The following is a 55,977-nucleotide window of genomic DNA, read 5'->3' on the forward strand; positions in this document are numbered from 1 at the left end:
ACCTCGCATCGTCTGGACTCCTTGTTGAGCGAGCAGTCAGTATCTACAACGATGCTCCTGAATGCCAGGTTTTATGGGAGCGAAATTCAACAGCCTGCTAAGGCCCCCTATGGCGCCGTCACCGCCTGCACAGGCAGGAACTGCAACAGCGTGCCGCCCACGAAGTTCTGCACATAGCTGACCACGGCGCGCCGGTATTTTTCGGTCGTGACCGAGGCCAGCAGGTCCACGCGCGCAATCATCTTGCCGAACTCGCGCTCGAAACTCAGGTTGCGCGCCTGCGCCGTGATCTCGTCGGCCAGCAGCAGCGGCCTGCCCGCCCGGTCGCGCCGCTGCGCCAGCATCCACGCGGCAATCTCGATGTTGCGGGCGGCGTTGTAGAGCGCCTGGGCGTCCAGACCGTCGAGCAGGTAGAAGCGGGTCTTGCCGCCGTGCGCGGTGATCAGCATGTCACCCAACCCATAGGTGAAGGCCGCCACCCGGTCGCCTGCGAACGCGGGGTCGAGCGCCACGGCCAGCGCCGCGATGTCGCGCTTGTCGGCCAGGGCCAGATCGGGCCAGGACCGGCGCGCTTCGAGCGCCTGACGCACCGCGTCCATCGCCGCTTCGCGGCTGGAAAAACCCCCTTTGCGCCACTCCTGGGGATTGCGCCGGTACAGCTTGTCCATCAGCAGGAACAGGCTGGCCAGGTTGTCGCGCATGCCCAGCGTGGCCATGCGGTTCACGTCCGACTGCGCCAGATCGCCGGAGGCCATGGGCTCGGGCTGCACTTCGCCCCGGGGAGCCGGCGTCGATGTGCAGCCGGCCAGCAGCGCCCAGGCCATGAGCGCCAGCAGGCACCAGGCCCCGGAGCGCCAGGTCATCGACAACAGGGAGAGCGAAAAGACGGACGGCATGACAGGAGGGTCCGCCCCGTCAGCGCAGCCGCTCCACCACCTGGTGTTGCACCGCCGCCAGCGCCGCCGGCGGCACCCGTTCGGGGGCCAGATCGTGCAGCGGGACGAGAACAAAAGCCCGGTCCATCATACGGGGGTGTGGCACGGTGAGCCGGGGCGAAACGATGCGCGCCGTGCCATACGTCAACAAATCCAGATCCAGTGTGCGCGGCGCGTGGTGGTAGGGCCGCTGCCGACCGGCATCCGCCTCGACGGCCTGCAGCAGGTCCAGCAGCGCAGGAGCCGTCAGCGTCGTGTCCAGCAGCGCGACCGCGTTGACAAAATCCGGGCCCGTCGCGTCCACCGGCGCGGTGCGGTAGAAGCCCGAGACGCGCAACTCCGCAATGCCCGGATGGGCCTGCAAGGCCGCCAGCGCAGCCTGCAGCGCCTGCACCGGATCACCCAGATTGGCCCCCAGCGCCACGCAGGCCCGCACCGGGTCGCGCGCAAGAGCGGCGCCAGCCAGGGTCATTCGCCCGCCGGGGGCGCCCCACCGTCATCGGCCGGCGCGGCCCCGCTGCCCGAAGGCTTGCGTCGGCGACGACGGCGTTTCTTGGCCGGTGCGCTGCCATCGGCAGGCATGCCATCGGGCGTACGCAATTCGGGCAGATCGTCGCCCGGCTCACCAGCCCCGTCGTCATCGGCCTCGGTATCCGGCGGCCGGAAGCGCGGGTCGTCCTGCTCAGCGGCGCCGGTGCCCGGATGGTCGGCATCGCCCTTTTTCACGCGCCGGGCCTTGCCGCTGCCCGCCCCTTTGGGCTGGCCGGACTTGCGCTGGGCGTCGATCATGTCCTGGCGGTGGTCTTCGTCCGCGGTGCTGAAGGTTTCCCACCAGTGGGCCAGTTCCTCCTCGACCTCACCGGTCTGCGCGCGCAGGCGCAGGAAGTCGAAGCCGGCGCGGAAGCGCGGCTGCTCGACCAGGCTGAATGGGCCGCTGCCCACGCGCTTGTCGAAGCGCGGCTGCATGAGCCAGATTTCGCGCATGTCGGTGCCCAGCTTGCCGCGGCCGGAGACGTCACCGATGCGGGCATCGAAGGCCTCGTCCACCGCGTCCTGCAGGGCGGCAAACGGCGTGGGCGGACGTTGGTTGCCACGGGGCTGCAGGCGGCGCTCCCAGCCCTTGCGCACGTCGGCCCAGAGCACGCAGGCCAACAGGAAGCTGGGCGCCACCGGCTTGCCTTCGCCCACGCGGCGGTCGGTGTCCTGCAGCGCCCGCTGGACGAACGGGTCGCCTGCGCGCTCCACCACCACGTCGAGCAAGGGGTAGATGCCGGTGCCGAGGCCGGTGGCCTGGAGCTGCTCGATGCTGGCCAGCGCGTGGCCGGTCTGCAGCAGCTTGAGCATTTCGTCGAACAGGCGGCTCTGCGGCACGTCGGCCAGCAGCGTGCGCGAGGCGGCCAGCGGCGCCTGTGTCTTGGCATCGAAGCTGAAACCCAGGCGGCTGAGCTTGGCGGCAAAACGCACGGCGCGGATGATGCGCACCGGGTCTTCGCGGTAGCGCGTGGCGGCGTCGCCGATCATGCGCAGGGTTTTCTTCTGCGCGTCGCGGATGCCGTGGTGGAAGTCGACCACGACCTGCGTCTCGGGGTCGTAGTACATGGCGTTGATGCTGAAGTCGCGGCGCGCGGCGTCCTGCTCGATCGGCCCCCAGACGTTGTCGCGCAGCACCCGGCCGCTGGCGTCGACGGCGTGCTTCATGGTCGAGAGTTCACCCTTGCTGGTGCGTTCGTTGCCGCTGACCTGTTCGGCATCGGCGCTGTCGAGGTAGGCGCGGAAGGTGGAGACTTCGATGACCTCGTGCTCGCGCCCCCGGCCATAGACCACGTGCACGATGCGAAAGCGCCGGCCGATGATGAAGGCGCGGCGGAACAGGCTCTTGACCTGCTCGGGCGTGGCGTTGGTGGCGACGTCGAAGTCCTTGGGGCGCAGACCAAGCAGCAGGTCGCGCACGGCGCCGCCGACGATGTAGGCCTCGTAACCGGCGCGTTTGAGGGTGTGCACCACGTCGATGGCGCGCTGGTCCACCAGCTTGGGGTTGATGCCGTGCACGCTGGCCGGCACGTCGGCGCGCTGGCCGAATTTGCCGGCCTTCTTGCCGCCGGACTTGCCCAGCAGCTTGTCGATGAATTTCTTGATCATTCGAAGAGGTTCAGGATGCGCCAGCCGCGTTCGGCGGCGATGGCGGTCAGCCGGGCATCGGGATTGGTGGCCACCGGCTCGTGCACCTTGTCGAGCAGCGGCAGGTCGTTGATCGAGTCGCTGTAGAAGGTGCTGTGTTCGACACGCGACCAGTCCAGGCCCCGCGCGGCCAGCCATTGTTCCACACGCGCCACCTTGCCCTCGCGAAAGGACGGGGTGCCCCGGATGGCTCCGGTGGGGTTGCCGGCGGCATCGCGCTCCAGGTCGATGGCAATCAGCTCGGAAACGCCGAAGGCCTGGGCTATCGGCCGGGTGACGAATTCGTTGGTGGCGGTGACGATGATGACCTGGTCGCCCGCAGCCTGGTGCCGCTGCACCAGTTCGCGCGCCGCCGGCCGGATGGCCGGTCCGATCACCTCCTGCATGAAGCGCCGGTGGGCCGCGTCGGCGGCTGCCACGCCGTGCTCGCGCAGGGCGTCCACCGAGAACCGGATGTATTCGTGGATATCCAGCGTGCCGGCCTTGTACTGCTCATAGAAGTAGTCGTTGGCGTGGGTCTGGGCTTCGGCCGCACGCCAGCCCAGGGTGACGACGAAGTCGCCCCAGGCGTAGTCCGAATCGAGCGGCAGCAGGGTGTGGTCCAGGTCAAACAGGGCAAGCTTCATGCAGGGTCTTATTCGTTTTCGAGCATCGACTTGATCAGCGGGATGGTGATCGCGCGCTGCGTGCGCAGGGCGTAGGCGTCGAGCTGGTCCAGCAGCATCATCAGGCTGGAGAGATCGCGGGAGAAGCGGTTGAGCATGAAGTCCATCACCTCGTCGCCGAGGAACACACCCCGCTCGTCGGCGGCGCGGCGCAGCACGGCGCGACGCTCGGCCTCACCCAGGGCGTGCAACTGGAACACGTGGCCCCAGCCCAGGCGGGTGCGCAGGTCTTCGCGCAACTGCAGGTCGGCCGGCGGCCGGTCGGCGGCGGCGAGCACCCAGCGGGCGCGCCCCTGCGCAGGCGTCTGCGCGTTGACGAACCAGTTGAAGGCCGCCGCCTGCTGCTCGGCGGTATAGAGCTGGCAATCGTCGAGCAGCACCGCGTCCCAGTGGTCGTCAAAAGCAACCGGGTGCAGGGTGGCGGCGTCAAGCCAGCCGACCCGGGCGCCCTGCTCTCGCAGCGCTTCGCGCACGGCGCCCAGCAGGTGGGTCTTGCCGCTGCCGCCTTCGCCCCACAGAAAAGTGGGTACCGGCGAACGCAGCGGGTTGCCCGCCCACAGCTGCAGGTGCTCCAGCGCCGCCTCGTTGCCCACCGCCACGAAATTGTCCAGCGTGGGCACCGGCGCCATGCCGATGTCGAGCGCCATCTGCCGCATCACGATCGGTGCGCTCATGAGGCCTTGTCTTCCGGTGCCGGGCGCCGCTGGGCCGGGGGGGCGGGCGGCAAAGGCGGCTGCAGATAGATATCGCTGGCCAGATAACCCGCCTGAACGCGGCGGATGCCCACCAGCAGCACGGCACTGGCCGGCAGCGCCACCAGCACGCCCACGAAGCCGAACAGATGGCCAAAGGCCATGAGGGCAAAGATCACCGCGATGGGGTGCAAACCGATGCGCTCGCCCACCAGGCGCGGGGTCAGGAAAAAGCTCTCCACCACCTGACCAACGGTGTAGACACCGGCCACGGCGGCCACGCCCCAGACGCTCTGGAATTCGAGCAGGGCGGCCAGCAGGCCCAGCACCAGCCCCAGACCGAACCCCAGGTAGGGCACAAACACGGCCAGCCCGGTGAACACACCGATGGGCAAGGCCAGGTCCAGCCCGGTCAACGCCAGGCCCACGGTGTAGAACACCGCCAGCACCCCCATGACCAGCAACTGGCCACGCAGGTACTGGCCCAGCACCTCGTCCGTCTCGTCGAGAAAGCTCTGCACGCTGGCGCGCCAGCGCGGCGGAATGAGCTGCTTGACGCGCGCGACCATGTTGTCCCAGTCGAGCAGCAGGTAATAGGCCACGATGGGCGCCAGCACCAGATTGCCGAACACCGCCGCCACGGCGCTGCCGCCGATGCGCAAGGACGACAGCAGCCCGCTGATCAGTTCGCTTTCGTTGGCCACCACCAGCCCGCGCAACCACCCCTGGATCAGGGACACGTCGATCTGCAAGGCCATCCCGAAACGGGCGCCCAGTTGCTGGACCCCTTCGCTGGCTTTGTCCAGCAGCAGCGGCACTTGCTCCTTGAACAGCGGCACCTGCTTGGTGATCACCGGCACGATCAGCAGCAGCACGGCCAGCAGCACCATCACCAGCAACGTGAGCGCCAGCCCGGCGCCCAGCCAGCGGGGGACCCCTTTGGCGCGCAAACGCTCCACCCCGGGGTGCAGCACGTAGGCCAGCACCGCCGACAGCAGGAAGGGCATCAGCACCGGCGACAGCATCGTCAGCAGCAGCCACACCGCCACGGCGATGGCGGCCCAGGCGACCAGGCGCAGCTGGTAAGGGGTGAAGGTCATGGGTCGATCCGCAAGAGTCGGCACGGCCGACGGAGGGGCAAGGGGCAAACCCTTAAAATCCGGTGCTGATTCTAGTCGGCCCCCTTGGGCGGCCGTCCGCAGCCCTCTCCCCCCGAACTTCCGCCCGCGCCCCCGGGACGCCCCCATTTCATGACCTCCAGCAGCACGCCCCTTTCCTACAAAGACGCCGGTGTCGATATCGACGCTGGCGACGCCCTGGTCGAACGCATCAAGCCCCTGGCCAAGAAGACGCTGCGCGAAGGCGTGATGGCCGGCATCGGCGGCTTCGGTGCCCTGTTCGAGGTGCCCAAGCGTTACCAAGAGCCGGTGCTGGTCTCCGGCACCGACGGCGTGGGCACCAAGCTCAAGCTGGCCTTCGAATGGAACCTGCACGACACCGTGGGCATCGACCTCGTCGGCATGAGCGTGAACGACGTGCTGGTGCAGGGCGCCGAGCCGCTGTTCTTCCTGGACTACTTCGCCTGCGGCAAGCTGGACGTGGACACCGCTGCCGCTGTGGTGGGCGGCATCGCCAAGGGCTGTGAGCTGTCCGGCTGCGCGCTGATCGGCGGCGAAACCGCCGAAATGCCCGGCATGTACCCGGCCGGCGAATACGACCTGGCGGGCTTTTGCGTCGGCGCGGTCGAAAAGAGCAAGATCCTCACCGGCCAGAACGTCAAGCCTGGTGACGTGGTGCTGGGCCTGGCCTCGCACGGCGTGCACTCCAACGGTTTTTCGCTGGTGCGCAAGTGCATCGAGCGCGCTGGCGCCGATTTGCCGGCCACGCTGGACGGCCAGCCGTTCCGCCAGGCCATCATGGCGCCGACCCGCCTGTACGTGAAGAACGTGCTCGCCACCCTCGCCAAGCACCCGGTCAAGGCGCTGGCCCACATCACCGGCGGCGGCCTGCTGGAGAACATTCCGCGCGTGCTGCCCGAAGGCACGGCTGCCCACCTCAAGAAGGGCAGCTGGCCGCAGACCGAGCTGTTCGCCTGGCTGCAGAAGGTGGCCGGCATCGACGATATCGAGATGAACCGCACCTTCAACAACGGCATCGGCATGGTGGTGGTGATCGCTGCCGAAGAAGCCGCTGCCTGCGCCGCCACCTTGCGCGAACTGGGCGAGACGGTTTACGAGATCGGCGCCATCGCCGCCCAGGGCGACGGCGCGTCGGTGGTGGTCGCCTGAACGGCCCTCCGAACCGGCCATCCGAAGGGCTCCCTGGGAGCCCTTTTTCATGTCCGAAAATGCACGCTTCCGGTCCGGCCTGAAACGGACAGGCGACGGTGAAGTGCCCACAATGCGGGGCATACCGTGTCGATCCGACACGCCGCCTGGAGACCCGATGTCCCTTCCCACCCACGCCGCCCTGCTCGTCATCGACGTCCAGGAATCCTTCCGCCACCGCCCCTTTTTCAACGAGGCCGACCTGCCCGCCTACCTGGCAGCCCAGAACGCCCTGATCGCGGCCTGCCAGCACGCCAGCGTGCCGGTGATCCGCATCCTGCATGCGGACGGACCGGAATCCCCGAGCAACCCGTTCGCCCACGCCAGCGGGCATGTGCGGCCGCTCGAAGGCCTGGCCGATTTTGAACCGGCGGCCACCTTCGTCAAACACCGCCACAGCGCCCTGGTGGGCACCGGGCTCGACGTCTGGCTGACCACCCATGGCATCCGCCACCTGATCGTCAGCGGCATCCGCACGGAACAATGCTGCGAAACCACCACGCGCCACGCGTCCGACCTGGGCTGGCAGGTCGACTTCGTGCCCGAAGCCACCCTGACCTGGGACATGACCCAGCCCGATGGCCGCGTACTCAGCGCCGACGCGATCAAGGCCCGCACCGCCACCGTGCTGGCGGGCCGCTTCTGCACCCTGCGCCAGGTCGCCGATTACGCCCAGGAGGCCACCACGCCATGACCGCGCCCTCCACAACGCTGAGCATCCACATCCTGGCCTTCGACGAGGTCGAAGCCCTGGACCTCGCCGGCCCCTACGAGGTGTTCACCACCGCCGCCCGGGTCGCCGCGCGGCTGGCGAGCGGCGCCGACGCCCCCGCCGGGCTCGCCAGCGCTGCCCGCTGGCAGGTGCGCTGCGTGTCGCGCGACGGCGGGCCGGTGCGCGCCCGTGCCGGACTGCGGATACTGCCCGAGGCCGCGTTCGCGACGGCCGGCCCCTGCGATCTGCTGGTGGTACCCGGTGGTGTGGTCGACGGCCCCCTGGCCTGCCCCGACACCCTCGCCTGGGTGCGCGAGACCGCGGCGCGCTGCCCCATTACCGCCAGCGTCTGCACCGGGGTGTTCGTGCTGGCGGCTGCGGGCGTGGTGCACACACACCGCGTCACCACGCACTGGGAAGACGTGGCCGATCTGCGGCAGCGCTGGCCCCACCTGCAGGTCGACCCCGACGCCCGCTGGGTGGACGAAGGCACGGTCGTCAGCTCGGCCGGCATCAGCGCCGGCATCGACATGAGCCTTCACCTGGTGGAGCGCTTTGCCGGCCAGGCCCTGGCCGAGCGCACCGCCCGCCAGATGGACTACCGCTGGCAGCGCGAAGCCGCCTGACCCTCCATCACCCCATGCCTGCCATCCGCGTCCATTTCGTGCTGCTGCCAGGCAGCCTGATCCTCGACTGGGCGGGCCCCGCCGAGGTGCTGCGCGCGGCCAACCAGAGCCTGCAGGCACAAGGGCGCGAAGCGCTGTTCGGCCTGCACTTTATCGGTCCCCAACCGGAGACCACCAGCTCCGTGGGCGCGCGCATCGGCCAGATCGCGCCTTTGCCATCGCTGGCCGCAGACCTGGCCGGCGAGCCCGGCTGCGACTGGGTTGTTCTCGTCGGCCACCCGGGACACAGCGTGGATGTGGACAACACGCCGGCCCGCGCCCTGCTGCACTGGCTGCGGGGCCTGCGTCCCCGGGCCGGCCGGCTCGAACTGCTGTGCGTGTGCGCCGGTGCGCTGTACGCCGCGCACGCGGGCCTGCTGGCGAACCGGCAGGCCACCACCCACCACGAACATCTGGACGAATTGCGCGCGGCCGATCCCACCTGCCAGGTGCAGGCCAACCGGGTGTTCGTGCTGGACCCGCCCGTGGCCTCCAGCGCCGGCGTCACCACCGGGATCGACCTCTTCCTGCACATGGTGGCCACCCATGCCGGTGCGGCCATTGCGGCCCAGGTGGCCCAGGCGCTGGTCGTGGCCTTGCGGCGCGGCCCGGCCGACCCGGAGCTCTCACCGTTCCTGCACCACCGCAACCACCTGCATGCCGCTGTGCACCGTGTGCAGGACGCCATCAGCCAGCAGCCGCAGCAGGACTGGACCGTTCCGGCCATGGCCCGGGTGGCGCACACGTCCGAGCGCCACCTGGCCCGGCTGTTTGCCGAGCACGCCGGGGTGAGCCCGCTGGCGTATCTGCAAGGCATCCGGCTGACGGTGGCCGAAGCGGCCCTGGCCTCGGGGCACAACGTGTCGCAGGCAGCGCGGTTCGCCGGTTTCAGCTCCGACGCGCAATTGCGCCGCACCTGGCACCGCCTGGGGCGGCCGGGCCGGCCCGGTCTGGCCGCCGGCTGAACTCAGTTCAGCGCCTGGCGCAGCTCGGCCAGGCGCTGGGCCATGGCTTCGCGGTCCTGGGCGTTGTCGGTGTGGGTCACGTAACGATCAAGGTCTTCCACCGCCAGGCGCGCCTCGCCCATTTCCGCCCAGGCCAGACCCCGGTCGCGGTACTCGTCCCAGGCGTCGGGCAGCAGGATCAGCAGGCGGTCGAGCACCGCGATCAGGCGCAGCCAGTCGGCCTGCGAACGGTGGATTTCCTTGAGGTTGCGCAGCATGCGCGCCAGGATCTCGCGCGGCGGCGCCGCCTGCAGGTACAGGCCAACCGGCACGTCGTAGTCGTCGACCAGGCCTTGCCGGCGTTTGTAGGGTTCGAGCCGCTCCGACAGATCTTCCCGGCTCAGCGACTGGCCGGTGAAGGGGTCGATCACCACCTGCCCGTCGGGCAGGTTGATCTTGACCATGAAATGCCCGGGAAAGTTGACGCCCCGCGCCTTCAGCCCCAACCCTTCCGCCAGTTCCAGCCACAACACCCCCAGCGTGATGGGTATGCCGCGGCGGGTGCGCAGCACCACGTTCAGGTGGCTGTTGTCGGGGTCGTAGTAGTTGTTGACGTTGCCGCCAAAGCCCAGGTCGTGGAAAAAGAACTGGTTGAGCACCCGCAGCCGCTGCAAGGCCCCGGCATCGCCCGCACAGCGGCGGCGCACGCGTTCGAGCAACTGGTCCATGTCGCCCAGCACCTGCTGCACGTCCAGATCGGGGTATTCGTCCTGGGCGATCGACACCGCCGCTTCCAGCAGCGGCACGTGGTCGTCGTCGCGCACCAGGCTCGCGAAATAGGCCAGGGGCGTGGGGGGCGCGGTGTCGATCGGAAGTGCCATGGTGCCGACATTGTCGCGCGAGCGCCCTGCCCCGCTCAACGCCTCAGGAACTGGCGCAGCCGCACGCCGGCCATCACGAGGCTGCCGAAGTACAGACCGGCCGCGCCCAGCAGCGTGACCGTCAGCCAGCCGATGCGTGTCCAGGGCAGCGCGCCCAGCGCCAGCCAGTCCTGGCTGGAGGCGCTCCACATCAGGAACACCGCCAGCAGCGCGCTGGCCGCCAGCACCTGCAGCGCAAACCGGCCCCAGCCCGGCGCGGGCCGGTAAGCGCCCCGGCGCACCAGACCGATCAGCAGCCACAAGGCATTGATCATGGCCCCCAGCCCGATGGCCAGCGCCAGCCCGGCGTGGGCCAGCATGGGCACGAACAGCAGGTTCATCAACTGGGTCAGCACAAGCACGACCACCGCGATCTTGACCGGGGTGCGGATGTCCTGGCGCGCGTAGAAGCCGGGCGCCAGCACCTTGATCGCCACCAGCCCCAGCAGGCCAGCCCCGTAGCCCATGAGGGCGAGCGCGGTCTGGCGCACGTCGCCATCGGAGAACGCGCCGTAGTGGTAGAGCACGGTCACCAGCGGCTGCGCAAACGTCAGCAAGGCCACGGCACAAGGCACGGCCAGCAGCAGCACCAGCCGCAGCCCCCAGTCGAGCAGGCCGCTGTAGCGGTCGCCATCATCGGCCGCCCTGGCCGCCGCCAGTTGCGGCAGCAGCACCACGCCCAGCGCCACGCCCAGCATGGCGGTGGGGAATTCCATCAGCCGGTCGGCATAGGTCAGCCAGCTCACGCTGCCCGTGGTGAGGTGCGACGCGATCTGGGTGTTGATGAGCAGCGAGATCTGCGCCACGCTCACGCCCAGCAGGGCCGGCAGCATCAGCGTGGTCACGCGGCGCGTGCCCGGGTGGTTCCAGGCGGCCCTCAGGTGCGACCAGCGCAGGCTCACGTGCGGCAGCATGCCCAGCCGGCGCAGCGCGGGAATCTGTACCCCCAGTTGCAGGGCTCCACCCAGCATCACGCCGACCGCCATGGCGTAGATCGGCTCGATGCCCAGGGAACGGAACCACGGTGCGCCCAGCCAGGCGGCACCGATCATGGCCACATTGAGCAGCACCGGCGTGGCCGCAGGCACCGCAAATTTTTTCCAGGTATTGAGAATGCCCGCCGACAGCGCGACCAGCGACATGAAGGCGATGTAGGGAAACATCCAGCGCGTCATGACCACTGCCGCCTCGTAGCCCTGCGGGTTCTGCTGCAGGCCGCTGGCCATGGCCCAGACCAGCACCGGCGCGGCGGCCACCCCGAGCACACAGGTCAGCAGCAGGGCCCACACGAGCACGGTGGCGATCTGGTCGACCATGCGCCGCGTGGCCTCGTCGCCTTCGGTCTCGCGCACGCCCGCCAGCACCGGCACGAAGGCCTGACTGAAAGCGCCTTCGGCAAACAGGCGGCGCAGCAGGTTGGGAATGCGGAACGCGACGTTGAAGGCGTCGGTCAGCGCGCTCGCGCCGAAGGTGGATGCCACCAGCAGTTCGCGCACCAGACCGGTGATGCGGGACGCCAGCGTGAGCAGGGAAACGAGGGAGGCGGACTTGAACAGCGACACCGCGGCAGTGTAAGCCAGCCCCCGCTCCCCTCTGGCCCCTGTAACAACCCGGTACCAGATGGCGGCCACGGCAGCACTCGGCCGCGTGGTAGAATGTTCGGCTTTGCTGGCATCATCCCAAACACGTAAAGGATTACTCCCATGGCAACCAAGCCGAAGAAAAAGAACCCCCGTCTGGCGTCTGGCCGCAAGCGCGCCCGCCAGGACGTCAAACTGAACGCCGCCAACAGCTCACTGCGTTCGAAGTACCGGACCGCCGTCAAGAACGTCGAAAAGGCTGTTCTGACCGGCGACAAGGCCAAGGCCACCGAACTGTTTGCCAAGATGCAAGGCGTCGTCGACACCATCGCCGACAAGGGCATCTTCCACAAGAACAAGGCCGCTCGCGACAAGAGCCGCCTCTCCGCCAAGGTCAAGGCCCTGGCCGCAGCCGCCTAAAAACCGGCCACCGGCCTGCCCCGGCAGACCACCAGCCCGGACCCCTCTCGGGTCCGCCGTTTGAAACGGTGCGCTGCCAGCAAAAAAAGGAAAACCGCCGCGTCGCAAGACCGGCGGTTTTTTCTTGGTGTTTGTCTGGTGGCGGGCAAATGAAAGACCGGTGAGTTCCATCGCGGTGCCGGTCCCTCGGTCCACCCGCCAGGCGGTTCAGGCGCCCCACCCCGGTCCGGGGCAACTTTTGGGGGCGCCAGCGGCGTGCCTCAGTCGGCGCTCAGCCGCTCCAACCCGCCCAGGTAAGGCCGCAGCACCTCGGGCACCGTCACGCTGCCGTCGGCGTTCTGGTAATTTTCCAGCACCGCCACCAGGGCACGGCCCACGGCCAAGCCCGAGCCGTTGAGGGTGTGCACCAACTCATTCTTGCCCTGGGCGTTCTTGAAGCGCGCCTGCAGGCGGCGCGCCTGGAAGGCCTCGCAATTGGAGACCGAGCTGATCTCACGGTAGGTCCCCTGCGCCGGCACCCAGACTTCGAGGTCGTAGGTCTTGGCCGAACCGAAGCCCATGTCGCCCGTGCACAGCGCCATCACGCGGTACGGCAGGCCGAGCTTCTGCAGCACGGCTTCGGCGTGGCCGGTCATGGCCTCCAGGGCCTCGTAGCTCTTTTCAGGATGCACGATCTGCACCATCTCGACCTTGTCGAACTGGTGCTGGCGGATCATGCCGCGCGTGTCGCGCCCGGCGCTGCCGGCTTCGGAACGGAAACACGGGGTGTGCGCCGTCAGCTTGATCGGCAAATCGGCCTCGGCCAGCACGGTGTCGCGCACCACGTTGGTCAGCGTCACCTCGCTGGTGGGAATCAGGTACAGCGCCTGGTTGTCGTCGGTGCCGTCCTGCCCGCCCTTGCGGGCCGCGAACAGATCGCCCTCAAATTTGGGCAACTGGCCGGTGCCGCGCAGGGTGTCGGCATTGACGATGTAGGGCGTGTAGCACTCGGTGTAGCCGTGTGCCTGCGTCTGCGTGTCCAGCATGAACTGCGCCAGCGCCCGGTGCAGGCGGGCGATCGGGCCGCGCATGAAGGTGAAGCGAGAGCCTGCCAGCTTGACGCCGGTGTCGAAGTCCAGCCCCAGCTTTTCGCCGATGTCCACATGGTCGCGAACCTCGAAATCAAAGCTGCGCGGCCCTTTCCCGTCGGGGCTCCAGCGGCGCACCTCGACGTTGCCCGCTTCGTCAGCGCCCACCGGCACACTCTCGTGCGGCAGGTTGGGCACGGCCAGCAGCAGGGTCTGCAGCTCGGCCTGGATCACGTCCAGCCGCGCGGCCGAGGCTTCGAGTTCGGCCTTCATTTCGCCGACCTGCGCCATCACCGCATCGGCCTCGGCGTGCTGCCCCTTGCCCTTGAGCATGCCGATCTGCTTGGACAGGCTGTTGCGCTGGGCCTGCAGCGCTTCGGTGCGGGTCTGCAGCGTCTTGCGCTCGGTTTCCAGCGCCTGGAACGCGGCCACGTCCAGGTAGGGCTGCGGCTGTTTGCGGCTTTCCAGGCGCGCGACGACGGCGCCCAGGTCTTTGCGGAGTTGGAGGATGTCTAGCATGGGGAGGAAATTGTAGGGACCGGCTTACCGCAGGTGGGCGGGCGCGGCAGCGCCTTCGATCTTCAGGCCTTTGGGCAGGGGGAATTTCACGGTTTCGGTCAGGCCGTCCATGCGCCGCACAGCAATGGCACCGAGATCGCGCAGGCGCTCGATCACCTGCTGCACGAGGATGTCGGGCGCCGAAGCGCCGGCCGTCAGGCCGACACGCAGCTTGCCCTCGAACCATTCGGGTTGCAGCTCGCCCGCGTTGTCGACCATGTAGGCCGGCGTGCCGAGCTTGAGCGCCACCTCGCGCAGGCGGTTGCTGTTCGAGCTGGTGGGGCTGCCGACCACGATCACGATGTCCACCTGCGGGCTCAGCAGCTTCACAGCGTCCTGCCGGTTCTGGGTGGCGTAGCAGATGTCCTGCTGTTTGGGCTCGCGCACCTTGGGGAAGCGCGCTTTCACGGCGGCCAGGATGCCGGCCGCATCGTCCACGCTGAGCGTGGTCTGGGTCACCACCGCCAGCAGGTCGGTCTGCGCCGGCTGCACGCGCAGCACATCGGCTTCGTCTTCGACCAGGTGGATGCCGCTGTCGAGCTGGCCCATGGTGCCTTCCACCTCGGGGTGCCCCTTGTGGCCGATCATGATGAACTCGTAGCCTTCGCGGTGCAGCTTGGCCACCTCCACGTGCACCTTGGTCACCAGGGGACAGGTGGCATCAAAAATCTGGAAACCGCGCCGCGCGGCCTCTTCCTGCACGGCCCGGCTCACGCCGTGGGCCGAAAACACCAGCGTCGCACCCGGCGGCACTTCGTCGAGCTCCTCGATGAAGATCGCGCCCTTGGTCTTGAGGTCGTTGACCACATAGGTGTTGTGCACGATCTCGTGCCGCACGTAGATGGGCCGGCCGAACTTGGCCAGCGCACGCTCGACGATTTCGATGGCGCGGTCCACGCCGGCACAGAAGCCCCGGGGTTCGGCCAGAAGAATCTCGTTCATCACAGCACACCGATCAGTTGCAGTTCAAAACGCACCGGCTGGCCGGCCAGCGGGTGGTTGAAGTCGAACAGCACCGAGCCATCGGCACGCACCTCGCGCACCGCGCCGGCGTAGGTGCCCAGCCCGTCGGGCGTGGGGAACTGCACCACATCGCCCACCGCGTACTGCTCGTGCGGATCGCCCAGCTGGTTGAGCAGCTTGCGCGCCACCCATTGCTGCATCTCGGGCTGGCGTTCGCCAAAGGCCTCGCCCGCAGCCAGTTCGATCACCGTGTGCGTGCCTTCCTCCAGGCCCAGCAGGCGCTGTTCGATGGCCGGCGACAGTTCCCCGGCGCCGAGGCTGAGCGTGGCCGGCTGCCCCTGCTCGAAGGTGTCGATGATGGTCTGGCCCTGCGGGCCGGTCATCCGGTAGTGCAGGGTCAGGAAAGAGCCTTCTTGGACTTGGGGCATGGTGGCGGACATCGAAAACGGAGGCCCGGGCAGCGGCCCGGGAAACTGCGTATTGTAAAAAGCAGGGGATTGCAGGGAGGAAAAAGATGAATGACCTGGCCGAACGCGGGCTCAAGAGCCTGCCCGCCGACGCGCGCCCGCGCGAAAAACTGCTCGCCCGCGGTCCGGCGGCGCTCAGTGATGCCGAGCTGCTGGCGCTGCTGCTGCGCACCGGCATGGCCGGCAAACACGTGCTGCAACTGGCGCAGGAACTGCTGGACCGCTTTGGCGGCGTGGGCGGCCTGCTGCACACCGATGCCGAGGCCCTGCGCGCCATCAAGGGCCTGGGCCCCGCCAAACGCGCCGAGGTCGTGGCGGTGCTGGAACTGGCGCGCCGTGCCCTGGTGCAGGAAATGCGGCAGAGCCCGCTGTTCGACAGCCCGGCCGCCGCGCGCCACTACCTGCAATTGCAGCTGGGCGCGCGGGCCCACGAAGTGTTTGCCGTGCTGTTCCTCGACAGCCAGAACCGCCTGATCGCCATGGAAGAGCTGTTCCGCGGCACGCTCACGCAGACCAGCGTCTACCCGCGCGAGGTGGTGTTGCGCGCCCTGCACCACCATGCCGCCGCCGTGGTACTGGCCCACAACCACCCCAGCGGCGAAGCCCGACCCTCGCGCGCCGACGAGGCGCTGACACAGTCGCTCAAGGCGGCGCTGGCGCTGGTGGACGTGCGTGTGCTGGACCACTTCATCGTCACGCGCGAGCAGGCGGCGTCGATGGCGGAGATGGGGCTGGTCTGATACCGCGCCCGTCCAGCAGCCTGCTCACTCCAGGAACAGCTCGGCCACCTGTGAGCGCAGCCATCGGTTGGCAGGATCCTGCTGGATGGGTGAGGTGGCAGACGCCACCCCACCACACCTTGTGCCCTTTAGGGAGACCGGCATCCGCCCCCACAGGCCTGCGCGACAATGCCTTCATGAAAGTGCACAGCCTGGCCGAGCTGAAAACGTTGCAGCGCGAAATCCGCCGCCGCAGCGAGGCCGAGGCCGCCCGTGTGCAAGCCGAGCGGCAGCGGCAACTGGCCGCACAGCGCGAACGCTGCCTTTTTGCGACCGCAGTCGGCCCTGTCAGGCCGCTGACCCAACCGGAGCGAGCGCATCCGCACCGCCCGCCGCTGGACCCGGTCCCCGCACAGCGCCAGCGCGACGAACAATCGGTGATGCGCGAGGCGTTGTCGGACGAATTCGACGTCGAGACCCTGCTGCACACCGATGAGCAACTGAGCTTCCGGCGCCCGGGCATCGGGCCCGACGTGACCGCCAAACTGCGCGGCGGCCACTGGAGCATCCAGCGCCAGATCGACCTGCACGGCCTGCGCACCGACGAAGCGCGCGAGGCGCTGGGACGCTTTCTGCGCGAAGCACACCAGGTCGGCCTGCGCTGTGTGCGCGTGGTGCACGGCAAGGGCCTGGGCTCGCCGGGGCGCCAGCCGGTGCTCAAGGGACGGGTGCAGCGCTGGCTGGTGCAGAAGAACGAGGTTCTGGCATTTGTGCAGGCCCGCCCCATCGATGGCGGCGCCGGGGCGCTGGTGGTGCTGCTGCGCCCGGTGCGTGCGCTGCGCAGCGAGGGTCAGCGGCCGGCCTGACGCCAGCGCCACCCCAGCCACTGCGCCGCGATCCAGCGGAACGGCACCAGCGCCAGCAAGGCCAGCGCCAGCTTGACCAGCCAGTCGGCCAGGGCCAGCGACACCCACAGCGGCACCTGGGGCCCCAGGCCCAGCAGCGGCAGCACCTCGTTGGCCCAGGCGACGTCGGTGACCGGGTCCACCCAGGCCAGCGGTGCGGCAAACGCCACGCTGAAAAACAGCACCGTGTCCACGGCCGACCCCACCAGACTGGAGACCAGCGGCGCGCGCCACCACGAGCCCTGGCGCAGCCGGTCGAACACCGCCACGTCCAGCCACTGGGCCGTCAGAAAAGCCAGGCCCGAGGCGATGGCCACGCGCAGCGTGACCAGCGGACCGAACTCGCCCGCGATCTGGCTGCCCACGAACGAGCAGGCCACCCCCACCACAAACCCTGCCAGCACGACCTGCCGCGCGGCACGCGCTCCGGCCTTGAGGTTGACCAGGTCGGTCACCAGGAAGGCCAGCGGATAGGTGAACGCGCCCCAGGTCAGCCAGGCACCGAAGAGGTGCTGGACCAGGACGTTGGACGCCACCACGACGGTGGCCATGGCCAGAATGGCCGGGAACAGCAAGGGCATGGGACCACCGGCGCGCGGCGCGGTTCGGAAGCGGGAGGGCGCCGATTATGGCGTGTTGCGCATCCAGTCGGCGGTTTTGAAGAAGCTCTCGCGCAGGCGCGCGCGCAGTTCGTCGGGCACCCCGGTTTCGCCCATGGCCTGGTCCATGCAGGCCAGCCACTGGTCACGCTCGAGGATGCCGATCTGGAACGGCATGTGCCGCATGCGCAGGCGCGGATGGCCGAAGCGGTCTTCGTAGTGCGAGGGACCGCCCAGCCAGCCGCAGAGAAACCAGAACAGCTTCTGGCGCGCATCGTTCAGCGTGCTGCCGTGCGCGGCGCGCAGTTCGCGGTAGCCGGGCTCGATGTCCATCAGGTCGTAGAAGCGGTCGACCAGCCGCTGCACCGCCGGCTCGCCGCCGATCCATTCGAAGGGGGTGGCAGGCCGGGCGGGAGAGGCCGTCGGGTCGGAAGTGTCGGGTGCAGAGGTCATGGTCGGAGGGCGATCAGGTGGCAGCGCGGCGCAGGGTTTCCACCACCGGGGTGCGCAGCACGCTGCGCAGGCCCCACCAGCCGGCGGCCAGGGCCAGCACACCGCCGGCCAGGCTGCCTGCCAGCGGCACCAGCAGCGGGGGTTGCCAGGCGAACTGGAAAGCATAACGTGCCAGCGCCCAGCCCACGGCCACAGCCACCAGCGACGCGATGAAGCCCGCCAGCAGGCCGACGCCCGCCAGCTCGATGCGCTGCACCTGCCGCAGCAGGCCCGACGAAGCGCCCACCGCGCGCAGCACGGCAAACTCGCGCTCGCGCTCCCCACGGGTGGCGGTGATGGTGGCCAGCAGCACCACGAGACCGGCCGCAAGGGCAAAGCCGAAGAGGAATTCCACCGCCCGGATCACCTGCCCGAGCACGCGCTGCACCTGGGCAATGGTCTGGCTCATGTCCACGTTGGTGATGTTCGGGAAGGCGCGCACCAGCGTGTTGTCGAACTGCGGGTTGCCTTCAGGGGCGCGGAAGGCGCTGATGTAGGTGACCGGCACGTCGGCCATGTCGGCCACCGGGAAGATCACGAAGAAATTGACCCGCAGCGAACCCCAGTCCACCTTGCGCAGGCTGGTGATGCGCCGTTCCACCGGCATGCCGGCGATGTCGAAGGTGAGCGTGTCACCGAGCTTGAGCCCCAGTTCCTCGGCCAGGCCCTCTTCCACGCTCAGGCCGTCGGCCTCGTCCGGTGTCCAGCGGCCCTGCACCACGGGGTTGTGGTCGGGCAGTTGCGCCATGTGCGAGAGGTTGAACTCGCGCTCCACCAGCCGCTGGGCGCGGTCGGTCGCAAACTGGTCTGGCTGCACGGTCTGCCCGTTGATGCCGACCAGCCGACCGCGGATCATCGGGTGCCAGTCGTAGCGCTCCACGCCGGCCTGGTGCAGCGCCTGCTGGAAGGCCTCGGCCTGGTCGGGCTGGACGTTGATGACAAAACGGTTCGGCGCATCGGGCGGCGTGGCGTTGCGCCAACTCGCGATCAGGTCGGTGCGCAGCAGCACCAGCAGCACCAGCGCCAGCAGGCCCACGGCCAGGGCGCTGATCTGCACCACCGCGTAACCGGGCCGCGCCGAGAACTGGCGCGTGGCCAGCACCAGCGCGCGCGGCGCGGTGCTTTCGTTGATGCTGGCGCGCAGCAGCTTGACCGCCCCCCAGCTCGCCAGCGCGAACACCGCCACGGCCGCCGCAAAACCGCCGACGGCAATGCCGCCGAGCACCAGGTCGCGGCTCGCGGCCAGCAGCAGCACGGCAAAACCGGCCACGCCCAGGCCCAGCACGGCCAGGGTGGCGGGCTTGAGCTGGCCGACGTCACGCCGGATCACGCGCAGCGGCGGCACCTGCGCCAGCTGCAGCACGGGCGGCAGCCCGAAGGCGGCCATGAGCGTGATCCCCATGCCCACCCCCAGCAGCGCGGGCCAGACACTGGCCGCGGGCAAAGCGGCATCGACCAGGCCCGCCAGCAGCACCACGAAAGCGTGGTGCACCGCGTAGCCCAGCGCCACGCCCAGCACGCTCGCGCCCAGGCCGATCAGCAAAAATTCGAGCGCGTAGGCCCGCGCCATGGTGCCCTGGGGCAGGCCGAGCACGCGCAGCATGGCGCAGTCGTCCAGGTGCTTCTGGGCAAAGCCGCGCGCCGCAATGGCCACGGCCACGGCCGACAGCAGCGCGGCCAGTAGGGCCACGAGATTGAGGAATTTTTCGGCCCGCGCCAGCGTCTGCTGCATTTCGGGCCGGCCGCCTTCGAGCGATTCGAGGCGCGTGCCGCGCACGTGGCTGCGGTCGATTTCGGCCTGGGCCCAGTCGGAGAAGGTCTTGACCACGCTGTCGGGCCCGGCCACCGCCAAACGCCAGGTGATGCGGCTGGCCGGCTGCACCAAACCGGTGGCGGGCAGGTCGGCGGTGTTGATCATCACGCGCGGCGCGAAGTTCATGAACCCGGCGCCGCGATCGGGCTCCTGGGTGAGCACGCGGTCGATGCGTACACTGCCGTCGCCCAGCAACAGCGCTTGCCCCACCCGCAGGTCCAGCGTATTGAGCAGCGCTTCGTCCACCCAGGCGGTGCCGGATGCGGGAATCTCCGCGGTGGCGGCATCGGGCTGGCCAGGCGCCGGGGCCACGCGCAAGGTGCCGCGCAGCGGGTAACCGGGCGCCACCACTTTCAAGGCCACCAGGCGTGCCGCGCCCCCGTCCTCGTCGCGCGCGCGGCCCATGGTGGGGAACACCAGGGTCTGCACCGCCTGCAGGCCGAGCCGCCCGGCTTCTTCGGCAAACGCCGGAGGCGGCCGGTTGTCGCTGCTGATCACCGCGTCGCCGCCGATCAGCGCGCGGGCATCGCGATGCAGGCCACCCTGGAGCCGGTCGGCAAAAAACCCCACGGCCGTGAGCGCGGCCACGGCCAGCGTGACGGCCAGCAGCAACAGCCGCAACTCCCCCGAACGCCAGTCGCGCCAGAGCGAACGCCAGCCGAGGGACCAGAAAGCAATGGGAAGTGCAGCCATGCCCGAACCTTAACCCAAGCCCGCCACCCGCGCAGCAGGCAAGGCATAAGGCATCTTCACCCGTGCGCGGCTCCGGACCAGGATGCAGTGGAACCGGCTCCGCCGGGCCACCCGCATCGCCCCTTTGAGGGGGGCGCACCACCGGCGCGGCGCAGGGGTGGGCCTTATTTCGTGCCGAAGATGCGGTCGCCGGCGTCGCCCAGGCCCGGCACGATGTAGCCGTGTTCGTTCAGGCCCCGGTCGACAGCCGGGGTGTAGACCGGCACGTCGGGGTGGGCATCGTGGAAGGTCTTCAGGCCCTGCGGGCAGGTGACCAGGCAGACGAAACGGATCGAACGCGGGTTCGTCTGCTTGAGCCGGTCGACCGCGGCAACGGCCGAGTTGCCGGTGGCGAGCATGGGGTCGAGCACGATCACGTCGCGCTCCTCCATGCCGCTGGGCATCTTGAAGTAGTACTCCACCGCCTGCAGCGTGGCCGGATCGCGGTACAGGCCGATGTGGCCGACGCGCGCACCGGGAATGATCTGCAGCATGCCGTCGAGGAAGCCGTTGCCGGCGCGCAGGATGGAGGCCAGCACGATCTTCTTGCCGTCGATCACGCGGGAACTCATGGTTTCCAGCGGCGTCTCGATCTCGATCGTCTGCATGGGCATGTCACGGGTGAGCTCGTAGGCCAGCAGGGCAGACAGCTCGTGCACCAGTTCGCGAAAACTCTTGGTGCTGGTGTCCTGGCGGCGCATCAGCGTCAGTTTGTGCTGCACCAGGGGGTGGTCGATGATGTGGACTTCGCGGCTCATGGCAATCGGTCGGGGGCGGTGGAAACGCTGGCCAGCGGCCAGACGACGGGGCCCCGAGTTTATGCGGGTGGCCGGTGGCGGTCGGCGCGCTGGCGCGCGGCGTCGAGGAACGCCTGCATCATGGGGCCGCTGTCGAGCAGGCCCTGGCGCTGCTCGGACGGCGTGAGGTGGAACTCCGGGTGCCACTGCACGCCAAGCACGAAACCCGGCCCCTGGCGACGGATGGCCTCGACCACACCGTCAACCGGGCTGCGCGCCTCGATCGCCAGCCCGTCACCCAGGCGGTCGACGCACTGGTGGTGGATGCTGGTGATGTGGCGCGAAGCCTGCGAGCCGTAGAGCCCGTCGAGCAACGAACCGGGCTCGAAGGCCACCTCGTGCAGCAGCCGGTCGTAGTGCTCGGTGTCCTGGTGCACCGTGGCGTTCGGCCACATCGAGGGAATGTCCTGCACCAGGGTGCCCCCGTGGTACACGTTGATGAGCTGGGCGCCGCGGCAGATGCCGAGCACGGGTTTGCCCGCTTCGATGAAACCGCGCAGCAGGGCGAGTTCGTAACGGTCGCGGATCGGGTCGCCGGCCCAGTCGGAGTGGCCGGCGGTGGCGCCGTAGGTCCCTGGGCTGATGTCCGCCCCCCCCTGCAGCACCAGGCCGTCCAGCAGATCGACGATCGCGGCCAGGGGGACACGGCGGGGCGAAACCGGGGCGGCTTCGTCGATGAAGGGCACCATCAGGGCGATGGCCCCGTGCCCCATGATCCAGTGCGCCATGGAGCTTTCGAGAAACTGCAACCGTTTCTGGGGCAGCCCCAGGCCGGGGGGCGGATCGTGCAGCAGGCGGGCGGTGATTCCGATACGGAGAGGCATGGGACAGGTGCAGCGAAACAGGCCTTCATGCTACGCCTGTCGCCGCACCCCTGTGGGTCCCGGGGCCATCAGTAGGTCTCGAGATGCAGACGTCCTTCACGCTTGAGTGCGCTGCCGACCACATCCCAGTCGAGCCCGGCACCGGTGGCGATGTCGCGCAGGGCCAGCACCACGCCCTCTTCCATGGCCTTGAGGCCGCACACGTAGAAGCAGGCGTTCGGGTCCTGCAGCAACGCGGCCAGGTCGGCGGCGCGTTCGCGCATGGCGTCCTGCACGTAGCGCTTGGACTTGCCGGCTTCGCGCGAGAAGGCGAAGTTGGTGTCGATGAAGTCCTTGGGCAGGTTCTGCAGCGGGCCGAAGTACGGCAACTCGGCCGGTGTGCGGGCGCCGAAGAACAGCATCAGTTTGCCGCCTTCGAACTTGCCGCTGGCGCGCAGACGGCGGCGCCATTCGGTCATCGCGCGCATGGGCGCCGAACCGGTGCCGGTGCAGATCATGACGATGCTGGACTTCGGGTGGTTGGGCATCAGGAAGCTGGCGCCGAAGGGGCCGATGACCTGCACCTGGTCGCCCACCTTCAGGTCGCACATGTAGTTGCTGGCGACGCCGCGCACCGGCTGGCCCGAATGGTCTTCGAGCACGCGCTTGATGGTCAGGGACAGGTTGTTGTGGCCCGGGCGTTCGCCGTTGCGCGGGCTGGCGATGCTGTACTGGCGCGCGTGGTGCGGCTTGCCGTGGGCGTCGACGCCGGGCGGCACGATGCCGATGCTCTGGCCTTCAAGCACCGGGAAGGGCATGCTGCCGAAATCGAGCACGACGTGGTGGGTGTCGTAGTCCTTGCCCACCTCGGTGACACGCAGGTTGCCGGTGACGGTGGCGGTGACGGTTTTTTCGGCGGCCTTGGGGCCGTAGAGGTTGGTGTAGGCGTGGGCCGCGCTCCAGGGCGGGATCGTGGCGCCGTACTGGGCGGAGTTGAACGTGGCCTGGCCAGCCGGATCGGCAGCGGGGGCAGCCGCCTCCTGGGGTTCGGCGACTGCCTCGCCGAGGCCAGCCTCGGCCGACTGGGCAGCCAGCTCTCCAGACGAAAGCTCGACGGGCAGTTCGTCCCAGCCGAGCTGTTCTTCCACCGTGTAGGCGTTGCCACGCACGACGCGGCGGTAGTTGTCGATGGAGCCGGTCGGGCACGGCGAGATGCAGTCGTTGCACCAGTTGCACTTGCTGACGTCGACGACGTAGTTGCGCGAGTCGTGGGTGATGGCGCCGACCGGGCAGATGGATTCGCAGGTGTTGCAGCGGATGCAGATCTCGGGATCGATCAGGTGCTGCTTGATGACGATGGCTTCGGTGGGGGCGTTCATCTGGAATCTCCGTGCTTGGCTCGTGGCACTCTATTTTGTGGCTTACTTTGACGCTTTGGAGGCGCCGCATGGACTGGGGCGGCTGACTCCGTTCGTGTCCCCCGCCGACCTGCGGCCGGCTCCTCCTTGACCTCACTGCGCCAGCCACCCCAGTCCATGCTCATTGGCATACGCAGAGAAACAGCAGAACAACCAACAGGCCTCCGGAGCGTGTGCCTGAAGCCCAGGATGCGGTGGAACCGGCTTTGCCGGGCCACTCGCGTCGTCCCCACTTCAAGCGCCGAAGGCGCGCCAGAAAGGGGGGAAGCCGCGTCAGCGGCGCAGGGGGGTTAGTTGAATCTGACGTACTCGAAATTCACCGGCTGGCGGTTGATGCCCATGACCGGCGGCGCGATCCAGTTGGCGAACTTGCCCGGCTCGACCACACGGCCCATGAGCGAACCCACGTAGGCGCGGTCGGTGTCCGAAGGCAGCCACTCTTCCACGCGCTGGTTCCATTCGTGATCGCTCACCACGCGGCCGTCCGGGCTGACCTTGACGCCGGCCAGCGAGCCGATGTTGCGGTGGAAGGCCTTGTGCGGCACCTTCAGGCGGAAGTCGATACCGGCCTTTTCGATCAGGCGGTTCCAGCGGTCCACACCGCCCACCGAGTCCTTGATGTAGTCGTCGCGCAGCACTTCGTTGAGCGCGTTGAGCATCGGCACTTCCTTCTCGACCAGGCCGCCGTTCTCGACCGCCAGGATCTTGTAGGAGTTGCCCTTGAGCACATGGTCGTCGGTGCGCTTTCCCTCTTCGTAACGGCCCTTGAGACCCGAGCTGTAGAAGGTGGCGGCGTTGGACGACTGGTCGGCACCGAACAGGTCGATGGTCACCGAGAAGTGGAAGTTGATGTAGCGCTGGATGGTCGGCAGGTCGATCACGCCGGCAGCGCGCAGCTTGCCCACGTCATCGGTCTTGAGCTGGTTCATCATTTCGCAGGAGCGGGTGATGACGCGGCCCACGCCCGATTCGCCCACGAACATGTGGTGCGCCTCTTCGGTCAGCATGAACTTGGTCGTGCGGGCCAGCGGGTCGAATGCGGATTCGGCCAGGGCGCAGAGCTGGAACTTGCCGTCGCGGTCGGTGAAGTAGGTGAACATGAAGAAGCTCAGCCAGTCGGGCGTCTTCTCGTTGAAGGCCTGCAGGATGCGCGGGTTGTCGGCGTTGCCGCTGTTGCGTTCGAGCAGGGCTTCGGCTTCTTCGCGGCCGTCCTTGCCGAAGTACTTGTGCAGCAGGTAGACCATGGCCCAGAGGTGGCGGCCTTCTTCCACGTTCACCTGGAACAGGTTGCGCAGGTCGTACTGGCTGGGGGCGGTCAGGCCCAGATGGCGCTGCTGCTCGACCGAGGCCGGCTCGGTGTCGCCTTGCGTGACGATGATGCGGCGCAGGTTGGCGCGGTGTTCGCCAGGCACGTCCTGCCAGGCGGCTTCGCCCATGTGGTCACCGAAGTGGATCTTGCGTTCCTGCTCGGCCGGGTTCAGGAAGATGCCCCAGCGGTAGTCGGGCATCTTCACGTGGCCGAACTGCGCCCAGCCCTGCGGGTCGACGCTGACGGCGGTGCGCAGGTACACATCGAAGTTCTGCGAACCGTCCGGGCCCATGTCCTGCCACCACTGCAGGTAATTGGGCTGCCAGTGTTCCAGCGCGCGTTGCAGCGTGCGGTCTTCGCTGAGATTGACGTTGTTCGGAATCTTCTCGCTGTAATCGATGCTGGACATGACAGTCTCCTGGTGGGGGAATGAACGTTGGAGTGAAGATGCTTGAAGCCAGGGGTGCGGCGGAACCGGCTTTGCCGGGCCGCTCGCGCCGTCCCCCCTTCAAGCGCCAAAGGCGCGCCAGAAAGGGGGGAAGCCGCGCAGCGGCGCAGGGGGGTTACACGCGATTCCAGTCAAAGGCGGCCTTTTCGCCCTTGCCATAGACCTTGAGCGCGCCCTTCTCGCCGACGGCGTTGGGGCGCTGGAAGATCCAGTTCTGCCAGGCGGTCAGGCGACCGAAGATGCGGGTGAACATGTTTTCCTTCTGGGCGAAGCGCAGATTGGCTTCCAGACCGGTCAGCGCGTCGGGCGACATGGCCGCGCGCTCTTCCAGCGCCAGGCGGATTTCGTCGGCCCAGTCGATGTCGTCGGGGGCCGCGGTGACCAGGCCCAGCTTCAGCGCCGCGTCGCCGTCCAGCGCCTGGCCGATGGCGCCGCGCGCGGCTTCCATCGGGCCCACCTCTTCGTAGAAGCGGCGCTGCAGGCGGCTCTGGCCGTTGACCATGGGCAGGTAGCCGAAGTTCATCTCGCCCAGGGTCAGTGCGGGCTGCTTTTCCGGCTCGTCGGGCAGCACCAGCATGTAGGCGCGGTCGGCGCAGAAAGCCAGCTCGGCCAGCGTGCCGGCAAAGCAAGACCCCGGCTCCAGCAGCGCGAACAGGCTGCGCGAGGACACGTCCAGGCGGGCGAAGGTGCGGCGCAGGTGGCCGATGGTTTCGTTGACGAACCAGTGGTCCTTGTTCGCGAGCATGAGCGCGTCGTTGGCCAGCACGGCGGCGGCATCGCCTTCGGTTTTGAGCAGCCAGGTGCCGATGTCCAGCTCGTTGGTGCGCATGTGCAGGATGGCGTCGTCCAGCTCGCGCACCATTTGCAGGGCGTACCAGTTCGCGCCCAGCGCTTCGATACCGGCAATGTCGGTCGGCTGCGCACCTTGCGGGGCCTTCACGGTGAAGGTGGCGGTGCGTTTGGCGCGGTCGATGGCGACCGACACGTTTTGGTAGGTGAGGCTGTCGGCCGCGATCGTGCGGTTCAGTGGCGTCAGCTCCACGCCCCGTGCGCCAGCCGCGCCGCGATGGCTGCCGGCAGCCAGCTTGTCGGCACGCTCGCGCACGGCCTGCTGGAACACCGCAGGCTTGGCGATGGCGTCGACCAGGCGCCAGTCCACGGCCTTCTGGCCGCGCACGCCTTCCACGCTGGTGCAGAAGATGTCGGCCAGGTCGTGGCGCACATGGCGCTTGTCGGTCACGCGGGTCAGGCCGCCGGTGCCGGGCAGCACGCCCAGCAGCGGTACTTCGGGCAGGCTCACGGCGCTGGAACGGTCATCGACCAGCACGATCTCATCGCAAGCCAGGGCCAGCTCGTAACCACCGCCGGCGCAGGCGCCGTTGAGCGCGGCCACGAACTTCAGGCCGCTGTGCTGGCTGCTGTCTTCGATGCCGTTGCGGGTTTCGTTGGTGAACTTGCAGAAGTTCACCTTCCAGCCGTGGCTGGACAGGCCCAGCATGAAGATGTTGGCGCCCGAGCAGAACACCCGGTCCTTCAGGCTGGTGACCACCACGGACTTCACTTCCGGGTGCTCGAAGCGGATGCGCTGCAGCGCGTCGTGCAGCTCGATGTCGACGCCCAGGTCGTAGCTGTTGAGCTTGAGCTTGTAGCCCGGGCGCAGACCCGCGTCTTCGTTGATGGCCAGCGAGAGTGTGGCCACCGGGCCGTCAAAGCTCAGTTGCACATGCTGGTAGCGCGAGGGATGGGTCTGGTAGTCGACGCTGGGGGCGGCGGTGGCGGTCATGGAAGTCTCCTCGGGTTCGGGTCGGCGGGCAGTTCAGGACGGTCGGGCCGCACATCCGCGCGGCATGACATGAATAATAGTGCATATTCCGGTGCGCCGTCAAATGCAGTTTAGTTCTCAAACCCCCGGAGAAACCCGGAGACCAGGTCCGCTCAGACCGGCAGCCGGAGCAGTTGCCGCACTTCCCGCCGCAGTTTCACGAAGCTGTCTTCCAGTGGCAGCGCACTGGTGTCGAAGGCCAGATCGGCCTTGGAATAGAAGGCGGCACGCCCTTCCAGGATGCGCTTGAGGTCTTCCATCGCCTCGCGGCTGGCCGCCATGGGGCGCATGTCGCCCTGCGCCGCCACCCGCCCCATGTGATCGGCCGGATCGGCCTTCAGCCACACCGTGGTGCAGTGCTGCAGCAGCAGGTTGAAGTTGGCCGAATCCGCCACCAGCCCGCCGGGCGTGGCGATCACCACCTCGGGATAGATCTGGATCGCCTCCTCCAGCGCGCGCCGTTCGTAGCGCCGGTAGGCGTTGGCGCCATAGAGGTTGTGGATCTCGCTGATGCTGCAGCCGGCAAACTGCTCGATCTCGCGGCTGAGTTCGATGAACGGAAATCCCAGGTCCTGCGCCAGCCGCTGCCCGAGGGTGGATTTGCCCGCCCCGCGCAGGCCGATCAGGGCCACACGCGCCTGGCGGCCCTGCGCGTCCACACCGCCGCTGGCGCCCAGCAACTCGGCCAGTTGCACCCGCGCACGCCGCAGATCGCCCTCGCTGCGCCCCTGCAGCAACTCGCGGATCAGCAGCCATTCGGGCGAGCTGGTGGTGACGTCGCCGATCAGCTCGGCCAGCGAGCATTGCAAGGCCTGCGCCACCTGCAACAGCACCAGGATGGAAGCGTTGCCGGTGCCGTATTCGAGGTTGGCCAGGTGGCGCTCGGACACATCGGCCGCTACCGCCACCGCCTTGCGCGTCATGCCCTTGCGCGAGCGCAGATTGCGCACGCGCTCGCCCAGCGCCACCAGGAAGGGATGGCGCTCGGCGTCGTCGGCGGCAGGGGCTGGCGGGGCGATGAGGGTGTCGCTGGCGGTCATGGCGCGGGCGCCTTTCGTCTGTTGGCGAAGCGGTCGAGGGTAAACCCCAGTCGTCAAAATGCCTCGGGACATGCACTTTAATGCATACTCCCCAAGACGCAAGATAGTGCATTTATAACGTCATTCCGTGGCCACGGCCACGGCATTTACGCAAACCGCTGCATCCCGGAACCCGCTGCCATGACCGCCCACACCGATCTCCCCCTGCTCCCCAACTTCTTCGCCGGCCGCTGGCAAACCGGCACCGGCCGTGGCCAGACCCTGCTCGATCCGGTGACCGGCGAGGCGCTGGTGCGCGTCGACAACACCGGCCTGGACCTGGCCGAAGGCTTCACTTTCGCCCGCGAACAGGGCGGCGCCGCGCTGCGCGCCCTGAACTATGGCCAGCGCGCCGCCCTGCTGGGCGCCATCGTCAAGGTGCTGCAGGCCAACCGCGACGCCTACTACGACATCGCCACCCGCAATGCCGGGACCGTCACCAAGGATTCGGCGGTCGACATCGACGGCGGCATCTTCACCCTGGGCTATTACGCCAAACAGGGCGAGGCCCTGGGTGAAGCCAGCGTGCTGCTCGATGGCGAGCGCATCCGCATGGGCAAGGACCCGGTGTTCCAGACCCAGCACGTGCTCCAGCCCACGCGCGGCGTGGCCCTGTTCATCAACGCCTTCAACTTCCCGAGCTGGGGTCTGTGGGAAAAGGCCGCACCCGCCCTGCTCTCGGGCGTGCCGGTGATCGTCAAGCCCGCCACCGCCACCGCCTGGCTGACCCAGCGCATGGTGGAAGACGTGGTCAAGGCCGGCGTGCTGCCGGCGGGTGCGCTGTCGGTGGTCTGCGGCTCCTCGGCCGGGCTGATGGACCAGCTCCAGCCGTTTGACGTGGTCAGCTTCACCGGTTCGGCCGAAACGGCGCGCATCATCCGCAGCCACCCGGCGGTGGCCCAGCGCTCGGTGCGCTGCAACATCGAGGCCGACAGCCTCAACAGCGCCCTGCTCGACCCGGCCGCCAGCGAAGGCGGGGAAGCCTTCAACCTCCTGGTGAGCGAGGTGGTGCGCGAGATGACGGTCAAGAGCGGCCAGAAGTGCACCGCCATCCGCCGCATCTTCGTGCCGCGCGCGCTGTACGGCGCCGTCGCCCAGGCCATCGGCGCCAAGCTGGCCAAGACCACCGTGGGCAACCCGCGCCACGAAGGCGTGCGCATGGGTGCGCTGGTCAGCCGCGAGCAGTACGACAGCGTGATCGCCGGCATTCAGCACCTGAAGACCGAGGCCGAGGTGCTGGTGGACGGCAGCGCCGTGGCGCTGGTCGACGCCGACCCCGCCGTGGCCGCCTGCGTGGCGCCCACGCTGCTGGGCACCCAGGACCCGGTGGGCGCGAAGGTGCTGCACGAGGTGGAGGTGTTCGGCCCCGTGGCCACCCTCATGCCCTACGACAGCGAGGCCCAGGCCTATGAGCTCATTCGCCGCGGCGAGGGCTCGCTGGTGGCCTCGGTCTACAGCGAAGACCCGGCCTTCATCGCCCGCGCCGCCGCCGAGCTGGCCGACAGCCACGGGCGTGTGCACGCCATCAGCCCCGACGTGGCCGCCAGCCAGACCGGCCACGGCAACGTCATGCCCATGAGCCTGCACGGCGGCCCCGGCCGTGCGGGCGGCGGCGAAGAGCTTGGCGGCCTGCGTGCGCTGGGCTTCTACCACCGCCGCAGCGCGGTGCAGGCCAGCAGCGCCGCACTGGATGTGTTGTGTGCCCCCCGCGCCGCCTTCGGCGTCACCCCCTGAGGGGGCGATGCACGTGGCCCGGCAAAGCCGGTTCCACCGCATCCTGGACTGGGGCACTGTTTGCCGAAAAGCGCCTGAGTGCCCCCGCGTTTCATCAGAAAACAGGAGACAGACATGCCCCTCGAAACCGCCGCCCCACCCGCCCGCTTCAACTTCGCCCGCCACCTGATGCAACTCAACGCCGGCCGCACCGGCAAGGTGGCGCTGATCGATGACGCGGGCAAGCTCAGCTACGGCCAGCTGGCCGACCAGGTGCGGCGCTTTTCGGCCGCGCTGGTCGCCCTGGGCCTGCGCCGTGAAGACCGCGTGCTGCTGCTGATGCACGACAGCAGCGACTGGGTCGTGAGCTTCCTGGGGGCGTTGCACGCGGGCGTGGTGCCGGTGTGCGTGAACACCCTGCTGACCGCCAAGGACTACGCCTACATGCTGGCCGACAGCCGCTCGCAGGCAGCCATCGTCTCGGGCGCACTGCTGCCCACGCTGCAGACCGCACTGGCCGACGGCGGGCACGAAGCGAAGACGCTGATCGTCTCGCGCGGCACGGGCGCCCTGCCGGCCGGTGCGCACGACTGGGCCGCGCTCGTGGCGGCCACACCCCCGGGCGACGGCGCCGACACGCACGGCGACGAGCCCGCCTTCTGGCTCTATTCCAGCGGCTCCACCGGCGCCCCCAAGGGCACCGTGCACACCCAGGCCAACCTGTGGTGGACCGCCGAGCTGTACGGCAAGGGCGTGCTGGCGCTGCAGGAAAACGACATCGTCTTCTCCGCCGCCAAGCTCTTCTTCGCCTATGGCCTGGGCAACGCACTCACCTTCCCCCTGAGCGCCGGCGCCAGCGTGGTGCTGATGGCCGAACGCGCCACGCCGCAGGCCTGCTTCAAGCGCTTCGTGGAACAGCGGCCCACCGTGTTCTACGGTGCCCCCACCGGCTACGGCGGCATGCTCGCCAGCCCCGAACTGCCGCCCCGCGACCAAGTGGCGCTGCGCCTGTGCTCGTCCGCCGGTGAGGCGCTGCCGCGTGACATCGGCGAGCGCTGGACAACCCACTTCGGCTGCGAAATCATCGACGGCATCGGCTCCACCGAGATGCTGCACGTGTTCCTCTCGAACCGCCCGGGCGACGTGCGCTACGGCACCACCGGCAAACCCGTGCCCGGCTATGCCGTGGAACTGCGCGACGAAGACGGCCGCGTGATCGACGGCCACAACCAGATCGGCGACCTCTACATCCAGGGTCCGAGCGCGGCGCTGCTGTACTGGAACAACCGCGCCAAGTCGCGCGACACCTTCCAGGGCGCCTGGACCAAGAGCGGCGACAAGTACGTGCGCGACCCCGACGGTTACTACACCTACGCTGGCCGCAACGACGACATGCTCAAAGTCAGCGGCATCTATGTCAGCCCCTTCGAAGTCGAAGCCACGCTGGTGCAACACCCCGCCGTGCTCGAAGCCGCCGTGATCGGCAAAAACGACGACGAAGGCCTGACCAAGACCAAGGCCTACGTGGTGCTCAAGCCCGGCCAGCAAGCCACCGAAGCCGAGCTGCAGGCCTTCGTGAAAGACAAGCTCGCCCCCTACAAATACCCACGCTTCGTCGAATTCGTGGCCGAACTGCCCAAGACCGCCACCGGCAAGATCCAGCGCTTCAAGCTGCGCGAGCTGGAGAACCAGCGGCTGTTCGTGAACCACTGACCCCCTGCCAGCAACCGCCTGTCTCCTTTCCGCCCCCGACACAGGGGAAACCCCCAGTCCCGGGGAAGGCATTTCGTTTTAGAACATAACGAGATGACCGACGACTTCCAGCCGGCACGAAGGAGACAAGATGGTTCGCAGATGGATCGCGGCGTGCATGGCCTTGCTCGCCGCTGCCGCGCATGCCGGTAACGAGGGTGTCACCCCCACCGAAATCCGGCTCGGTTCCTCGCAGGTGCTGACGGGCCCTCTTGGCCCGCAAACCCTGCAATATGGTGAGGGCGCGCGTCTGCTGTTCGATGCCGTGAACGCCGCAGGCGGCATCCACGGCCGCCAGATCCGCTTCACCAGCTTGGACGATGGCTTCGATGTGCAGCGCGCCGTGAACAACACCCGCCAGCTGATCGAAGAGCAGAAGGTGTTCATGCTGTTCAACAGCTCGGGCACGGCCCACACCGCGGCGGTGCTGCCGATGCTGCAAGCGTCCCAGACCATCCTGTTCGGCCCCGTGACCGGCGCTTCGTCCATGCGCGAGCGCGTCCATCCGTACCTGTTCCACGTGCGCGCCAGCTACGCCAACGAAGCCGAAAAGATGGTCTCGCAGATCAAACAGATCGGCGTGAACCGCCTCGCCGTCTTCTACCAGGACGACGCGTTCGGCCAGGCCCTGCTGGCCGAGGTGCGCAAGGCCTCGGCCTCGCAGAACCTGCCGCTGGTGGCCGAGGTGAAGGTGAATCCGGCCGCGCCGGACTTTGCCGCCGCCGCTGCCGCCACGGCCCAGGCCAACCCCCAGGCCGTGATTCTGGGCACCGCCGGCCAGACCTTCCCCAACTACGTCAAGGCGGTGCTCGCCACCCCGTCCCGGCCGGTCTTCTACGGCTTTTCGGTCGCCAGCCTTGACGTGATCAAGCGCGAGCTCGGGGACAAGGCGCGCGGCATCATCCTCGCGCAGATCATGCCCTCTCTGCGCAACACCACCGTGCCGGTGGTGTCCGAGTACCTGAGCCTGCTCCGGACCAAGTCGCCCGATGCGGCGCCCTCGGCATCGCAGTTCGAGGGCTTCGTGCATGCCCGGCTGCTGGTCGAAGGGTTGCGGCGCACCGGCCGCGACCTGAGCACCGCCTCCTTCACGCGCACGCTGGAGAACGCGGGCGAGATCGCGTTCGGGCGTTTCAAGGCGCGCTACTCGCCCCAGTCACACAACGGCTCCGACTACGTGGAACTGGCCATCATCGACGGTCAGGGCCAGTTGCGCTACTGACGCCCTGCCGGTGTGCGCCGGCTGCGTCAGGTGCCTTTGGAGATGGTGATGTTGGGGAATTTGCTGGAATAATCCTTGGCCTTGGTGGCGATCTTGATCGCCACCTGACGTGCCACGGTGCGGTAGATACCGGCAATCTCGCCCTCGGGCTCGGCGACCACGGTGGGCTCGCCGCTGTCGGCCTGCACACGGATGCCCATGTTCAGCGGCAACGCACCCAGGTAGTCCATGGCCAGTTCGGCCGCCATCTTCTTGCCGCCGTCAGCGCCGAAGATGTGTTCGGTGTGGCCGCAGTTGGGGCAGCAGTACACCGCCATGTTCTCCACGATGCCCAGAATGGGCACGCCCACCTTTTCGAACATCTTGATGCCTTTGCGCGCATCGAGCAGGGCGATGTCCTGCGGCGTGGTCACGATCACCGCGCCGGTCACCGGCACGCGCTGGGCCAGCGTGAGCTGGATGTCGCCGGTGCCGGGCGGCATGTCGACGATGAGGTAGTCCAGCTCGCGCCAGTTGGTCTGGCGCAGCAACTGGTCGAGCGCCTGGGTGGCCATGGGACCACGCCAGATCATGGCCTGGTCGGGGTCGACCAGGAAGCCGATCGACATCACCTGCACGCCGTGGTTTTCCAGCGGCTCCATGCTTTTGTCGTCCACGCTCTGCGGCCGGCCGGAGATGCCCATCATCTGCGGCAGGCTGGGGCCGTAGATGTCTGCATCCAGAATGCCCACGCGCGCGCCTTCCGAAGCCAGTGCCAGCGCCAGGTTCACGGCGGTGGTGCTCTTGCCCACCCCGCCCTTGCCCGAGGCCACGGCAATGATGTTCTTGATGCCGGGCAGCAGCGGCACGCCGCGCTGCACCGCATGGGCCACCACATGCACCTGCAGCTGCACGGAGACATTGGCCACCCCCGGCACCGTGCGCGCGGCCTCCACCAGCGCCCGGCGCAGCGCCGGCATCTGGCTCTTGGCCGGGTAACCCAGCTCCACGTCGAACGACACGTCACCCCCGTCGACCTGCAGGTTTTTCAGCGCCCGCGTGGACACAAAATCCTTGCCGGTGTTCGGATCGATCACGCCCTGCAGGGCGCCCAGCAGGGCCTGGTTGTCGACAGCCATGGGGGAAAACTCCTTGTAGTGGTTGAGGCCAGCCAGGGGCGGGCGGCCCGCAGTCTAACGCCGATGCCAAGCCCCGCCTAAAATCAAGGGTTCCCCCGAAAAACGCCTCAACCGCGCCATCTGCCATGAGCCAGCGACGCCTGTTCGTCACCACCGCCCTGCCCTACGCCAACGGCCATTTCCACATCGGCCACATCATGGAATACATCCAGGCCGACACCTGGGTGCGCTTCCAGCGCATGATGGGCCACCGGGTGGACTTTGTGGGCGCCGACGATGCGCACGGCGCGCCGATCATGATCGCCGCCGAAAAAGCCGGCAAGACGCCCGAGCAGTTCGTCGCCGACATCGCCGCCGGGCGCAAGCCTTACCTCGACGGCTTTCACATCAGCCACGACAACTGGCACTCCACGCACAGCCCCGAAAACACCGAACTGGCGCAGGCCATCTACCGCGACCTGCGCGCTGCCGGCCTGATCGAAACCCGCACCATCGAGCAGTTCTTCGATCCCGAAAAGGGCATGTTCCTGCCCGACCGCTACATCAAGGGCGAATGCCCCAAGTGCCACGCCAAGGACCAGTACGGCGACAACTGCGAGGTCTGCGGCACGGTCTACGCGCCCACCGACCTGATCGAGCCCTACTCGGCCCTCTCGGGTGCCAAGCCGGTGCTGAAGAACTCCGAACACTTCTTCTTCAAGCTGTCCGACCCGCGCTGCGTGGAATTTCTGCAGGGCTGGACGCAGGACGGCGTGCATGTGCAGCCCGAAGTGGCCAACAAGGTCAAGGAGTGGTTCACCGTCCGCACCAACCCCGATGGCAGCACCAGCGAGGGCCTGGGCGACTGGGACATCAGCCGCGACGCGCCCTACTTCGGCATCGAGATCCCCGACGCACCGGGCAAGTATTTCTACGTCTGGCTGGACGCCCCCATCGGTTACCTCGCCTCGCTCAAGAACCTGCTGGAAAAACGGGGCGAGAGCTACGAGGCCTACATGGCCGACCCGGCGCTGGAGCAGTTCCACTTCATCGGTAAGGACATCGTCACGTTCCACACGCTGTTCTGGCCCGCCATGCTCAAGTTCAGCGGCCGCAAGACACCCGACAAAATCTGCGTGCACGGCTTCCTGACCGTCAACAACGGCGAGAAGATGAGCAAGAGCCGTGGCACCGGCCTTGATCCGCTCAAGTACCTGCGCCTGGGCATGAACGCCGAATGGCTGCGCTACTACATCGCGGCCAAGCTCAACGGCAAGAACGAAGACATCGACTTCAACCCCGAAGACTTCATGGCGCGCGTGAACGCCGACCTGATCGGCAAGTTCATCAACATCGCCAGCCGCGCCGCCGGTTTCATCAGCAAGCGCTTCGCCGGCCAGCTCGGCATGCCGGGGTCCGAGGGCCAGGCGCTGCTGGCCACGCTGCAGCAACAGGCCACGCCCATCGCCGACGCCTTCGACAAGCGCGACACCGCGCGCGCCGTGCGCGAGATCATGCTGCTGGCCGACCGCGTGAACGAATACGTCAACGAATACAAACCCTGGGAACTGGCCAAGCAGGAAGGCGCCGAAGCCCGCCTGCAGGACGTGTGCACCACCTGCATCCAGGCATTCCGCCTGCTGGCGCTCTACCTCAAGCCCGTGCTGCCGGCGCTGGCGCAGCAGGTTGAGACCTTCCTCAACACAACGTCGCTGCAATGGACGGATGCGAGTCAATGGCTACCGGCCGGCCACACCATCGGCACCTACCAGCACCTGATGCAGCGCGTGACCCCCGAACAACTCGACGCGCTGTTCGAGCCGCCGGCACCGCCGGTGGTGGAAAAGCCGCTGCCGGGCGGTGAGGCCATTGCCGACACCATCACCATCGACGACTTCGCCAAGATCGACTTGCGCATCGCCCAGATCGTGCAATGCGAGGCGGTCGAAGGCTCGACCAAGCTGCTGCGCCTGACGCTGGATGTGGGCGAAGGCCGCACGCGCAACGTCTTCAGCGGCATTGCCAGCATGTACAAGCCCGAAGACCTGGTGGGCAAGCTCACCGTGATGGTGGCCAACCTCGCGCCGCGCAAGATGAAATTCGGCGTCAGCGAAGGCATGGTGCTCGCCGCCAGCCACGGCGACGAAAAGACCCACCCGGGCATCCACGTGCTCAACCCCTGGCCGGGCGCCACGCCGGGCATGCGCGTGCGCTGAAAGCCACGCCCCGATGTTTGCGCCGATCCACGGTTTCACCAGCCTGCAGCGCACGCCGCAGACGGACCTGAAGCTCGGCACCGTGCTGGCCTTCGTGGGCGGCGCGGCCAACGCCGGCGGGTTTCTGGCCGTGGGGCAATACACCTCGCACATGACGGGCATCGTCTCGTCACTGGCCGACAACCTGGTGCTCGGCCAGTTCGTGCTGGTCGGCGCGGGCCTGGCTTCGCTGCTGGCCTTTCTGCTGGGCACCATGTGCACGGTCTGGCTGGTCAACTGGGGCATGCGGCGCCGGCTGCGCAGCGCCTATGGCCTGCCGCTGATCGTGGAAGCCGCGCTGCTGCTGGTGTTCGGCCTGTTCGGCGCGGCCCTGAGCCTGTGGCACACGGTGATCCTGCCGGTCACCGTGGTGCTGCTGTGTTTCATCATGGGCTTGCAGAACGCGGTGATCACCAAGATTTCCAAAGCCCGCATCCGCACCACGCACGTCACCGGTCTGGTCACCGACCTGGGCATCGAACTCGGGCGCCTGTTCTACATGAACCGCCTGCCGGGGGCCGAGCCGGTGCGTGCCGATCGCCGGCGGCTGCGGGTGCACGCCCAGCTCATCGCCAGCTTTCTGCTCGGCGGCATCGCCGGTGCCTTCGGCTTCAAGTTTGTGGGTTACGTGAGCACCGTGCCGCTGGCCCTGGCCCTGCTGCTGCTGGTGCTGCGCCCGGCGCTCGACGACTGGCAGCGCCTGCGCGCGGCCTGAAACAGCCCCCCGCTCAGCGGTTGCGCTCCAGGTCCGGGTCGCGCACCGACATCGTGGAAACCACGCGCAGGTCCGGGTTGAACACCACGGTGAAGACCTTTGAATCGCTTTCGTTCGGCCCGTCGCGCCAGCGCCAGTCGTAATGGGTTTCGCGCTTGAGCGCGTATTCGGTGATCTTCATCGGTTTGCCCAAGAGCTTGCGCACGGTCTCCATCGGCATGCCGGGCTGGATCTGGTCGAACGTGTGGGCGTTGAGCACCTGGCGCAACGCACTCATCTTGCCGTCCGGACCGATGGTGATCTGGTAGTTCTGGTAGCCGGCGGGCTGGCGGTTGTATTCGTAGATCTGCGAGCCGTCCGGCCCGTCCCACACCGCCTCGGGCGGGCCGAAGCGCTGGCGCACGTCGGCTTCGGTCGAGACGCCTTCTTCCAGTTCGCTGATGGCCTGCGGGTCGCACGCCCCCAGCCAGAAAGACGCCCCGAGGACGGGCACCCACAACGCCCGCCGCAGGCTCCGGCGGTATCGACGCCACCTTGATGTCATGCTTGCTCCTGCCCGGCTTCTCGCCGGGTGCTCGGATCAGTGTAATCCCCTGAAGGTGCTGCCTTCCGACACCCGCCCCCTTAGTATCCGTGCCCGGTGCTGCGCACCCGGGCAAGTCCGTGTGGCGCTGCGGCCCCCTGGCAGTAGCATTTGGTGATGTCGCTGAACCTCCCTCCCCTGGCCAGTTTCCGACCCCGGCTGCTCGCCGATCTGCGTGGCTACAACCGGGAACGCCTGGGCAAGGACATGGGCGCCGGCGCCACCGTGGGCATCGTGGCCTTGCCGCTGGCCATGGCCTTCGCCATCGCCAGCGGTCTCAAGCCCGAAGCCGGCCTGTGGACGGCCATCATCGCGGGCTTCCTGATCTCGGCCCTGGGAGGCACTTCGGTGCAGATCGGCGGCCCAGCGGGCGCCTTCATCGTCATCGTCTACGGCATCGTCGAGCGCTACGGCGTGGCCAACCTGCTGATCGCCACCGCCAGCGCGGGGGTGCTGCTGTTCCTGCTGGGTCTGTTCCGTCTGGGCACCCTGGTGCGCTACGTGCCGGTGAGTGTGGTCATCGGCTTCACCAACGGCATCGCGGTGCTGATCGCGCTGTCGCAGGTACGCGACTGGCTGGGCCTGGACATTGCCAAGATGCCCGGCGACTTCTTCAGCCAGATCGGTGCGCTCGCGCACCATCTGGACAGCTTCAACCCCTACGCCTTCGGTCTGGGCACGCTGTGCATCCTGGGCCTGTTCATCTGGCCCCGCCTGTGGGCGGTGGACTCCCAGTTCCGCCGTCAGCTGGCGCAATACGACACCGTCAGCGCACTCAAGGCCACCTCGCGCCTGCCCGCGCCGGTGGTGGCGCTGATCACGCTGTCGCTGGCTTCGTGGGCCCTGTCGATGCCGGTAGAAACCATCGGCACCCGCTTCGGCGGTATTCCCCAAGGCGTTCCGGCCTTCGAACTGCCCGACTTTTCGTGGGAAACCGCGCGCCTGCTGGTCACGCCCACGCTCACCATCGCGCTGCTGGGTGCCATCGAATCGCTGCTGTGTGCCCGTGTGGCCGACCAGCTCAGCGACACACCCAAGCACGACCCCAACCAGGAGCTGATGGCGCAAGGCGTGGCCAACGTGGTGGTGCCGTTCTTTGGCGGCATGCCGGCCACCGGCACCATCGCCCGCACCGTGACCAACATCCGCTCGGGCGCCACATCGGCAGTGGCCGGCATCGTGCATGCGGCCACGCTGGCGGCCGTGGTGCTGATCGCCGCGCCGCTGGCGCAGCACATTCCGCTCGCCGTGCTGGCCGGGGTTCTGCTGTTCGTGGCCTGGAACATGGGCGAATGGCGCGAATTCGGGCGCCTGAAACACTTCACCAACCACTACCGGCTGATGATGGTGTCCACCTTCCTGGTGACCATCATTTTCGACCTGACGGTGGCCGTGGAACTCGGCCTGGTGCTGGCCTGCCTGCTGTTCGTGCGGCGTCAGAGCGCGATCTTCCGGGTCGATCCCGTGGCGCGTACCGAGCACCAGCTCACCTACCGGCTCTATGGCTCGCTGTTCTTCGGCGCGGCGGCCAAGCTCGACCCCATCGTCGCCGAGGTCGAGCGGGCCGAGCCCGGCCTCCGGGTGATGCTTGACGCCACCCAGCTCATATCGCTGGACACCACGGGTCTGGATGCTCTGGAACAGGTCCACAAGGCCCTGGAAAAGCGCGGAGGCCGGCTGGGCATGGTGGGCCTGAACGAACAACCCCGCTCCCTGATCGAACGCTCGGGCTTTGCCCAGCGGCTGGACACCTGCCAGTGAGCCCCCACAGGCCCCGCTGAAGCCGTGGTCCAGGACCGGTAAAATTGGCGTTTTCCCCAACCAGTCCGATTCCGGAATCGTCATGTCCCTCTTCGGTCGCCCGCACTACACCTCCGACGCCACCCAGTTCATCGAGCAGCTCAAGGCCAGCCGCCCGCAGCTCGACGCCGAACAGCGGCAGGGCCGCGCCCTGCTGTGGGACCAGCAGATCGACCGCGAATTCCAGCGCCAGGCCGATGCCGCCAGCGTGCCGCAGAAGCCCTACGTCTACCAGACCGAGCCCGACCAGCGCTGATCCCGCCCGCGCCGTCGCCGCTCCGGCATGAGCCAGGAACCCGTGGTCCTCGACGAAGCCCCCGAAGGGCTGGATGCGGTGTTGCCCGGCGTGGTCGACCACGTGGCCGTGGCGCGGCTGTATGGCGAACCGCTGTTCGACCTGCCGCGCGACCTCTACATCCCGCCCGACGCGCTGCGCGTGTTCCTGGAGGCCTTCGAGGGCCCGCTGGACCTGCTGCTCTACCTGATCCGCAAGCAGAACTTCAACATCCTCGACATCCCGATGGCGGCCGTCACCCGCCAGTACCTGAGCTACGTCGAGGAAATCCGCTCGCACAACCTGGAACTGGCGGCCGAGTACCTGCTCATGGCCGCCATGCTCATCGAGATCAAGTCGCGCATGCTGCTGCCGCCCAAAAAGACGGCCGAGGGCGAAGAAGCCGAAGACCCGCGTGCCGAACTGGTGCGCCGCCTGCTCGAATACGAGCAGATGAAACTGGCCGCGCAGCGCCTGGCCGACCTGCCCCAATATGGCCGCGACTTCCTGCGGGCCCAGGTGTACGTGGAACAGTCGCTGCAACCGCGCTTCCCTGACGTGCACGTGCTCGACCTGCAGAGCGCCTGGCGCGACATCCTCAAGCGCGCCAAGCTCGTGCAGCACCACAAGATCAGCCGCGAAGAACTGTCGGTGCGCGAACACATGAGCATCGTGCTGCGCAAGCTGCAGGGCCGCAAGTTTGTCGAATTCGGCGACCTGTTCGACGTGAGCCAGGGCGTGCCGGTGCTGGTCGTGACCTTCATCGCCATGCTCGAACTGGCCAAGGAAACGCTGATCGAGCTCACACAGGCGGAGGCTTTTGCGCCTGTCTACGTGCGGCTGGCCTACAGTCCGGCCTGATCTTTTCTTGCAACGGGCGCCTCCGCGCCAGCCCAGGCCGAACGGCCGGCCCTTCCCTCCCATGAGCACCACCCACCACTTCGACGTCCTCATCATCGGCAGCGGACTGGCCGGCCTGACCGCCGCGCTGCGGCTGGCCCCCACGCACCGCGTGGCCGTGGTCACCAAACGCGGCATTTCCGATGGCTCCAGCAGCTGGGCGCAGGGCGGCATTGCCGCGGTGCTGTCGGCCGAAGACAGCTTCGAATCGCATGTGCAGGACACGCTCATCGCCGGCGCCGGCCTGTGCGACGAGGCGGCCACCCGCTTCACCGTGGAAAACTCGCCCGCCGCCATCGCCTGGCTGCGCGAACTGGGCGTGCCTTTCTCCACCCTGGACGGCAGCGCGGCGGGCGAGCTGCACCTGACCCGCGAAGGCGGACACAGCCACCGCCGCATCGTGCACGCCACCGATGCCACCGGCGCCGCCGTGCAGGCCACGCTGAGCGAACGGGCGCGCGCCACGCCGGGCATCACCTTCTTCGAGAACCACATGCTGGTGGACCTGATCACCCGCCGCAAGCTGGCGGGCGCCAGCACCGACGTGCCCGACCGCTGCCTGGGTGCCTACGTGCTGGACGTGGACCGCGACGTGGTGGAAACCTTCAGCGCGGGCCACACCCTGCTGGCCACGGGCGGCGCCGGCAAGGTCTACCTCTACACCACCAACCCCGACACCGCCACCGGCGACGGCATCGCCGCCGCCTGGCGCGCTGGTTGCCAGGTGGGGAACATGGAATTCATCCAGTTCCACCCCACCTGCCTGTACCACCCGCACGTCAAGAACTTCCTCATCTCCGAAGCTGTGCGCGGCGAAGGCGGTCAGCTCAAGCTGCCGCCACACCTGGGCGGCCACCGCTTCATGCCCGACCACGATCCGCGCGCCGAACTCGCCCCGCGCGACATCGTGGCCCGCGCCATCGACCACGAGATGAAGAAGCACGGCCTCGACTGCGTGCACCTGGACATCTCGCACCAGAGCCCCGAGTTCCTGCGCGAGCATTTCCCCAACATCCTGGCGCGCTGCGCCGAACTGGGCATCGACATCACGCGCGAACCCATTCCGGTAGTGCCCGCGGCGCACTACACCTGCGGCGGCGTGGTCACCGATCTGGCCGCGCGCACCAGCGTGGACGGGCTCTATGCCGTGGGCGAGGCGAGTTGCACCGGTCTGCACGGCGCCAACCGCCTGGCCAGCAATTCGCTGGTGGAATGCATGGTGTTCGCCCAGGCCGCCGTGAACGAAATCCTCGCTGCCCGGTCGCCCGAAGCAGCCAGCCTGCCGCTGTGGGACGAAAGCCGCGTGACCGATGCCGACGAACAGGTGGTGATTTCGCACAACTGGGACGAGCTGCGCCGCTTTATGTGGGACTACGTGGGCATCGTGCGCACCAACAAGCGCCTGGAACGCGCCGCGCACCGCATCGCGCTGCTGCAGCGCGAAATCCAGGAGTTCTACGCGCAATTCCACGTCACCCGCGACTTGCTGGAGCTGCGCAACCTGGTGCAGGTGGCCGAGCTGATCGTGCGCTCGGCCCAGCAGCGGCACGAGAGCCGGGGCCTGCACTGCAGCCGCGACTACCCGGAAAAGCTGCCCGAAGCGCGCCCCACCGTGCTCACGCCTGCGCGTTGAGACCGGGGCCTCCCTGTCTCGCGACTGCAACATCGTGCGCGAGCGGCTAAAGTAGGGGGATGAGCAGCTTCGTGGAACCGGTTTCCAGCCCTTCGGCCTCAGGCGACCCTGCGGCCGCTTCGGCCAGCGCGGCCGCAGCCAGTTTTGCGGCCCTGCTCGGCAAACTCGACTACCTGCCCGCCAGCGACATCGAACTGATCCGTCAGGCCTACCGCCTGGCCGATCAGGCCCATCTGGGCCAGATGCGCAAAAACGGCGACCCCTACATCACCCACCCGATCGCGGTCGCGGCGCAATGCGCCGAATGGAAGCTCGATGCCCAGGCGCTGATGGCGGCGCTGATGCACGACGTGATCGAGGACTGCGGCGTCACCAAGGTCCAACTGGCCGAACGCTTCGGTGCGGCCGTGGCCGACCTGGTGGACGGCCTCACCAAGCTGGAAAAGCTGGAGTTCGACTCCCGCGAGCAGAACCAGGCCGAGAGCTTCCGCAAGATGCTGCTGGCCATGGCCAAGGACGTGCGGGTCATCCTCATCAAGCTGGCCGACCGCACGCACAACATGCGCACCATGGGCGACATGCCCCGCAGCAAATGGAAGCGCATCAGCAGCGAAACGCTGGAGATCTACGCGCCCATCGCGCACCGCCTGGGCCTGAACTTCACCTACCGCGAGTTGCAGGACCTGTCGTTCCGCTTCCTGCACCCCTGGCGCTACGACATCCTCGCCAAGGCGCTGGCCAAGTCACGCACCCGCCGCAAGGACCTGATCGCCAGGGTCCAGGGCGAAGTCGACAGCGCGTTCCGCCAGCATGGCCTGACCGTGCGCATCATGGGCCGCGAAAAAACGCTGTATTCGGTCTACCGCAAGATGGACAGCAAGCACCTGTCGTTCTCGCAGGTGACCGACATCTACGGCTTCCGCATCGTCGTGCCCGAACTCACCGACTGCTACACCGGCCTAGGCGTGCTGCACCAGCTCTACAAACCCGTGCCGGGCAAGTTCCGCGACTACGTGGCCATTCCCAAGGTCAACGGCTACCAGTCGCTGCACACCACGCTGATCGGGCCGGTGGGCACCAACATCGAATTCCAGCTGCGCACGCACGCCATGGACGTGGTGGCCGAATCGGGCGTGGCCGCCCACTGGCTCTACAAGGCCAACGAGCCGGGCAGCGACACCTCGCAGCGCCTGGGCACGCAGTGGCTGCAGTCGCTGCTCGACATCCAGCAGGAAACCCGCGACGCCGGGGAATTCTGGGACCACATCAAGATCGACCTCTTTCCCGATGCGGTCTACGTGTTCACGCCCAAGAGCAAGATCCTGTCGCTGCCGCGCGGCGCCACCGTGGTCGACTTCGCCTATGCCATCCACAGCGGGGTCGGCAACACCGCCGTGGGCGCCATGGTCAACGGCGAGCAGCGCCCCCTGCGCACCGAACTCAACAACGGCGACGTGGTGGAGGTGATCACCAACGCCAGCGCCGAGCCCAGCCCGTCCTGGCTGTCGTTCGCCCGCACGGGGCGTGCGCGTTCGAAGATCCGCCACCACCTCAAGACCGGCGCGCAGGAAAAGGCGGTGGAACTGGGCGAACGCATGCTCGGCCAGGCCTTGCGCAGCGAGGGCATTGCCCGCCTGCCGCAGGAAGATGGCGAATACAAGGCCGTGTGGGACAAGCTGCTGCGCTTCACCGGCAACAAGTCGCGCGCGGAACTGCTGTCCGACGTCGGCATGGGCAAACGCATCGCCAACATGGTGGGCAAAAAACTGGCCGTGCTGCTGACCGAAACCGGCCTCAAGCCCGACGCGCTGCTCATCAGCACCGAACGCTATGCCGGCGGCCCCGGCGAGGGCAGCACGCAGGGCATCGTCAGCCTGGACGGCAGCGAAGGCGCTTCGGTGCAATACGCGCCTTGCTGCCGGCCGATTCCGGGTGACCGCATCGTCGGCTATCTGGGGCGCGGCGAAGGCCTGGTGGTGCACGTGGAGGACTGCCCCCACGGCAAGCGGCTGCTGGCGCGCGACAGCGAGCGCTTCCTGCCCGTGGAATGGGCCGACGAGCCGGTGCGCCCCTTTGACAGCGCGGTCATCGTGACCGTGAACAACGGCAAGGGCGTGCTCGCCCGCGTGGCCGCGGCCATTGCGCACGCGGAGGCCGACATCAACCACGTGGACATGGGCGAAGACCCGGCCCAGACCACCACCGACATCCGTTTCACGCTCAGCGTGCGCGATCGCCAGCATCTGGCGGACGTGCTGCGCAGCCTGCGCCGCACGCCATCGGTCATCCGGGCTCAGCGCTTCAAGCCGGTCAAGGATTGATTCGCGATCCCTGATGGGATCGCGTGGCGCAGCGCGCGCCGGCTCAAGGCGCCGGGTACGCCACCGCGAGCACTTCGAGCGCCTGCACGCCGCCGGGCAGCGCCAGCTTCACCGTGTCGCCAACACGCGTTTTGAGCAAGGCCCGCGCCACAGGCGATATCCAGCTGATCTGGCCGCGTGCGCTGTCGGCTTCGTCCACGCCGAGGATGGTGACGGTGGTTTCGTCGCCACCGGCATCGGCGTAGGTGACGGTGGCACCGAAAAACACCTGCTCCCCGCCATGGTGGAGCGACGGGTCCACCACCTCGGCGATTTCCAGCCGTTTGGTCAGGAAACGGATACGGCGGTCGATCTCGCGCAGCCGCTTTTTGCCGTAGAGATAGTCGCCATTCTCCGAACGGTCGCCATTGCTGGCCGCCCAGTGCACGATCTCGACGATCCGAGGGCGCTCTTCGTCCATGAGCTGGAACAGTTCGGCCCGCAGCCGGTCGTAGCCGGCGCGGGTGATGTAGTTCTTGCCTCCCGGCAGCGGCGCAACCGCCGGGAGATCCTCGTCGTCATCGCCGTCCGTCTCTTTGGTGAATGCCTTGCTCACGGTGCTTCGTTGCGCAGCAGAACGGCTCGGATGCTCACTTGGCGTGAGCAGCGACGGTCTTTTCCGCCAGGTTCACCAGATCGACGCCGATCTGGCCCTTCCACTTGTCGACCACCGGTCGCGTGGCCTTGACGAATTCGGCGCGTTCAGCAGCGCTCAGTTCGGTCACGGTCACGCCGTGCGAGGCGATTTCCTTGAGCAGGGGTTTGTCGGCCTCGACCACGCCCTTGCGCGCAATCGCGATCTGCTCCTTGCCGGCCTCGATCGCCGCCTGCTTGACGATTTCGCGGTCGGCCGGCGTCCAGCTGTTCCACACGTCCTTGTTGACGACAAAGACCAGCGGGTCGTTCATGTAGCCCCACAGCGTGATGTGCTTTTGCGCCACGTTGTAGAGCTTGGCCGCCATGTAGACCGACAGCGGGTTTTCCTGCCCATCGACGGCGCCGCTGGCCATGGCCGGCTGCGCATCGGCCCAGCTCATCTGGGTCGGGTTGGCACCGAGGGCGGTGAAGGTGTCGATGAACAGCGGGGAGCCGACCACGCGGATCTTCATGCCCTTGAGATCGGCCGGGCTCTTGATGGCCTTCTTGGAATTGGAAATCTCGCGGTAGCCGTTTTCGCCCCAGGCCAGCGGCACCACGCCGGCCTTCTCCAGCGTCGTGAACAGGCGCTTGCCGACTTCGCCCTGCGTCAGCGCGTCGACCGAGGCGTAGTTGGGCATCAGGAAGGGCAGCGAGAACAGGTTGAGCTGCTTGACCTGCGGCGACCAGTTGATGGTCGAGCCGATGGCCATGTCGATCACGCCCTGGCGCAGCGCGCTGAACTCGCGCGTCTGGTCACCCTGGATGAGCGAAACGCCCGGGTACAGCTTGATGTTGATGCGGCCCTGCGTCTTTTCGCGCACTTTGTTGGCCCAGATCTCGCCGCCCTTGCCCCAGGGGAAGGCCGGCCCCAGCACGAGCGACATGCGGTATTCGGAGCGGTAGGCGTTCTGGGCCATGGCCGGTGCGCTCAGGGTGGCAGCGGCAGCCAGGGAAAGGGTCAGCAGGGTGCGCTTCTTCATGAAAGGTCTCCTCGGGAACGGATGAAAACGCCTCAGGAACCGCCGGGCATCAATAGCCCAGGTATTGAGGCAGCCAAGTGGCCAGGGGCGGCCAGATCATAACCAGCAGCATGCACAGCCCCATGGCCACCAGCAGCCAGCCCACCCAGCGGGAGGTGGCCTCCATGGGCACGCCGGCAATGCGGCTGGACACCATCAGGTTCACCGCCATCGGCGGGGTGAACTGACCGATGGCCACGTTGAGCGTGAGCAGCACACCGAACCACACCGGATCCCACTGGTAGTGGTTCATCAGCGGCATCAGCAACGGCACGAAGATCAGGAAGATGGAAATGCCATCGAGCACCATGCCCGCCAGCACGAGCAGCAGCACGATGAGCAGCAGCACCGCCCATTCGCTCAACCCCGAATGGACGATCGCGGTCGTGACCGGATCGATCACCCCCAGCGTGGACAACGAAAACGCGAAGATGCCGGCCAGCGAGACGACCAGCAGGATCACCGCCGACAGCTCCCCCGATTCCCGCAGGATGTCGAACAGATCGCGCACGCGGATCGTTCGGTGCACGACCATGCCGACGAACAGGCCGTAGAACACCGCAACCACCGCCGCTTCGGTGGGCGTGAACCAGCCTGCCCGCATGCCCCCCAGAATCAGCACCGGCGCCACCAGGCCCCAGGCTGCCTCGCGCAGGCTCTTCCAGAACGGTGGCCGAGGCAGATGGGCTTCCTCGGCACCCATGCGATGCCGGCGCGCCAGCCAGACCGCGGGCACGATGAGCGCCAGCCCCGCCAGCACGCCCGGGATCATGCCGGCCGCGAACAGCGCCGGCACCGATGCGCCGGGTACCAGCACCGAATACACGATGAACGCCACCGAAGGCGGGATCAGGATGTCGGTGGCCGCCGCCGCGCCGACCACAGCCGCCGAATACGGCGCCGGGTAACCAGCGCGTGCCATCGCCGCGATCATCACGCCGCCCACGGCAGCGGCCGTGGCGGGGCCGGAGCCCGAAATGCCGCCCAGGAACATGGCGACCGCAATGGCCACCAGCGGCAGCATGCCCGGCCCCCGCCCCACGATGGACACGGCCAGGTTCACCAGACGCAGCGCCACACCCGACCGGTCGAAGATGGACCCCACGAGCACGAACATGGGAATGGCCAGCAGCGGGTATTTGCCCAGCCCGGCATAGAAGTTCTGCGGCACCGCCATCAGCCCGAACCAGGGAATTTCGGCATTGGCGATACCGATCGCCACGGTACCCGCGAGTCCGAGCGCCGCACCGATCGGCACGCCGATCAGCATGGCGCCGATGAAAAGCACAAACAGCAGGGTGGCGGTCATGCAGCATCCTCCTGGCGCAGCTTGCGCATGAACACCTGCATGGCCCGACCCGCGATCAGGGCGCTGAATACCGGCAGCCAGATGGAATACCACCACTGGGGCACCCCGATACCGGGCGAGGTTTCCTCGTACTGGTAATGGTCCCAGACCACCGGCACACTCAGCACCACGATGGCGATGAACAGCAGCGCCACCATGAGCGCCCCCAGTTGCGCCAGGCGGCGCTGCCGCTGCGCGCTGCCACCGTTGGCGAAGAACTCGATGCGGATGTGCGTCTCCCGCAGCACCGCCGCCGAGCCCCCGACCAGCGCCAGCACGATCATGAGAAAGACGGAGATCTCTTCCGTCCAGGCGAAAGACGCGCTGGTGAAGTAACGCACCAACACGTTCGCAAAGGTGATCAGCGCAAGCGCCACCATGGTGCCGACGACCAGCCAGTCTTCCAGCAGCCTTTTGCGGGGAGCGGCGGCATCGGTGTTGCCGGGTTCGGTCGAGACGGCGGCATTCAGCGCGTCCGACGCAGGTGTCTTCTCATGCAGGGCCATGGTGCGCAGGAGGTAGTCCAGCCAAAAAACGAAGACGCCATCGCTGCCCCCCAGCAGAGAGCCGCGGGACACCATCGCACTTCGCGTGAGACACGGCCCGGGTAGAGAAGCCGTCGCGCAGGGCATCGCGCACATGCCGCGAGAAGTGGTGCGGCACAAAGCAAAACGGGTCAGTCCTTTTGAGACTAACCCGTTGATGCCGAATATAAATTCTGGTGCGGCTGGCAGGATTCGAACCCACGACCCCTTGGTTCGTAGCCAAGTACTCTATCCAACTGAGCTACAGCCGCTGAAGCCTTGCATTGTAGCACGACTTTTTGGCGCCTTTTTCCGAAATGCCTCGGTTTTAAAAAAAACCGGTCTGGTAGGGCGTGTTGGACTTGAACCAACGACCAAGGGATTATGAGTCCCCTGCTCTGACCAACTGAGCTAACGCCCCCTCCGAAGGCCGCGATTGTAAGAGGGCTGCGGCAGCGCCTTGCAGCACTGCCAGACCAAATGCTTCAGCGCCCCTGGCTCAGTGCGTTGCCGACCAGCTTGGCGGTGACGTCGACGATCTGGATCATGCGGTCGTAGGGCATGCGCTGCGGGCCGATCACGCCCAGCGTGCCCAGCACCTGGCCGTCCACTTCGTAGGGGGCCGTGACCACCGACAGGTCTTCGTACGGCACGACCTGGCTTTCACCGCCGATGTAGATGCGCACGCCATCGGCCTGGGCCGACACGTCCAGCAATCGCGCCAGTTGCGTCTTTTGCTCGAACAGGTCGAACATGCGCCGCAGGTTGCCCATGTCGCTGGAGAACTCGGACACCGACAGCAGATTGCGCTCGCCCGCCACCACCACCTCTTCGCGCTGGGCGCCGGCTTCGGTGCCCAGATCGACGGCGGCCTTCATCAGCGTGGCAATTTCGCCGCGCAGCGCATCCAGCTCGGACTTCAGCCGCTCGCGCACCGCGTCCATGCCCAGACCCGAATAGTGCGCATTGAAATAGTTCGCCGCTTCCTGCAACTGCGACTGGGTGAACTGGGTCGGGGTGTGGATGATCCGGTTCTGCACATCGCCGTCGGGGGCAACCAGGATCACCAGCACGCGCCGCTCGGACAGGTTCAGGAATTCGATGTGCCGGAACACAGTGGCCCGGCGCGGGGTCATCACCACGCCGACAAAGTGCGACAGGCTCGACAGCATCTGCGCCGCGTGGCTGATCACCCGCTGGGGCTGCCCTTGTTCGATGCTGCTGGTGCCCAGTTCGGCCACCCGCGGCAACTCGTCGCGATTGACCGTGAGCATGGCATCCACGAACAGCCGGTAGCCACGCGCGGTCGGCACCCGGCCCGCCGAGGTGTGCGGACTGGCGATGAGACCCAGCTCTTCCAGGTCGCTCATCACGTTGCGGATGGTTGCGGGCGACAGGTCCAGCCCGGTGGCCTTCGAGAGCGTTCTCGAACCCACGGGCTGCCCGTCGGCGATATAGCGCTCGACAAGGGCCTTGAGCAGCAACTTGGCGCGGTCATCCAGCATGGTCGCCATTCTAAGGAGCGGGCACCCCGTTGCGGCATCCGGTGCGACAAGGGTTTCCGGCCAGCGCCACCGCGGGTGCGGCATGTTGTAATTTGTCCATGACCGATCCCGCGAAACCCGTCCCCGCCGCGCCACGCTTTGCACACGTGGCCATCGTGGGCAAATACCAGGCCCCCGGCTCGCGCCATGTGGTGGACGAGGTGGCCCATTTCCTGCACGACGAGGGGTGCGACGTCTCGCTCGAACTCGAAACCGCCCAGAACACCGGCCTGACCCAGTACACCGCACTGGACGTGGCCAGCATCGGCCAACACTGCGATCTGGCCCTGGTGGTCGGCGGCGACGGCACCATGCTGGGCATCGGACGGCGCCTGGCCCGCTTCGGTGTGCCGCTGGTGGGCATCAACCAGGGGCGCCTGGGCTTCATCACCGACATCCCGCTCAACGGCTACCGCGAGCGCCTGCAACCCATCCTGCACGGCCATTACGAGGAAGACCACCGCGCCCTGATGGCGGCCAGCGTCTGGCGCGATGGCCGCTGCGTGTTCGAGGCCACGGCGCTCAACGACGTGGTCGTCAACCGCGGTGGGGTGGCGAGCATGATCGAGCTGCGCGTGGAGGTCGACGGCCACTTTGTGGCCAACCAGCGTGCCGACGGCCTCATCATCGCATCGCCCACCGGCTCCACCGCCTACGCGCTGTCGGCGGGCGGCCCGCTCCTGCACCCGACCATCGGTGGCTGGGTGATGGTGCCGATCGCCCCACACACGCTGTCCAACCGGCCCGTGGTGCTGCCCTCGGACAGCGAGATCGCGGTGGAAATCGTCTCGGGCAAGGACGCCAGCGCCAACTTCGACATGCAGACACTCACCAGCCTGCTGCACGGCGACCGCATCGTGGTGCGCCGCTCGCCACATGCGCTGCGCCTGCTGCACCCGGTCGGCTGGAGCTATTTCGACACGCTGCGCATGAAACTCCACTGGAACGAAGGCGCCTGAATTCCGGGCCACAATGGCGGCAAGGGCGGCCCACCGCCCAACCGCCGTTCACCTCTGTTCGACGCCCTGCCATGAGCCTGCGCCGCATCGCCCTGCGCGACTTCGTCATCGTCCCCGCCCTCGACCTGGATCTGCACACCGGCTTCGGCGTGCTCACCGGCGAAACCGGCGCCGGCAAGTCCATCCTCATTGATGCCCTCCAGTTGGCCCTGGGCGCCCGCGCCGACGCCGGCCTGGTCCGCGAAGGCGCGGCCCGCTGCGAAGTGGCGGCCGAATTCGACCGCCCGGCCTCGGTGGTGCCCTGGCTCGATGAGCAGGGTTTTTCGGCAGACGACACCCTGCTGCTGCGTCGGACGATCGACAGCGACGGCCGCAGCCGTGCGTGGATCAACGGCAGCGCTGCCACCGTCACCCAGCTCAAGGCCCTGGCCGACGAGTTGGTCGATATCCATGGCCAGCACGCCTGGCAGAGCCTGACCCGGCCCGACGCGGTACGTCGGCTGCTCGATGCCTATGGCGGCATCGACAGCAGCGCGGCCGGCCAGGCTTGGACCCAGTGGCGCGAGCGCCTGCGTCTGCTCGATGACGCGCAGGCGCGCGAAGCCCAGTTGCAACAGGAAAGCGAACGCCTGGCCTGGCAGATCGCGGAACTCGACAAGCTCGCGCCCCAGCCCGGCGAATGGGACGAACTCAATGCCCGCCACAGCCGGCTCACCCACGCGCAGGCCCTGCAGGACGCGGCCAGCCAGGCGGTCGACTGGCTGGGCGAAGCCCCCGGGCACGCGGCGGGCCTGCTGCACAAAGCCCTGGCCGCGCTGTCGGCCCAGACGCGCATCGAACCCGCCTTCCAGGGACCGGTCGACGCCCTGGAATCGGCGCTGGCACAGGTGGAAGACACCGTGTACACACTGCGTCACTATGCCGGCGACGGCGATCTCGATCCCGCCGGACTGGCCAAGCTGGACCAGCGCCTCTCGCTCTGGGTGTCGCTGGCACGGCGGTTCCGCCGGCCACCCGAAGAACTGCCGGCGCTGCACGCGCAATGGCGCGAGGAGTTGGCGCGGCTGGGCCAAGCCCTCGACCTCGACGCGCTGCGCAGTGCCGAACGCAAGGCCTGGCAGGCCTTCGACAAAAAGATGGGCGCGCTCTCTCGCGACCGCCAGGCCGCTGCCCCGCGCCTGTCTGCGGCCGTCACGCAGGCCATGCAGTCGCTCGGCATGGCCGGTGGCCGCTTCGAAGTCGCCCTGCAGAAGCTGCCGGAACCCCAGTCCCATGGCGGGGAACAGGTGGACTTCCTGGTGGCCGGCCATGCCGGCGTCACCGCCCGGCCGGTCGGCAAGGTGGCCTCCGGCGGTGAGCTTTCGCGCATCGCGCTGGCCATCTCGGTGGTCACCAGCCAGTTGGGGCAGGCCCCCACCCTCATCTTTGACGAAGTGGATTCCGGCATCGGCGGCGCCGTGGCCCACACCGTGGGGCAGATGCTGCGCCAGCTCGGCCAGGACCGGCAGGTGCTGGCCGTGACCCACCTGGCGCAGGTGGCGGCCTGTGCCGACCACCACCTGCTGGTCAGCAAGACCACCGCGGCACAGCAGACCGCCAGCACCGTGGCGCCGATCGTGGGCGAAGCGCGCGTGCACGAACTGGCCCGCATGCTCGGCGGCCATGCGCAGTCGGCGGCCTCGCTGGCCCATGCGCGCGAACTGCTCGGAGCCTGAACCATGTCCACCCCAACGCCCTCCCCCATCGAACTGGTACTCATCACCGGCATGTCCGGCTCGGGCAAATCCGTCGCGCTCACGGCCCTGGAAGACCTGGGCTACTACTGCGTGGACAACCTGCCGCCGGAACTGCTCGACGCGTTCATCGACCTGGAACAAAGCCACCGCGCCCGCCGCGTGGCCATCGCCATGGACGTGCGCAGCGCCGCCGCCCTGCCCGAGCTGCCGCGGCGCCTGGCTCAGCTCAGCCAGCGGCGCGGGCGGCCTGTGCATCTGCGCACGGTGTTCCTGGATGCCACCACCGACACCCTGGTGCGGCGCTTTTCCGAAACACGCCGCCTGCATCCGCTGTCGCAGCCGCGCAGCGACGACCAGCGGCGCGCACTGATCGAGGCCATCGAACACGAACGCGAGTTGCTGGCCCAGTTGCGCGAGCAGGCCCTGGTCCTTGACACCAGCCTGATCCGCGCGGCGCAGCTGCGCAGCCACATCAAGGACCTGCTCGACGTCGGCGCCTCCCCCCTGACCCTGATGTTCGAGTCGTTCGCGTTCAAGCGCGGTATCCCCATGGATGCCGACTTCGTGTTCGACGTGCGCATGCTGCCCAACCCGCACTACGACCCGCAATTGCGCCCGCTGACCGGCCGCGATGCGCCTGTGGCCCAGTACCTCACCTCACAACCCGACGTGCAGCAGATGGAGGCCCACATCCAGGCCTTCCTGACCACCTGGCTGCCGCATTTGCTGCGCGATCACCGGGGCTACGTCACCGTGGCCATCGGCTGCACAGGCGGTCAGCACCGCTCGGTTTACCTGGTCGAACGGCTCGCCGCGCACTTCGCGGCCGACTGGACCACGCGGCTGCGCCACCGCGAGACCGACGCCTGGCCCGTCCCTGCGGACCGCCCGGCGCCAACAGCCCCCTGATCAGCCGCCCGGCGCCAGCGAAGCCAGCAGGCTGCGCACCGGTGCGGGCACGCCGACCGACGCCAGATCGGCCCACGCCACCCACCGTCCCGAGCCGGAAGGCGCGGCGTCACCCGGCCACTCGGCCCACAGAGGATGCAGGCGAAGCTCACGGTGCGTCAGGCTGTGGGCCACCGGCTCCAGGGCCTCCCAAGAGCGCACGGCCGGCAATGCGGCCTGCACCGAGGCCTCATCAGCATGCACCTGTGTGCAGTACAGCCCGGCCCAGATGCCACGGACAGGTCGCGGTTCCAGCCAGACCTGTCGCCCCTCCATGCCCGCCGCCGGCGGGCCTTGGCGCCACAGCACCGCCAGCCACCAGCTTTCATGGCGGCGCAGGGTCTTGCGCGTCACCACCGGATACCGGGTAGGTTGCCCCTGCGCATGACCGCGGCACAGCGGCTGCACCGGGCAGATCTCGCATTGCGGGCGGGTGCGGTGGCACAGGCTGGCCCCCAGGTCCATCAGCCCCTGGGTGTAGGCCGCCATGTCGTCGCCCGCGGGCACGGGTGGCAGCATCGCCTGGGCCAACGCCCACAAACGTTTCTGGTGGGCCGAGGCAGACAGGTCGGCATCGAATGCCAGCAACCGGGTCAGCACGCGCCGGACATTCCCGTCCAGAATCGAGATGCGTTCGCCAAAACAGAAGGCCGCGATGGCGGCTGCGGTGGAGGCACCGATGCCCGGCAGCGTCGCCAGTTCGGTTGAATGGCGCGGAAACACGCCGCCGTGCCGGGCCACCACCTCCTGCGCACAGCGGTGCAGGTTGCGCGCCCGGCTGTAATAGCCCAAACCACTCCACAGCGCCATGACATCGTCGGCCGGTGCGTCGGCCAGCGCGCGCACGTCCGGAAAGCGCGCCAGAAACCGCGGGTAATAACCCAACACGGTGGTCACCTGGGTCTGCTGCAACATGATTTCGGACAACCACACGCGGTAGGGATCGCGGCTGCCCTGCCAGGGCAACCCGTGCCGGCCATGCTGGCGTTGCCAGTCGATCAGTCGCTGCGAAAACCCCGAAGGCAGGTCGTCGTCCACGACCTGCGGTGCATCCACCCCGGCCCTCATGCGGTCGCGGTGTCCCGCACGGGTTCCTGGGGCTGGGTCAGCAGGTGCTCGGTCAGTTCGGCCAGATGGGCATCGGCCACATGCAGATCGGCCTGTTGCCCCTGCAATTCGCGGATCCGGTCGTCCAGACCGCCCGCCGCCTGCTGGATGCGGGACACCGCTTCAATGCGTCGGGTGAAGTTGCGGCGGCGCTCGCGCAATTGCGCGTCGAGCTGAGCCGCTGCGGACTTGTTCCAGAGCTCGATCTCGTTGACCGCGGTTTCGTAGACCACCCGCAAGCGGCTGATCAGCGCCCGCGCCAGGCGCTCGGCAAATTCCGGCTGCGCCAGGCGCAGGGCATTGCCCAGGCTGAGGTATTGCAGGTGGCTGCGCTCGATGGCCTCGAGATCGCGCGCGTACTGCTGCAGTTGCGGTGGCGACGGCGGTTGCAGCGAAAAGCCGTACTCGGCGTTGAGGCTGCGAAAGCTCCCTTCGAGCATGGACTGGATTTCGCCCGCCACCTTGTCGGCGCGCTGAAGGTCACTGCCCAGGCGCTCGAAGGTGTGGTTGTAAGCCCGACGCACCCCGAGCTTGATGCCGGGCTGCTTGAGCGCACGCGCCAGTGCCGACACCTCGTTGCGCAGGTGGGTGTAGCCCAGCAGCGAAAACAGATCCTTGAGCAGGCGCAGGTGCACCGAGCGCACCGCCTGGATCTTGGCACCGCTGGCATCGAAGTCGGCCTGCTCCTGCTCGATGCGCAGACGCATCTGCCGGATCACCCCCACGTTCTTGCCGCGCAGGCCCTCCAGTTCCTGGATCTGTTCGACCAGATCGCGGGCACGCGTGTGAACCAGTTGACCCGTCTCCTGGCGCAGCAACTGGATGCCGCGCGACACGGAAGCGCGCAGGATGCGCCGGCGCTGCTCCAGCATGCCTTGTCCCAGCGCCGTCTCCAGGTCCATCAGCTTGCTGGCTTCGAGCAGCGAGGCGTCGCGACTGATCTTGGCCAGCAGGCCCTTCTGGGCCGAAACCGCGAGCACCTGTGACGGCTGCAAGCCCAGGGTTTCCGCCGAATCGGTGCGCTGGGCTGCGATCTGCAGGTCCACCTGTTCGGGCGAGCTTAGCGCGTCCCACATGGTGTCGATCTTGTTGAGCACCACCAGCCGCGCGTCGATCTCACCATCCTGCGGCGCCAGGTATTGCCGCCAGATCGTCAGGTCCGACTTGGTGACGCCGGTGTCGGCCGCCAGGATGAACACGATCGCATGGGCTTGCGGCAGCAAACTGACGGTGAGCTCGGGCTCCGCCCCGATGGCGTTGAGCCCGGGCGTGTCCAGAATCACCAGCCCCTGGCGCAGCAGCGGATGCGGCAGGTTGATGAGGGCATGGCGCCACTTCGGCACCTCCACCAGCCCGTCCGTCCCCATGGGCGGGTTGTCCTCGGGCAGCTCATCGTTCCAGAAACCGAGCGACTCGGCTTCGTGCTGGCTCACGCGCCGCACCTCCGCGACCTTCTGAATGGCCTTGGCCACCTGCCGGGGGTCGTTGACATCCAGTTCCACGCGCTCCCATTTGTCGGGCGCGTTGCGCCAGTCGAGCAGCGACTGCGGCTGCAGGCGGGTCTCGATCGGCAGCAGCCGCAGGCACACCGGCACCTCGGGGTCGTACCCCAGCTCGGTCGGGCACATGGTGGTGCGGCCGGCACTGGCGGGCATGATGCGCCGCCCGTAATTGGCAAAGAAGATGGCGTTGATCAGCTCGGACTTGCCGCGCGAGAACTCGGCCACGAACGCCACCATGATGCGGTCGTCGCGCACCTGCTGATGCAGTTGCTCCAGGCGCTCGCGCACCCCGGCTTCCATCAGGTCGCGGTCGGTCAG

General features: G+C 67.8%; 49 protein-coding genes and 2 tRNA genes (1 of these 51 only partly in view). 20 read left to right on the forward strand and 31 right to left on the reverse strand.

Annotated elements, in window-relative coordinates; translation table 11 throughout:
• Nucleotides 1-107: 107 nt before the first annotated feature.
• The 6 genes from QQK43_RS13535 to QQK43_RS13560 are packed head-to-tail and all read right to left on the reverse strand — an operon-like array spanning nt 108 to nt 5,570.
• Nucleotides 108-896: a hypothetical protein gene (locus QQK43_RS13535; protein ID WP_370465274.1), complete on the reverse strand. Its 789-nt coding sequence runs from the start codon at nt 894-896 to the stop codon at nt 108-110.
• 19 nt (nt 897-915) lie between these two features.
• Nucleotides 916-1,407, reverse strand: coding sequence for a 2-amino-4-hydroxy-6-hydroxymethyldihydropteridine diphosphokinase (gene folK / locus QQK43_RS13540; protein WP_234266705.1), 492 nt, complete (start codon nt 1,405-1,407; stop codon nt 916-918).
• Nucleotides 1,404-3,074, reverse strand: a complete 1,671-nt coding sequence (pcnB, locus tag QQK43_RS13545; RefSeq protein WP_234266704.1) for a polynucleotide adenylyltransferase PcnB — start codon at nt 3,072-3,074, stop codon at nt 1,404-1,406. The genes folK and pcnB overlap by 4 nt, the downstream gene beginning before the upstream one ends.
• Complete coding sequence (locus QQK43_RS13550) at nt 3,071-3,739, reverse strand: histidinol-phosphatase (protein WP_234266703.1); 669 nt, start codon at nt 3,737-3,739, stop codon at nt 3,071-3,073. The genes pcnB and QQK43_RS13550 overlap by 4 nt, the downstream gene beginning before the upstream one ends.
• Nucleotides 3,740-3,747: 8 nt before the next feature.
• On the reverse strand, nt 3,748-4,434 hold the full coding sequence (gene hda, locus QQK43_RS13555; RefSeq protein WP_284308236.1) for a DnaA regulatory inactivator Hda: 687 nt from the start codon (nt 4,432-4,434) through the stop codon (nt 3,748-3,750).
• 14 nt (nt 4,435-4,448) lie between these two features.
• Nucleotides 4,449-5,570, reverse strand: a complete 1,122-nt coding sequence (locus QQK43_RS13560) for an AI-2E family transporter (RefSeq protein WP_284308197.1) — start codon at nt 5,568-5,570, stop codon at nt 4,449-4,451.
• A gap of 150 nt (nt 5,571-5,720) precedes the next feature.
• Here QQK43_RS13560 and purM point away from each other — a divergent pair, with 150 nt between their 5' ends.
• The 4 genes from purM to QQK43_RS13580 all read left to right on the forward strand — a co-directional run bounded on the left by purM (nt 5,721) and on the right by QQK43_RS13580 (nt 9,139).
• Nucleotides 5,721-6,758 carry a phosphoribosylformylglycinamidine cyclo-ligase gene (gene purM, locus QQK43_RS13565; RefSeq protein WP_284308198.1) on the forward strand — a complete coding sequence of 346 codons (1,038 nt, stop codon included), beginning with the start codon at nt 5,721-5,723 and terminating at the stop codon, nt 6,756-6,758.
• A gap of 157 nt (nt 6,759-6,915) precedes the next feature.
• On the forward strand, nt 6,916-7,491 hold the full coding sequence (locus QQK43_RS13570) for an isochorismatase family protein (protein WP_284308199.1): 576 nt from the start codon (nt 6,916-6,918) through the stop codon (nt 7,489-7,491).
• Nucleotides 7,488-8,135 carry a DJ-1/PfpI family protein gene (locus QQK43_RS13575; protein WP_284308200.1) on the forward strand — a complete coding sequence of 216 codons (648 nt, stop codon included), beginning with the start codon at nt 7,488-7,490 and terminating at the stop codon, nt 8,133-8,135. The genes QQK43_RS13570 and QQK43_RS13575 overlap by 4 nt, the downstream gene beginning before the upstream one ends.
• A gap of 14 nt (nt 8,136-8,149) precedes the next feature.
• Entirely contained in the window at nt 8,150-9,139 is a 990-nt protein-coding gene (locus tag QQK43_RS13580) for a GlxA family transcriptional regulator (protein ID WP_234266698.1), read from the forward strand.
• A gap of 2 nt (nt 9,140-9,141) precedes the next feature.
• On the opposite strand, the gene QQK43_RS13585 is transcribed toward QQK43_RS13580, so the two are convergent.
• Together QQK43_RS13585 and murJ are read right to left on the reverse strand one after the other, a co-directional pair.
• Complete coding sequence (locus tag QQK43_RS13585) at nt 9,142-9,999, reverse strand: SirB1 family protein (RefSeq protein ID WP_234266697.1); 858 nt, start codon at nt 9,997-9,999, stop codon at nt 9,142-9,144.
• 35 nt (nt 10,000-10,034) lie between these two features.
• Entirely contained in the window at nt 10,035-11,600 is a 1,566-nt protein-coding gene (murJ, locus tag QQK43_RS13590; RefSeq protein WP_234266696.1) for a murein biosynthesis integral membrane protein MurJ, read from the reverse strand.
• Between the two features lie 141 nt (nt 11,601-11,741).
• Here murJ and rpsT point away from each other — a divergent pair, with 141 nt between their 5' ends.
• Nucleotides 11,742-12,038, forward strand: a complete 297-nt coding sequence (rpsT, locus tag QQK43_RS13595) for a 30S ribosomal protein S20 (RefSeq protein WP_234266695.1) — start codon at nt 11,742-11,744, stop codon at nt 12,036-12,038.
• A gap of 260 nt (nt 12,039-12,298) precedes the next feature.
• Here rpsT and serS read toward each other — a convergent pair whose 3' ends face one another.
• The 3 genes from serS to QQK43_RS13610 are packed head-to-tail and all read right to left on the reverse strand — an operon-like array spanning nt 12,299 to nt 15,054.
• On the reverse strand, nt 12,299-13,624 hold the full coding sequence (serS, locus tag QQK43_RS13600) for a serine--tRNA ligase (RefSeq protein WP_284308201.1): 1,326 nt from the start codon (nt 13,622-13,624) through the stop codon (nt 12,299-12,301).
• 24 nt (nt 13,625-13,648) lie between these two features.
• Entirely contained in the window at nt 13,649-14,605 is a 957-nt protein-coding gene (gene ispH, locus QQK43_RS13605) for a 4-hydroxy-3-methylbut-2-enyl diphosphate reductase (protein ID WP_284308202.1), read from the reverse strand.
• Nucleotides 14,605-15,054 carry an FKBP-type peptidyl-prolyl cis-trans isomerase gene (locus QQK43_RS13610; RefSeq protein WP_284308203.1) on the reverse strand — a complete coding sequence of 150 codons (450 nt, stop codon included), beginning with the start codon at nt 15,052-15,054 and terminating at the stop codon, nt 14,605-14,607. The genes ispH and QQK43_RS13610 overlap by 1 nt, the downstream gene beginning before the upstream one ends.
• Nucleotides 15,055-15,140: 86 nt before the next feature.
• Between QQK43_RS13610 and radC the strand changes: the two genes are divergently transcribed.
• Both radC and QQK43_RS13620 read left to right on the forward strand, forming a co-directional pair.
• Nucleotides 15,141-15,833, forward strand: coding sequence for a RadC family protein (gene radC, locus QQK43_RS13615; protein ID WP_234266691.1), 693 nt, complete (start codon nt 15,141-15,143; stop codon nt 15,831-15,833).
• 176 nt (nt 15,834-16,009) lie between these two features.
• Nucleotides 16,010-16,678 (forward strand): Smr/MutS family protein, encoded by a 669-nt coding sequence (locus QQK43_RS13620; protein ID WP_284308204.1) that lies wholly within the window; start codon nt 16,010-16,012, stop codon nt 16,676-16,678.
• On the opposite strand, the gene QQK43_RS13625 is transcribed toward QQK43_RS13620, so the two are convergent.
• The 9 genes from QQK43_RS13625 to QQK43_RS13665 all read right to left on the reverse strand — a co-directional run bounded on the left by QQK43_RS13625 (nt 16,663) and on the right by QQK43_RS13665 (nt 27,990).
• Nucleotides 16,663-17,298 carry a queuosine precursor transporter gene (locus QQK43_RS13625; RefSeq protein WP_284308205.1) on the reverse strand — a complete coding sequence of 212 codons (636 nt, stop codon included), beginning with the start codon at nt 17,296-17,298 and terminating at the stop codon, nt 16,663-16,665. The genes QQK43_RS13620 and QQK43_RS13625 overlap by 16 nt on opposite strands.
• Before the next feature lie 45 nt (nt 17,299-17,343).
• Nucleotides 17,344-17,769 (reverse strand): group II truncated hemoglobin, encoded by a 426-nt coding sequence (locus QQK43_RS13630; RefSeq protein ID WP_284308206.1) that lies wholly within the window; start codon nt 17,767-17,769, stop codon nt 17,344-17,346.
• A gap of 13 nt (nt 17,770-17,782) precedes the next feature.
• The gene (locus QQK43_RS13635) at nt 17,783-20,314 is read right to left on the reverse strand and encodes an ABC transporter permease (protein ID WP_284308207.1); all 2,532 of its coding nucleotides are present in this window, start codon (nt 20,312-20,314) and stop codon (nt 17,783-17,785) included.
• Between the two features lie 164 nt (nt 20,315-20,478).
• Entirely contained in the window at nt 20,479-21,111 is a 633-nt protein-coding gene (gene upp / locus QQK43_RS13640) for a uracil phosphoribosyltransferase (RefSeq protein ID WP_284308208.1), read from the reverse strand.
• 59 nt (nt 21,112-21,170) lie between these two features.
• Nucleotides 21,171-21,974 carry a gamma-glutamyl-gamma-aminobutyrate hydrolase family protein gene (locus QQK43_RS13645; protein ID WP_284308209.1) on the reverse strand — a complete coding sequence of 268 codons (804 nt, stop codon included), beginning with the start codon at nt 21,972-21,974 and terminating at the stop codon, nt 21,171-21,173.
• A 68-nt stretch (nt 21,975-22,042) separates the two neighbouring features.
• Complete coding sequence (gene boxA, locus QQK43_RS13650; protein ID WP_284308210.1) at nt 22,043-23,332, reverse strand: benzoyl-CoA 2,3-epoxidase subunit BoxA; 1,290 nt, start codon at nt 23,330-23,332, stop codon at nt 22,043-22,045.
• Between the two features lie 329 nt (nt 23,333-23,661).
• Nucleotides 23,662-25,089, reverse strand: coding sequence for a benzoyl-CoA 2,3-epoxidase subunit BoxB (gene boxB / locus QQK43_RS13655; protein WP_284308211.1), 1,428 nt, complete (start codon nt 25,087-25,089; stop codon nt 23,662-23,664).
• 154 nt (nt 25,090-25,243) lie between these two features.
• A complete protein-coding gene (gene boxC / locus QQK43_RS13660) occupies nt 25,244-26,911 on the reverse strand; it encodes a 2,3-epoxybenzoyl-CoA dihydrolase (protein WP_234266682.1) in 1,668 nt (555 codons plus the stop codon).
• A 152-nt stretch (nt 26,912-27,063) separates the two neighbouring features.
• A complete protein-coding gene (locus tag QQK43_RS13665; RefSeq protein ID WP_234266681.1) occupies nt 27,064-27,990 on the reverse strand; it encodes a helix-turn-helix transcriptional regulator in 927 nt (308 codons plus the stop codon).
• Between the two features lie 180 nt (nt 27,991-28,170).
• Between QQK43_RS13665 and QQK43_RS13670 the strand changes: the two genes are divergently transcribed.
• The 3 genes from QQK43_RS13670 to QQK43_RS13680 all read left to right on the forward strand — a co-directional run bounded on the left by QQK43_RS13670 (nt 28,171) and on the right by QQK43_RS13680 (nt 32,716).
• The gene (locus QQK43_RS13670) at nt 28,171-29,763 is read left to right on the forward strand and encodes a 3,4-dehydroadipyl-CoA semialdehyde dehydrogenase (RefSeq protein WP_234266680.1); all 1,593 of its coding nucleotides are present in this window, start codon (nt 28,171-28,173) and stop codon (nt 29,761-29,763) included.
• Nucleotides 29,764-29,877: 114 nt separating this feature from the next.
• Nucleotides 29,878-31,455 (forward strand): benzoate-CoA ligase family protein, encoded by a 1,578-nt coding sequence (locus tag QQK43_RS13675; protein WP_284308212.1) that lies wholly within the window; start codon nt 29,878-29,880, stop codon nt 31,453-31,455.
• Nucleotides 31,456-31,585: 130 nt separating this feature from the next.
• Nucleotides 31,586-32,716, forward strand: coding sequence for an ABC transporter substrate-binding protein (locus QQK43_RS13680; RefSeq protein WP_234266678.1), 1,131 nt, complete (start codon nt 31,586-31,588; stop codon nt 32,714-32,716).
• Nucleotides 32,717-32,742: 26 nt separating this feature from the next.
• Here the strand turns inward: QQK43_RS13680 and apbC are convergent, their stop codons facing one another.
• On the reverse strand, nt 32,743-33,834 hold the full coding sequence (gene apbC / locus QQK43_RS13685; protein WP_234266677.1) for an iron-sulfur cluster carrier protein ApbC: 1,092 nt from the start codon (nt 33,832-33,834) through the stop codon (nt 32,743-32,745).
• A gap of 125 nt (nt 33,835-33,959) precedes the next feature.
• Here apbC and metG point away from each other — a divergent pair, with 125 nt between their 5' ends.
• Together metG and QQK43_RS13695 are read left to right on the forward strand one after the other, a co-directional pair.
• Entirely contained in the window at nt 33,960-36,029 is a 2,070-nt protein-coding gene (gene metG / locus QQK43_RS13690) for a methionine--tRNA ligase (protein WP_284308213.1), read from the forward strand.
• A 13-nt stretch (nt 36,030-36,042) separates the two neighbouring features.
• Nucleotides 36,043-36,783, forward strand: a complete 741-nt coding sequence (locus tag QQK43_RS13695) for a YoaK family protein (RefSeq protein ID WP_284308214.1) — start codon at nt 36,043-36,045, stop codon at nt 36,781-36,783.
• Between the two features lie 13 nt (nt 36,784-36,796).
• Here the strand turns inward: QQK43_RS13695 and bamE are convergent, their stop codons facing one another.
• Nucleotides 36,797-37,327: an outer membrane protein assembly factor BamE domain-containing protein gene (gene bamE / locus QQK43_RS13700; RefSeq protein ID WP_284308215.1), complete on the reverse strand. Its 531-nt coding sequence runs from the start codon at nt 37,325-37,327 to the stop codon at nt 36,797-36,799.
• 156 nt (nt 37,328-37,483) lie between these two features.
• On the opposite strand from bamE, the gene QQK43_RS13705 reads away from it, so the two are divergent.
• The 5 genes from QQK43_RS13705 to QQK43_RS13725 all read left to right on the forward strand — a co-directional run bounded on the left by QQK43_RS13705 (nt 37,484) and on the right by QQK43_RS13725 (nt 44,294).
• Nucleotides 37,484-39,127, forward strand: coding sequence for a SulP family inorganic anion transporter (locus QQK43_RS13705; protein ID WP_284308216.1), 1,644 nt, complete (start codon nt 37,484-37,486; stop codon nt 39,125-39,127).
• Between the two features lie 82 nt (nt 39,128-39,209).
• Entirely contained in the window at nt 39,210-39,422 is a 213-nt protein-coding gene (locus QQK43_RS13710; protein WP_234266672.1) for a DUF3460 family protein, read from the forward strand.
• Between the two features lie 27 nt (nt 39,423-39,449).
• Complete coding sequence (locus tag QQK43_RS13715) at nt 39,450-40,301, forward strand: segregation and condensation protein A (protein WP_234266671.1); 852 nt, start codon at nt 39,450-39,452, stop codon at nt 40,299-40,301.
• Between the two features lie 61 nt (nt 40,302-40,362).
• On the forward strand, nt 40,363-41,973 hold the full coding sequence (nadB, locus tag QQK43_RS13720) for an L-aspartate oxidase (protein ID WP_284308217.1): 1,611 nt from the start codon (nt 40,363-40,365) through the stop codon (nt 41,971-41,973).
• A gap of 59 nt (nt 41,974-42,032) precedes the next feature.
• Nucleotides 42,033-44,294 carry a RelA/SpoT family protein gene (locus tag QQK43_RS13725; RefSeq protein ID WP_284308218.1) on the forward strand — a complete coding sequence of 754 codons (2,262 nt, stop codon included), beginning with the start codon at nt 42,033-42,035 and terminating at the stop codon, nt 44,292-44,294.
• Nucleotides 44,295-44,337: 43 nt separating this feature from the next.
• Here the strand turns inward: QQK43_RS13725 and greB are convergent, their stop codons facing one another.
• The 7 genes from greB to hrcA form a co-directional block, all read right to left on the reverse strand.
• Entirely contained in the window at nt 44,338-44,889 is a 552-nt protein-coding gene (gene greB / locus QQK43_RS13730; protein ID WP_284308219.1) for a transcription elongation factor GreB, read from the reverse strand.
• Between the two features lie 34 nt (nt 44,890-44,923).
• Nucleotides 44,924-45,952 (reverse strand): DctP family TRAP transporter solute-binding subunit, encoded by a 1,029-nt coding sequence (locus QQK43_RS13735; protein WP_284308220.1) that lies wholly within the window; start codon nt 45,950-45,952, stop codon nt 44,924-44,926.
• A 49-nt stretch (nt 45,953-46,001) separates the two neighbouring features.
• Complete coding sequence (locus tag QQK43_RS13740) at nt 46,002-47,300, reverse strand: TRAP transporter large permease (protein ID WP_284308221.1); 1,299 nt, start codon at nt 47,298-47,300, stop codon at nt 46,002-46,004.
• Nucleotides 47,297-47,845, reverse strand: coding sequence for a TRAP transporter small permease (locus tag QQK43_RS13745; RefSeq protein ID WP_348533533.1), 549 nt, complete (start codon nt 47,843-47,845; stop codon nt 47,297-47,299). The genes QQK43_RS13740 and QQK43_RS13745 overlap by 4 nt, the downstream gene beginning before the upstream one ends.
• A gap of 213 nt (nt 47,846-48,058) precedes the next feature.
• Nucleotides 48,059-48,135 (reverse strand) — tRNA-Arg (locus QQK43_RS13750).
• Between the two features lie 72 nt (nt 48,136-48,207).
• Nucleotides 48,208-48,284 (reverse strand) — tRNA-Ile (locus QQK43_RS13755).
• 64 nt (nt 48,285-48,348) lie between these two features.
• On the reverse strand, nt 48,349-49,368 hold the full coding sequence (gene hrcA / locus QQK43_RS13760) for a heat-inducible transcriptional repressor HrcA (RefSeq protein WP_234266665.1): 1,020 nt from the start codon (nt 49,366-49,368) through the stop codon (nt 48,349-48,351).
• A 98-nt stretch (nt 49,369-49,466) separates the two neighbouring features.
• Here hrcA and QQK43_RS13765 point away from each other — a divergent pair, with 98 nt between their 5' ends.
• The 3 genes from QQK43_RS13765 (at nt 49,467) to rapZ (ending at nt 53,011) form a co-directional block, all read left to right on the forward strand.
• Nucleotides 49,467-50,366 (forward strand): NAD kinase, encoded by a 900-nt coding sequence (locus QQK43_RS13765; RefSeq protein ID WP_234266664.1) that lies wholly within the window; start codon nt 49,467-49,469, stop codon nt 50,364-50,366.
• Nucleotides 50,367-50,437: 71 nt separating this feature from the next.
• Entirely contained in the window at nt 50,438-52,081 is a 1,644-nt protein-coding gene (recN, locus tag QQK43_RS13770) for a DNA repair protein RecN (protein WP_284308222.1), read from the forward strand.
• 3 nt (nt 52,082-52,084) lie between these two features.
• Nucleotides 52,085-53,011, forward strand: a complete 927-nt coding sequence (gene rapZ / locus QQK43_RS13775) for an RNase adapter RapZ (protein ID WP_284308223.1) — start codon at nt 52,085-52,087, stop codon at nt 53,009-53,011.
• On the opposite strand, the gene mutY is transcribed toward rapZ, so the two are convergent.
• Together mutY and QQK43_RS13785 are read right to left on the reverse strand one after the other, a co-directional pair.
• Nucleotides 53,012-54,118 carry an A/G-specific adenine glycosylase gene (mutY, locus tag QQK43_RS13780; RefSeq protein WP_370465276.1) on the reverse strand — a complete coding sequence of 369 codons (1,107 nt, stop codon included), beginning with the start codon at nt 54,116-54,118 and terminating at the stop codon, nt 53,012-53,014. It lies immediately after the preceding gene.
• Nucleotides 54,115-55,977, reverse strand: partial view of a dynamin family protein gene (locus QQK43_RS13785; protein WP_284308225.1) — the 3' portion only. Its footprint extends 81 nt past the window's final position; the window shows 1,863 of its 1,944 coding nt (coding positions 82-1,944); its start codon lies off the right edge, out of view — the gene reads right to left on this strand; its stop codon occupies nt 54,115-54,117. The genes mutY and QQK43_RS13785 overlap by 4 nt, the downstream gene beginning before the upstream one ends.

The organism is Hydrogenophaga electricum (assembly GCF_030160815.1).
Lineage (GTDB): Bacteria > Pseudomonadota > Gammaproteobacteria > Burkholderiales > Burkholderiaceae_C > Hydrogenophaga > Hydrogenophaga electricum.

What these genes read in the sequence shown, in the direction of transcription:
- QQK43_RS13535 (WP_370465274.1), bottom strand. Translation starts at nt 896, where the DNA reads ATGCCGTCCGTCTTTTCGCTCTCCCTGTTGTCGATGACCTGGCGCTCC.
- folK (WP_234266705.1), bottom strand. Translation starts at nt 1,407, where the DNA reads ATGACCCTGGCTGGCGCCGCTCTTGCGCGCGACCCGGTGCGGGCCTGC.
- pcnB (WP_234266704.1), bottom strand. Translation starts at nt 3,074, where the DNA reads ATGATCAAGAAATTCATCGACAAGCTGCTGGGCAAGTCCGGCGGCAAG.
- QQK43_RS13550 (WP_234266703.1), bottom strand. Translation starts at nt 3,739, where the DNA reads ATGAAGCTTGCCCTGTTTGACCTGGACCACACCCTGCTGCCGCTCGAT.
- hda (WP_284308236.1), bottom strand. Translation starts at nt 4,434, where the DNA reads ATGCGGCAGATGGCGCTCGACATCGGCATGGCGCCGGTGCCCACGCTG.
- QQK43_RS13560 (WP_284308197.1), bottom strand. Translation starts at nt 5,570, where the DNA reads ATGACCTTCACCCCTTACCAGCTGCGCCTGGTCGCCTGGGCCGCCATC.
- purM (WP_284308198.1), top strand. Translation starts at nt 5,721, where the DNA reads ATGACCTCCAGCAGCACGCCCCTTTCCTACAAAGACGCCGGTGTCGAT.
- QQK43_RS13570 (WP_284308199.1), top strand. Translation starts at nt 6,916, where the DNA reads ATGTCCCTTCCCACCCACGCCGCCCTGCTCGTCATCGACGTCCAGGAA.
- QQK43_RS13575 (WP_284308200.1), top strand. Translation starts at nt 7,488, where the DNA reads ATGACCGCGCCCTCCACAACGCTGAGCATCCACATCCTGGCCTTCGAC.
- QQK43_RS13580 (WP_234266698.1), top strand. Translation starts at nt 8,150, where the DNA reads ATGCCTGCCATCCGCGTCCATTTCGTGCTGCTGCCAGGCAGCCTGATC.
- QQK43_RS13585 (WP_234266697.1), bottom strand. Translation starts at nt 9,999, where the DNA reads ATGGCACTTCCGATCGACACCGCGCCCCCCACGCCCCTGGCCTATTTC.
- rpsT (WP_234266695.1), top strand. Translation starts at nt 11,742, where the DNA reads ATGGCAACCAAGCCGAAGAAAAAGAACCCCCGTCTGGCGTCTGGCCGC.
- serS (WP_284308201.1), bottom strand. Translation starts at nt 13,624, where the DNA reads ATGCTAGACATCCTCCAACTCCGCAAAGACCTGGGCGCCGTCGTCGCG.
- ispH (WP_284308202.1), bottom strand. Translation starts at nt 14,605, where the DNA reads ATGAACGAGATTCTTCTGGCCGAACCCCGGGGCTTCTGTGCCGGCGTG.
- QQK43_RS13610 (WP_284308203.1), bottom strand. Translation starts at nt 15,054, where the DNA reads ATGCCCCAAGTCCAAGAAGGCTCTTTCCTGACCCTGCACTACCGGATG.
- radC (WP_234266691.1), top strand. Translation starts at nt 15,141, where the DNA reads ATGAATGACCTGGCCGAACGCGGGCTCAAGAGCCTGCCCGCCGACGCG.
- QQK43_RS13620 (WP_284308204.1), top strand. Translation starts at nt 16,010, where the DNA reads ATGAAAGTGCACAGCCTGGCCGAGCTGAAAACGTTGCAGCGCGAAATC.
- QQK43_RS13625 (WP_284308205.1), bottom strand. Translation starts at nt 17,298, where the DNA reads ATGCCCTTGCTGTTCCCGGCCATTCTGGCCATGGCCACCGTCGTGGTG.
- QQK43_RS13630 (WP_284308206.1), bottom strand. Translation starts at nt 17,769, where the DNA reads ATGACCTCTGCACCCGACACTTCCGACCCGACGGCCTCTCCCGCCCGG.
- QQK43_RS13635 (WP_284308207.1), bottom strand. Translation starts at nt 20,314, where the DNA reads ATGGCTGCACTTCCCATTGCTTTCTGGTCCCTCGGCTGGCGTTCGCTC.
- upp (WP_284308208.1), bottom strand. Translation starts at nt 21,111, where the DNA reads ATGAGCCGCGAAGTCCACATCATCGACCACCCCCTGGTGCAGCACAAA.
- QQK43_RS13645 (WP_284308209.1), bottom strand. Translation starts at nt 21,974, where the DNA reads ATGCCTCTCCGTATCGGAATCACCGCCCGCCTGCTGCACGATCCGCCC.
- boxA (WP_284308210.1), bottom strand. Translation starts at nt 23,332, where the DNA reads ATGAACGCCCCCACCGAAGCCATCGTCATCAAGCAGCACCTGATCGAT.
- boxB (WP_284308211.1), bottom strand. Translation starts at nt 25,089, where the DNA reads ATGTCCAGCATCGATTACAGCGAGAAGATTCCGAACAACGTCAATCTC.
- boxC (WP_234266682.1), bottom strand. Translation starts at nt 26,911, where the DNA reads ATGACCGCCACCGCCGCCCCCAGCGTCGACTACCAGACCCATCCCTCG.
- QQK43_RS13665 (WP_234266681.1), bottom strand. Translation starts at nt 27,990, where the DNA reads ATGACCGCCAGCGACACCCTCATCGCCCCGCCAGCCCCTGCCGCCGAC.
- QQK43_RS13670 (WP_234266680.1), top strand. Translation starts at nt 28,171, where the DNA reads ATGACCGCCCACACCGATCTCCCCCTGCTCCCCAACTTCTTCGCCGGC.
- QQK43_RS13675 (WP_284308212.1), top strand. Translation starts at nt 29,878, where the DNA reads ATGCCCCTCGAAACCGCCGCCCCACCCGCCCGCTTCAACTTCGCCCGC.
- QQK43_RS13680 (WP_234266678.1), top strand. Translation starts at nt 31,586, where the DNA reads ATGGTTCGCAGATGGATCGCGGCGTGCATGGCCTTGCTCGCCGCTGCC.
- apbC (WP_234266677.1), bottom strand. Translation starts at nt 33,834, where the DNA reads ATGGCTGTCGACAACCAGGCCCTGCTGGGCGCCCTGCAGGGCGTGATC.
- metG (WP_284308213.1), top strand. Translation starts at nt 33,960, where the DNA reads ATGAGCCAGCGACGCCTGTTCGTCACCACCGCCCTGCCCTACGCCAAC.
- QQK43_RS13695 (WP_284308214.1), top strand. Translation starts at nt 36,043, where the DNA reads ATGTTTGCGCCGATCCACGGTTTCACCAGCCTGCAGCGCACGCCGCAG.
- bamE (WP_284308215.1), bottom strand. Translation starts at nt 37,327, where the DNA reads ATGACATCAAGGTGGCGTCGATACCGCCGGAGCCTGCGGCGGGCGTTG.
- QQK43_RS13705 (WP_284308216.1), top strand. Translation starts at nt 37,484, where the DNA reads ATGTCGCTGAACCTCCCTCCCCTGGCCAGTTTCCGACCCCGGCTGCTC.
- QQK43_RS13710 (WP_234266672.1), top strand. Translation starts at nt 39,210, where the DNA reads ATGTCCCTCTTCGGTCGCCCGCACTACACCTCCGACGCCACCCAGTTC.
- QQK43_RS13715 (WP_234266671.1), top strand. Translation starts at nt 39,450, where the DNA reads ATGAGCCAGGAACCCGTGGTCCTCGACGAAGCCCCCGAAGGGCTGGAT.
- nadB (WP_284308217.1), top strand. Translation starts at nt 40,363, where the DNA reads ATGAGCACCACCCACCACTTCGACGTCCTCATCATCGGCAGCGGACTG.
- QQK43_RS13725 (WP_284308218.1), top strand. Translation starts at nt 42,033, where the DNA reads ATGAGCAGCTTCGTGGAACCGGTTTCCAGCCCTTCGGCCTCAGGCGAC.
- QQK43_RS13735 (WP_284308220.1), bottom strand. Translation starts at nt 45,952, where the DNA reads ATGAAGAAGCGCACCCTGCTGACCCTTTCCCTGGCTGCCGCTGCCACC.
- QQK43_RS13740 (WP_284308221.1), bottom strand. Translation starts at nt 47,300, where the DNA reads ATGACCGCCACCCTGCTGTTTGTGCTTTTCATCGGCGCCATGCTGATC.
- QQK43_RS13745 (WP_348533533.1), bottom strand. Translation starts at nt 47,845, where the DNA reads ATGGCCCTGCATGAGAAGACACCTGCGTCGGACGCGCTGAATGCCGCC.
- hrcA (WP_234266665.1), bottom strand. Translation starts at nt 49,368, where the DNA reads ATGCTGGATGACCGCGCCAAGTTGCTGCTCAAGGCCCTTGTCGAGCGC.
- QQK43_RS13765 (WP_234266664.1), top strand. Translation starts at nt 49,467, where the DNA reads ATGACCGATCCCGCGAAACCCGTCCCCGCCGCGCCACGCTTTGCACAC.
- recN (WP_284308222.1), top strand. Translation starts at nt 50,438, where the DNA reads ATGAGCCTGCGCCGCATCGCCCTGCGCGACTTCGTCATCGTCCCCGCC.
- rapZ (WP_284308223.1), top strand. Translation starts at nt 52,085, where the DNA reads ATGTCCACCCCAACGCCCTCCCCCATCGAACTGGTACTCATCACCGGC.
- mutY (WP_370465276.1), bottom strand. Translation starts at nt 54,118, where the DNA reads ATGAGGGCCGGGGTGGATGCACCGCAGGTCGTGGACGACGACCTGCCT.